General features: G+C 36.8%; 56 protein-coding genes, 1 pseudogene and 1 riboswitch (2 of these 58 running past the window's edge). Of the genes and pseudogenes, 14 read left to right on the top strand and 43 right to left on the bottom strand.

Annotated elements, in window-relative coordinates; translation table 11 throughout:
* Window positions 1–42, top strand: partial view of a peptide MFS transporter gene (locus tag STRPS_RS08730; RefSeq protein WP_007891498.1) — the final stretch only. It extends 1437 nt beyond the left edge of the window; the window shows 42 of its 1479 coding nt (coding positions 1438–1479); its start codon lies off the left edge, out of view; its stop codon occupies window positions 40–42.
* A gap of 224 nt (window positions 43–266) precedes the next feature.
* Here the strand turns inward: STRPS_RS08730 and STRPS_RS08725 are convergent, their stop codons facing one another.
* Genes STRPS_RS08725 through STRPS_RS08720 form a run of 3 tightly spaced genes read right to left on the bottom strand, consistent with a single transcriptional unit; the run spans window position 267 to window position 882 of the window.
* Complete coding sequence (locus STRPS_RS08725; protein WP_037598952.1) at window positions 267–458, bottom strand: hypothetical protein; 192 nt, start codon at window positions 456–458, stop codon at window positions 267–269.
* Window positions 448–582: a hypothetical protein gene (locus STRPS_RS10895; RefSeq protein ID WP_007891298.1), complete on the bottom strand. Its 135-nt coding sequence runs from the start codon at window positions 580–582 to the stop codon at window positions 448–450. The genes STRPS_RS08725 and STRPS_RS10895 overlap by 11 nt, the downstream gene beginning before the upstream one ends.
* Before the next feature lie 27 nt (window positions 583–609).
* Window positions 610–882, bottom strand: a complete 273-nt coding sequence (locus tag STRPS_RS08720) for a hypothetical protein (RefSeq protein WP_007891209.1) — start codon at window positions 880–882, stop codon at window positions 610–612.
* A 398-nt stretch (window positions 883–1280) separates the two neighbouring features.
* Between STRPS_RS08720 and STRPS_RS08715 the strand changes: the two genes are divergently transcribed.
* The gene (locus tag STRPS_RS08715) at window positions 1281–2003 is read left to right on the top strand and encodes a DUF554 domain-containing protein (protein ID WP_007891177.1); all 723 of its coding nucleotides are present in this window, start codon (window positions 1281–1283) and stop codon (window positions 2001–2003) included.
* Window positions 2004–2267: 264 nt separating this feature from the next.
* On the opposite strand, the gene STRPS_RS08710 is transcribed toward STRPS_RS08715, so the two are convergent.
* The 4 genes from STRPS_RS08710 to gyrA all read right to left on the bottom strand — a co-directional run bounded on the left by STRPS_RS08710 (window position 2268) and on the right by gyrA (window position 7193).
* On the bottom strand, window positions 2268–3224 hold the full coding sequence (locus tag STRPS_RS08710) for a DUF1002 domain-containing protein (protein ID WP_007891350.1): 957 nt from the start codon (window positions 3222–3224) through the stop codon (window positions 2268–2270).
* Window positions 3225–3446: 222 nt separating this feature from the next.
* On the bottom strand, window positions 3447–3860 hold the full coding sequence (gene gloA2 / locus STRPS_RS08705; RefSeq protein WP_007891478.1) for an SMU1112c/YaeR family gloxylase I-like metalloprotein: 414 nt from the start codon (window positions 3858–3860) through the stop codon (window positions 3447–3449).
* A gap of 61 nt (window positions 3861–3921) precedes the next feature.
* Window positions 3922–4680 (bottom strand): class A sortase, encoded by a 759-nt coding sequence (locus STRPS_RS08700; protein ID WP_007891373.1) that lies wholly within the window; start codon window positions 4678–4680, stop codon window positions 3922–3924.
* A gap of 2 nt (window positions 4681–4682) precedes the next feature.
* Window positions 4683–7193, bottom strand: a complete 2511-nt coding sequence (gene gyrA / locus STRPS_RS08695; protein WP_007891193.1) for a DNA gyrase subunit A — start codon at window positions 7191–7193, stop codon at window positions 4683–4685.
* Between the two features lie 195 nt (window positions 7194–7388).
* Between gyrA and STRPS_RS08690 the strand changes: the two genes are divergently transcribed.
* On the top strand, window positions 7389–8372 hold the full coding sequence (locus STRPS_RS08690) for an L-lactate dehydrogenase (protein WP_007891460.1): 984 nt from the start codon (window positions 7389–7391) through the stop codon (window positions 8370–8372).
* A gap of 39 nt (window positions 8373–8411) precedes the next feature.
* Here the strand turns inward: STRPS_RS08690 and STRPS_RS08685 are convergent, their stop codons facing one another.
* The 9 genes from STRPS_RS08685 to STRPS_RS08645 all read right to left on the bottom strand — a co-directional run bounded on the left by STRPS_RS08685 (window position 8412) and on the right by STRPS_RS08645 (window position 16643).
* Entirely contained in the window at window positions 8412–8945 is a 534-nt protein-coding gene (locus STRPS_RS08685) for a dihydrofolate reductase family protein (RefSeq protein ID WP_007891261.1), read from the bottom strand.
* A 62-nt stretch (window positions 8946–9007) separates the two neighbouring features.
* Window positions 9008–10375, bottom strand: coding sequence for a H2O-forming NADH oxidase (nox, locus tag STRPS_RS08680; RefSeq protein ID WP_007891345.1), 1368 nt, complete (start codon window positions 10373–10375; stop codon window positions 9008–9010).
* A 307-nt stretch (window positions 10376–10682) separates the two neighbouring features.
* Window positions 10683–11285, bottom strand: coding sequence for a lysozyme family protein (locus STRPS_RS08675; protein ID WP_037598950.1), 603 nt, complete (start codon window positions 11283–11285; stop codon window positions 10683–10685).
* Window positions 11286–12263, bottom strand: coding sequence for a nucleoid-associated protein (locus tag STRPS_RS08670; protein WP_007891301.1), 978 nt, complete (start codon window positions 12261–12263; stop codon window positions 11286–11288). It lies immediately after the preceding gene.
* Between the two features lie 4 nt (window positions 12264–12267).
* Entirely contained in the window at window positions 12268–13524 is a 1257-nt protein-coding gene (gene glyA / locus STRPS_RS08665; protein WP_007891505.1) for a serine hydroxymethyltransferase, read from the bottom strand.
* Between the two features lie 29 nt (window positions 13525–13553).
* Entirely contained in the window at window positions 13554–14147 is a 594-nt protein-coding gene (locus tag STRPS_RS08660; protein WP_007891164.1) for an L-threonylcarbamoyladenylate synthase, read from the bottom strand.
* A complete protein-coding gene (gene prmC / locus STRPS_RS08655; protein WP_007891333.1) occupies window positions 14140–14970 on the bottom strand; it encodes a peptide chain release factor N(5)-glutamine methyltransferase in 831 nt (276 codons plus the stop codon). Before prmC ends, STRPS_RS08660 begins: the two co-directional genes overlap by 8 nt.
* Complete coding sequence (gene prfA, locus STRPS_RS08650) at window positions 14970–16049, bottom strand: peptide chain release factor 1 (RefSeq protein WP_007891286.1); 1080 nt, start codon at window positions 16047–16049, stop codon at window positions 14970–14972. The genes prmC and prfA overlap by 1 nt, the downstream gene beginning before the upstream one ends.
* A 15-nt stretch (window positions 16050–16064) precedes the next feature.
* On the bottom strand, window positions 16065–16643 hold the full coding sequence (locus STRPS_RS08645; protein ID WP_007891456.1) for a thymidine kinase: 579 nt from the start codon (window positions 16641–16643) through the stop codon (window positions 16065–16067).
* A 192-nt stretch (window positions 16644–16835) separates the two neighbouring features.
* Here STRPS_RS08645 and STRPS_RS08640 point away from each other — a divergent pair, with 192 nt between their 5' ends.
* Window positions 16836–17021, top strand: coding sequence for a 4-oxalocrotonate tautomerase (locus STRPS_RS08640; protein ID WP_007891458.1), 186 nt, complete (start codon window positions 16836–16838; stop codon window positions 17019–17021).
* Between the two features lie 62 nt (window positions 17022–17083).
* The gene (locus STRPS_RS08635; protein ID WP_007891282.1) at window positions 17084–18019 is read left to right on the top strand and encodes an FAD:protein FMN transferase; all 936 of its coding nucleotides are present in this window, start codon (window positions 17084–17086) and stop codon (window positions 18017–18019) included.
* 15 nt (window positions 18020–18034) lie between these two features.
* Here the strand turns inward: STRPS_RS08635 and STRPS_RS08630 are convergent, their stop codons facing one another.
* From STRPS_RS08630 to STRPS_RS08605, 6 genes are all read right to left on the bottom strand, one after another.
* Window positions 18035–19312 carry a nucleobase:cation symporter-2 family protein gene (locus tag STRPS_RS08630; RefSeq protein WP_007891264.1) on the bottom strand — a complete coding sequence of 426 codons (1278 nt, stop codon included), beginning with the start codon at window positions 19310–19312 and terminating at the stop codon, window positions 18035–18037.
* Window positions 19312–19893 carry a xanthine phosphoribosyltransferase gene (locus STRPS_RS08625; RefSeq protein ID WP_007891384.1) on the bottom strand — a complete coding sequence of 194 codons (582 nt, stop codon included), beginning with the start codon at window positions 19891–19893 and terminating at the stop codon, window positions 19312–19314. The genes STRPS_RS08630 and STRPS_RS08625 overlap by 1 nt, the downstream gene beginning before the upstream one ends.
* Before the next feature lie 84 nt (window positions 19894–19977).
* Window positions 19978–20073: riboswitch (purine riboswitch) on the bottom strand.
* A gap of 43 nt (window positions 20074–20116) precedes the next feature.
* Entirely contained in the window at window positions 20117–21100 is a 984-nt protein-coding gene (gene guaC, locus STRPS_RS08620; RefSeq protein ID WP_007891361.1) for a GMP reductase, read from the bottom strand.
* A 326-nt stretch (window positions 21101–21426) separates the two neighbouring features.
* A complete protein-coding gene (locus tag STRPS_RS08615; protein WP_007891175.1) occupies window positions 21427–22953 on the bottom strand; it encodes an ABC transporter permease/substrate-binding protein in 1527 nt (508 codons plus the stop codon).
* Window positions 22946–23674 carry an ABC transporter ATP-binding protein gene (locus STRPS_RS08610; protein ID WP_007891396.1) on the bottom strand — a complete coding sequence of 243 codons (729 nt, stop codon included), beginning with the start codon at window positions 23672–23674 and terminating at the stop codon, window positions 22946–22948. The genes STRPS_RS08615 and STRPS_RS08610 overlap by 8 nt, the downstream gene beginning before the upstream one ends.
* 342 nt (window positions 23675–24016) lie before the next feature.
* Window positions 24017–24859, bottom strand: a complete 843-nt coding sequence (locus STRPS_RS08605) for a Cof-type HAD-IIB family hydrolase (RefSeq protein ID WP_007891392.1) — start codon at window positions 24857–24859, stop codon at window positions 24017–24019.
* A gap of 150 nt (window positions 24860–25009) precedes the next feature.
* On the opposite strand from STRPS_RS08605, the gene STRPS_RS08600 reads away from it, so the two are divergent.
* A complete protein-coding gene (locus tag STRPS_RS08600; protein ID WP_007891135.1) occupies window positions 25010–25696 on the top strand; it encodes a hypothetical protein in 687 nt (228 codons plus the stop codon).
* Between the two features lie 65 nt (window positions 25697–25761).
* Here the strand turns inward: STRPS_RS08600 and STRPS_RS08595 are convergent, their stop codons facing one another.
* The 5 genes from STRPS_RS08595 to STRPS_RS08575 all read right to left on the bottom strand — a co-directional run bounded on the left by STRPS_RS08595 (window position 25762) and on the right by STRPS_RS08575 (window position 29985).
* The gene (locus STRPS_RS08595; protein ID WP_007891339.1) at window positions 25762–26520 is read right to left on the bottom strand and encodes an SDR family NAD(P)-dependent oxidoreductase; all 759 of its coding nucleotides are present in this window, start codon (window positions 26518–26520) and stop codon (window positions 25762–25764) included.
* 74 nt (window positions 26521–26594) lie between these two features.
* Window positions 26595–27596: a phosphate acetyltransferase gene (gene pta / locus STRPS_RS08590; protein ID WP_007891161.1), complete on the bottom strand. Its 1002-nt coding sequence runs from the start codon at window positions 27594–27596 to the stop codon at window positions 26595–26597.
* A 19-nt stretch (window positions 27597–27615) separates the two neighbouring features.
* Window positions 27616–28506 carry an RluA family pseudouridine synthase gene (locus tag STRPS_RS08585; RefSeq protein WP_007891285.1) on the bottom strand — a complete coding sequence of 297 codons (891 nt, stop codon included), beginning with the start codon at window positions 28504–28506 and terminating at the stop codon, window positions 27616–27618.
* Window positions 28503–29339, bottom strand: coding sequence for an NAD kinase (locus tag STRPS_RS08580; RefSeq protein ID WP_007891457.1), 837 nt, complete (start codon window positions 29337–29339; stop codon window positions 28503–28505). Before STRPS_RS08580 ends, STRPS_RS08585 begins: the two co-directional genes overlap by 4 nt.
* Entirely contained in the window at window positions 29314–29985 is a 672-nt protein-coding gene (locus tag STRPS_RS08575) for a GTP pyrophosphokinase (protein WP_007891330.1), read from the bottom strand. Before STRPS_RS08575 ends, STRPS_RS08580 begins: the two co-directional genes overlap by 26 nt.
* 91 nt (window positions 29986–30076) lie before the next feature.
* Here STRPS_RS08575 and STRPS_RS08570 point away from each other — a divergent pair, with 91 nt between their 5' ends.
* The 5 genes and pseudogenes from STRPS_RS08570 (at window position 30077) to STRPS_RS08550 (ending at window position 34061) form a co-directional block, all read left to right on the top strand.
* Window positions 30077–30643, top strand: coding sequence for a CYTH domain-containing protein (locus tag STRPS_RS08570; protein WP_007891131.1), 567 nt, complete (start codon window positions 30077–30079; stop codon window positions 30641–30643).
* A gap of 126 nt (window positions 30644–30769) precedes the next feature.
* Window positions 30770–31741 (top strand): annotated as a pseudogene (locus STRPS_RS10760) (ribose-phosphate diphosphokinase); the annotation flags it as partial.
* Between the two features lie 60 nt (window positions 31742–31801).
* Complete coding sequence (locus STRPS_RS10755; protein ID WP_232011009.1) at window positions 31802–32872, top strand: cysteine desulfurase family protein; 1071 nt, start codon at window positions 31802–31804, stop codon at window positions 32870–32872.
* Window positions 32862–33209, top strand: coding sequence for a DUF1831 domain-containing protein (locus tag STRPS_RS08555; protein ID WP_007891425.1), 348 nt, complete (start codon window positions 32862–32864; stop codon window positions 33207–33209). The genes STRPS_RS10755 and STRPS_RS08555 overlap by 11 nt, the downstream gene beginning before the upstream one ends.
* A 210-nt stretch (window positions 33210–33419) precedes the next feature.
* Window positions 33420–34061: a redox-sensing transcriptional repressor Rex gene (locus tag STRPS_RS08550; RefSeq protein ID WP_007891254.1), complete on the top strand. Its 642-nt coding sequence runs from the start codon at window positions 33420–33422 to the stop codon at window positions 34059–34061.
* Window positions 34062–34136: 75 nt separating this feature from the next.
* On the opposite strand, the gene radC is transcribed toward STRPS_RS08550, so the two are convergent.
* The 7 genes from radC to STRPS_RS08520 form a co-directional block, all read right to left on the bottom strand.
* Complete coding sequence (gene radC, locus STRPS_RS08545) at window positions 34137–34823, bottom strand: RadC family protein (RefSeq protein WP_007891238.1); 687 nt, start codon at window positions 34821–34823, stop codon at window positions 34137–34139.
* A 109-nt stretch (window positions 34824–34932) separates the two neighbouring features.
* Window positions 34933–36057, bottom strand: a complete 1125-nt coding sequence (locus STRPS_RS08540; protein WP_007891390.1) for an AI-2E family transporter — start codon at window positions 36055–36057, stop codon at window positions 34933–34935.
* A gap of 216 nt (window positions 36058–36273) precedes the next feature.
* A complete protein-coding gene (locus tag STRPS_RS08535; RefSeq protein ID WP_007891159.1) occupies window positions 36274–37704 on the bottom strand; it encodes a 6-phospho-beta-glucosidase in 1431 nt (476 codons plus the stop codon).
* 25 nt (window positions 37705–37729) lie between these two features.
* Window positions 37730–38194, bottom strand: coding sequence for a hypothetical protein (locus tag STRPS_RS10825; protein WP_007891454.1), 465 nt, complete (start codon window positions 38192–38194; stop codon window positions 37730–37732).
* A gap of 11 nt (window positions 38195–38205) precedes the next feature.
* Window positions 38206–38445 (bottom strand): hypothetical protein, encoded by a 240-nt coding sequence (locus STRPS_RS10820; RefSeq protein ID WP_007891414.1) that lies wholly within the window; start codon window positions 38443–38445, stop codon window positions 38206–38208.
* A gap of 238 nt (window positions 38446–38683) precedes the next feature.
* Complete coding sequence (locus STRPS_RS08525; protein ID WP_007891352.1) at window positions 38684–39295, bottom strand: histidine phosphatase family protein; 612 nt, start codon at window positions 39293–39295, stop codon at window positions 38684–38686.
* A gap of 348 nt (window positions 39296–39643) precedes the next feature.
* Entirely contained in the window at window positions 39644–40261 is a 618-nt protein-coding gene (locus STRPS_RS08520) for an SGNH/GDSL hydrolase family protein (protein ID WP_007891464.1), read from the bottom strand.
* 322 nt (window positions 40262–40583) lie between these two features.
* Between STRPS_RS08520 and STRPS_RS08515 the strand changes: the two genes are divergently transcribed.
* Window positions 40584–41516: a helix-turn-helix domain-containing protein gene (locus tag STRPS_RS08515; RefSeq protein WP_007891450.1), complete on the top strand. Its 933-nt coding sequence runs from the start codon at window positions 40584–40586 to the stop codon at window positions 41514–41516.
* A gap of 278 nt (window positions 41517–41794) precedes the next feature.
* On the opposite strand, the gene STRPS_RS08510 is transcribed toward STRPS_RS08515, so the two are convergent.
* The 4 genes from STRPS_RS08510 to STRPS_RS08495 form a co-directional block, all read right to left on the bottom strand.
* Window positions 41795–43333, bottom strand: coding sequence for a ClC family H(+)/Cl(-) exchange transporter (locus tag STRPS_RS08510; RefSeq protein WP_007891152.1), 1539 nt, complete (start codon window positions 43331–43333; stop codon window positions 41795–41797).
* 144 nt (window positions 43334–43477) lie between these two features.
* The gene (locus STRPS_RS08505; RefSeq protein WP_232010999.1) at window positions 43478–47986 is read right to left on the bottom strand and encodes a S8 family serine peptidase; all 4509 of its coding nucleotides are present in this window, start codon (window positions 47984–47986) and stop codon (window positions 43478–43480) included.
* Between the two features lie 273 nt (window positions 47987–48259).
* A complete protein-coding gene (locus STRPS_RS08500) occupies window positions 48260–49423 on the bottom strand; it encodes an NAD(P)-dependent malic enzyme (protein ID WP_007891304.1) in 1164 nt (387 codons plus the stop codon).
* Window positions 49424–49437: 14 nt separating this feature from the next.
* Window positions 49438–50772 (bottom strand): 2-hydroxycarboxylate transporter family protein, encoded by a 1335-nt coding sequence (locus STRPS_RS08495; RefSeq protein WP_007891422.1) that lies wholly within the window; start codon window positions 50770–50772, stop codon window positions 49438–49440.
* 162 nt (window positions 50773–50934) lie between these two features.
* Here STRPS_RS08495 and STRPS_RS08490 point away from each other — a divergent pair, with 162 nt between their 5' ends.
* Window positions 50935–52461 (top strand): PAS domain-containing protein, encoded by a 1527-nt coding sequence (locus tag STRPS_RS08490; protein ID WP_007891200.1) that lies wholly within the window; start codon window positions 50935–50937, stop codon window positions 52459–52461.
* Window position 52462: 1 nt separating this feature from the next.
* A complete protein-coding gene (locus STRPS_RS08485) occupies window positions 52463–53170 on the top strand; it encodes a response regulator (protein ID WP_007891236.1) in 708 nt (235 codons plus the stop codon).
* 74 nt (window positions 53171–53244) lie between these two features.
* On the opposite strand, the gene STRPS_RS08480 is transcribed toward STRPS_RS08485, so the two are convergent.
* The 5 genes in view from STRPS_RS08480 to murB are tightly spaced (at most 36 nt apart) and all read right to left on the bottom strand, a layout consistent with a single transcriptional unit that may run on beyond the window.
* Complete coding sequence (locus STRPS_RS08480; protein ID WP_007891507.1) at window positions 53245–54318, bottom strand: ABC transporter substrate-binding protein; 1074 nt, start codon at window positions 54316–54318, stop codon at window positions 53245–53247.
* Window positions 54311–55087: an ABC transporter permease gene (locus STRPS_RS08475; RefSeq protein WP_007891448.1), complete on the bottom strand. Its 777-nt coding sequence runs from the start codon at window positions 55085–55087 to the stop codon at window positions 54311–54313. Before STRPS_RS08475 ends, STRPS_RS08480 begins: the two co-directional genes overlap by 8 nt.
* Window positions 55084–55878 carry an ABC transporter permease gene (locus STRPS_RS08470; protein WP_007891234.1) on the bottom strand — a complete coding sequence of 265 codons (795 nt, stop codon included), beginning with the start codon at window positions 55876–55878 and terminating at the stop codon, window positions 55084–55086. The genes STRPS_RS08475 and STRPS_RS08470 overlap by 4 nt, the downstream gene beginning before the upstream one ends.
* Window positions 55862–57016: an ABC transporter ATP-binding protein gene (locus STRPS_RS08465; protein ID WP_007891171.1), complete on the bottom strand. Its 1155-nt coding sequence runs from the start codon at window positions 57014–57016 to the stop codon at window positions 55862–55864. Before STRPS_RS08465 ends, STRPS_RS08470 begins: the two co-directional genes overlap by 17 nt.
* Before the next feature lie 36 nt (window positions 57017–57052).
* Window positions 57053–57671: the 3' portion of a UDP-N-acetylmuramate dehydrogenase gene (gene murB, locus STRPS_RS08460; RefSeq protein ID WP_007891275.1), read on the bottom strand. Its footprint extends 272 nt past the window's final position; only the last 619 of its 891 coding nucleotides appear in the window; its start codon lies beyond the right edge, outside the window — the gene reads right to left on this strand; the stop codon is at window positions 57053–57055.

Raw genomic sequence — 57671 nt, 5'->3', positions numbered from 1 at the left:
TATGTCCCACGTATCGACAAATTGATGGCTGGTGTAAAATAAAAATAAAGGTCACTCACTTATGAGAGTGGCCTTTTGTTATTGTTTAAAACAGGGTAGCATTATTGCGGGCAGTATACAATCTATTTAGTATAATAGACAATTGTCATCTTTTCATTAACCACTAGTTCAGAACCAGTTTGCCGATAGCCTAGTTTTTTATATAAATGGCAATTTCCTTTTTCTTCTTTAATAGTTGATAGTTGCCAATGATATGAACCGTGACTTTATTCAATTAATTGGAAAGCTTTTTGGGCAAATCCTTGATTTTGATAAGTAGGAAGAATAAAGACTGGCGCAACTCTTTTGGCTTGTTTATTTCTGAAATCCACGACTCTAATCATCCCCAGTGTGGTACTTTCTTTCTTAATATAATAAAAGAGGTCTCTTCTTGGGAAAGTTTTTCTTTTATTTTTCAAGACTTTCCATTGCCGGATTAGTCTTGAAGTCCTGATAATGATTTAGCAATGGCTGAAAGGCAAGCCGTTGCAATAGAAGCACTTCTTTAGCATCTTTAAGTTTAGCAGACCGTAATTCAATCATATGCAGCTATCCTTCTCTTTAATAAGCTTAAATCGTTATCCCTATATCCCCAGCAATTTCTGGTGCAGTCACAGATTGGTTTTCGGGTTTGTTGGCATTATCAATCAGGACCTCGTCATGATCTTTATAGGTTCTTTCTGTTTTGGCTTCAGCAGTCTCAGTCTTCACTTGCTCTTCTCTGACAAGGGCATTATGAATGAACTCTTCTGCTATCTCTTCGATAGTTTTTTGACTAAGTTCCGCTCTTTCTTTAAGCATATCATAGTCAGGGTCATTTAGTTGTGTCCTAATTGTTTTCATAATTTAGTCCTCCCTTTTTTCTTTAGTATACCGTAAAATGTTTAAAAAGGCTCAAAAAAGTATTTTTTGACAATAGGTCTCATTTAAAACTGCTGTTTACTTCTTTATTTCTAGATTTTTTGCTCTCAAAATAGTCTATTTCACCACAGCTAAGTCTCACTTATAGGCTTTCTTATTCCATTGTGACTACTATTCTTATTTTCTTATATTATGCAAAATGAGAATAGTATTAATATGTATCTATTGTTTGAAATTTTGTAATAGCTAGATTTTTCTTTCTTTTACTATTATTGGCAAAAGTCTTTATTTTTAATATAGTTATAATTATTAGATTTTGTGTTGACAAGTAATCCTTCTATTGTATAATAGCCATAGATGCTTTAGGAGGATTACAGCAGATGACCTATTTCACTGGTTTTGGAACTATAATTGATACCCTTTCGATTCTTTTAGCAGGAATTTTTGGAGTGCTTTTTGGTAGGTATTTGAATGAAAGACATCAAAGCGGTTTGACCATGGCTTCAGGTGTTAGTGTTCTATTTATTGGTATTTCTGGAGCTATGCCTGGTATGCTAAAGTTTGCTAACAATAGTATGACCAATGTACATGCTATGCTTGTTGTGGCTTGCTTGTGTTTAGGAAGCTTACTCGGTGAGGTTTTAAATATTGAAGCCTTTTTTGATAAGTTTGGCAACTGGTTAAAAAACAAAACAGGTAGTCATAAAGATCCCGACTTTGTAAATGCTTTCGTGACTGCTACGTTGACAGTCAGTATTGGAGCTATGGCTATTATTGGTCCCATTCAAGATGGTATTTCCAACAACCCGACTACCTTATTGACTAAAAGTGTTTTAGATTTTGTCATTATCATTGTCTTAACGACGACTTTAGGAAGGGGAGCTGTTTTTTCAGCCATTCCTGTATTTTTCTTACAAGGCCTAATCACCATTTTAGCCAAGATCGTACAGCCTTTCATGACTTCTGCAGCCTTAACCAACCTTTCTTTAGTTGGTTCTATCCTTATCTTTTGCGTTGGACTAAATATTATCTGGGGGAAAACAATGCGTGTCGCTAATATGTTGCCTGCACTACTTTTCGCAGCTATAGTAGCCTATTTTTAGATGATTAATTAATAAAAAAATGATAACAATCAATCTTTTCAAAAAGGTTGATTGTTATCATTATATAGCATAGCTTGGCTTAATGAAGCCACCAATAAGGAAATATGGTCAAGGCCAGGAAAAACACGAAAGTGAAAGCCAGTAACTTAAGATACTAGGGGAGACCACTACTTTTCCAATTCTATCTCTTCTATGAATTTTTTGTGGGTGGTCTCAAAGACAGATAAGAGATAAAAAAGAGCAACATAGTCACTCTTTTTAAGCTTATCCTATTAAGGATTTAAAGAATTCAACAATTTGTTGCCAGATACCTTTACCAGTTTCAACGGCTTTTGCAGAGTCGAAATTAAGGTTTATATTTTTAAAAGTTGATCCAGACTTAGAGACAATGGAATCTTTCAATGAATTTAAGGTGGCAGTAAAATGGGAATTACTAATGATACCACTATTAGAGAGATTAACAGCAAAATTCACGATTAAGTTGATTTGATTAGAAGTCATGGCATTTTTCAGGCCATAATTTTTTAAAGTCTCATCAACTATTTTTTTAATCTCTTCCTTAGATAAGCCACTTCCACCCTTAGCTACTGCTGCTTTGATATCCGTCAAAGCAACATTTAGTTTATCAGGATCATAGCCGTTTTTACCAGAATTTTCAGCATTGATACCAGATAAAGTTGATAATTCTTGCTGAGCTAAATTCTTATTTTCTTGTGGAACTTTTGCTCCATTTTCCTCAAGAGAGTAATAAATACCCGCTAATGCAGACTCACCAGTTACTCTGATTGGTGAAGCGATGGTGATATTAGCATGTTCAATACCTAAGGTAACAGCTGCATTACGATACATATCTTGAGTGACCTTGGTAATATTTTCTGGAGTAACAATGGCTACCTTTAGAATGTCGTTAGAGCCTAATTTTTCAATTTTAACAGATGAATACAGTTGAATACTTGAATCATCCGCAATATTCATAATTTTAGCATATGAACTTGTCGTCAACGTTTTCAGCTTTGTATCTTTACCGCTGTTATAGTTCAACAATGATAATGTTTGATCTTTTTGTGCTTGATCAAGTGAGTAACCAAGAACATAGTCAGGTTGTACATAGGCTTCATCAATAACACCTTGAACATTATTTGTAGCAGCAAAAGCAGTCGAAACTATAAAGCTACTAGCTAATGCCGTGACAGTCAGTAATAGTTTTTTCTTAATAGACATGTTTACCTCTTATCCTGTAGATTTAACCTTTTTTCAATATGAGAATAGATTTGAAAAAATCTATTCTCATATTATAACATCTTCTTTGTTAAAAGGTGCATTAAAAACATGCTATAGACTGAGGTCAATTACCATAAATTGATAAACCATTATTAGCTCACCAAAAAATTCTCTTCCCAAAAAGGCTTGGCTTGCTACTATAGAGTACAAACTCCGTTTGAATTACTCGTGAAGCTCTAGCGGTAGTCCGTCTGGATCAAAGAAAAAGGTCATTTTTTCTCCCGTGTAGTCATCATATCTTAGTGGCTCAACCTTAATTTTTTTTGATTTTAATTCCCTAATATAATTTTCGATGTTTTTAACTCGAAAGGCTAAATGTCGCAAGCCACACGCTTCACGCTCATAATCTGGTTGACCAATCCGTTTGAGCGGAGCTTGATATGCGGGGTCTGTGGTTGAGTTTCCAAAGATCTCTAATTCTATATCTCCACATTTTAAATCAAGTTTATAATCATGTCGCTCTGGCCTATGATTTTCACGGATAATGTCAAAGCCCAATTGATTAACGTAAAAATCTTTTGATTTGTCATAATCAGATACAATAATGGCAACATGGTGAACTGCAGAAAGTTTCATCTTTATTCTCCCTTCTTAAATCAAATAAGAGAACAGGGATTTTACCCCCTGTTCTTTAAGTTTATTCAATTGCAACTTGGTTATAAGAATGATTAAAGGCCTTCATAACTGAGTCAGGAGCACCTTTATAGGGCATTTCTCTTTTTAATATGCCTTTAACACAGATTCTTTGTGTAGCCTCTGCATCGGTACAGGTAATAAGAGTAATTTCTTTTGTACCAGGAGTATTATTTAAAACATCAATGCGATCTGGGGCAATAGTTTCTACAGATACGATATCATACTGATAAATTTTTTCCTTATCTGTTACGTAAATCGGCATCCCCACCTTGGCTCGTTCTAAAGGTGAGAATAACATATGAGAGGAACCAGCCATACCAAAAATATGGTGACTAGCCAATGAGTAGTTATTTTCTCCCCCCATAACTTGTTCTTCTTTCATGGTTCCCGCGCCATAAATCAGTTCTGTGTTACCTAATCCCTTAAATATCGGTAAATTGATATCCACATCAGGTATTGCAATACCTCCAATTACAGGAAGCTTTTGGGCTGCCATTTGAGCTTGTAGAACAGTATCTGTTGAAACAGCTTTGACAGAGTTGAAATCAAAAGTACTCTCAGCCTGCTGATTTTTTTTAATAGTCTGTTGAGAGACATGCTGAACTTGGTATTTATTTGAATTCCAAGCAATAATGGTATTGCGGATAGTCTTGTTAAAAAGCAACCCCAAACCAAGGATCAAAAGAAAAGTGGCAAATAAAGTACGGAACTTTGACGACGCACTTTTCTTCCTTTCTTTTCTTGTTCTTCTTCTTGTCATCCTTAATCCTCACTTTTATCTATTGAAGCAGGGGCTATACCTCGACTAGATGCTAGGTCTGAGGTTGATAATTCAGCAAAATCTTTTTCAGCTTCAGGGTCTACCAAGGCAAAGGTCACAATTTTTGAATCCTGATCCAATCGCATGACCTTAACACCCATTGTAGACCTACCTGTTTGAGAAACATCAGCTATGCTAGTTCTTATAATAACACCTTTGTTGGTTATAATCATAATATCCTCATGACCTGTAACAGTCACTAAACCTGCTAATTGACCATTCTTGGCGGTAATATTAGCAGTCTTAATGCCCTTACCTCCACGGCCTTTTGTTGGGTATTCTGTCGCTCTGGTACGCTTACCATAGCCTTTTTCAGTAATAACGAGAACTTCTTGGCTGTCGCTAATCCGTGAAGCACCAATGACTAGATCTCCATCACGAAGTTTAACTCCACGAACCCCCGTCGCTGAGCGTCCCATGTTTCGAATACTTGCTTCTTCGAATCTGACTGAATAGCCTGACTTTGTTCCTATAATGATATCTTCTGAACCGTCAGTTAGCAAGACATTAATTAACTCGTCACCGTCCTTAAGATTTAAAGCACGTAAACCATTCTGCCTAATATTACCAAATTCTGAAGCATTTGTTCGTTTAACCAATCCTTGACGAGTGGTGAAGAAGAAAAATTTATTATCAATGTCTTCTTTGCGCGCATTAATAATAGTTTGTATCGTCTCTTCTTCATCTAATTTCAAAAGGTTGACAATTGGTAGACCTTTAGCTGTTCTACCGTATTCTGGAATCTCATAAGCTTTTAGTCTATAGACACGGCCTTTGTTGGTGAAGAAGAGGAGTGTATCGTGTGTACTTGTTGAAACTAACTCCTTAACAAAGTCATCATCATTAACGCCGGTCCCTTGAACACCTCGGCCGCCACGTTTTTGAGCACGAAATTCATCTTGAGCTAAGCGTTTGATATATCCTTTGTTTGATAAGGTAATCAAAACATCTTCTACTTCAATGAGATCCTCATCTTCAAGTGATAATACTTCACCAACCATTAACTCTGTACGACGAGGATCAGCGTATTTGCGTTTAATCTCGTCCATTTCTTGAATGATGATGGCACTAATTCGATCCGGTTTAGCTAGAATATCAGCTAAGTCGGCTATTAAAGCAATTAAATCATCGTATTCTGATTGGATTTTATCTCTTTCCAATCCCGTCAATCGACGCAAACGCATATCTAAAATAGCCTGGCTTTGTCGTTCAGACAATTGGAAACGACTCATTAATTCGCCTTGGGCTATGATATCTGTTTGACTATTTCGAATAATTGCAATAACTTCATCTAAGTGATCTAGGGCAATCAATAACCCTTCTAAAATATGCGCACGTGCTTCAGCTTTTTCCTTGTCAAAACGAGTTCGGCGAGTAATAACTTCTTTTTGGTGACTGATATAGTTATCAATAATTTGTCTGAGAGTTAAAATTTTTGGGACGCCGTTCTCAATAGCTAACATATTGAAGCTGAAATTAGTTTGTAGGCTTGTTAGCTTAAACAGATTGTTTAGAATAACGTTAGCTGATGCATCACGTTTGACTTCAATAACGAAGCGAACTCCTTCACGGCTGGATTCGTCACGGACTGCGGTAATTCCCTCAATCCGTTTTTCCTGAGCTAGGCGAACAATATGTTCATGAACTTTGGTTTTGTTAACACCATAAGGAAACTCAGTGACTACAATCCGTTCACGACCTGTTTTAGTTAGTTCAATTTCGGTTCGTGAGCGTAAGACAATAGACCCCTTACCAGTATCATAAGCACGGTGAATACCTGAGCGTCCCATAACCAAAGCACCAGTTGGAAAATCTGGTCCCGGTATCACCTCCATCAAGTCCCTAGTTGTACATTCGGGGTGCTCCATCACCATTTTGACAGCGTCAATCGACTCTCCCAAGTTATGGGGGGGAATATTGGTAGCCATTCCAACCGCAATACCAGTAGCACCATTTACCAATAAGTTAGGGAATCGAGCTGGTAAAACGAGTGGTTCACGTTCACTTCCATCATAGTTATCTTGAAAATCAACAGTATTTTTATTAATATCCTTTAGAAGTTCTAGTGCGATCTTACTCATCCGAGCTTCGGTATAACGCTGTGCTGCAGCGCCATCTCCGTCCATAGAACCAAAATTTCCATGACCGTCCACTAGCATGTGACGATATGACCACCACTGTGCCATCCGAACCATAGCCTCGTAAATTGAGGAATCTCCGTGAGGATGATATTTACCCATAACATCACCTGTGATACGGGCAGATTTTTTATGCGGTTTATCTGGGGTGACTCCTAGTTCATTCATGCCATAAAGAATACGACGATGGACAGGTTTTAAACCGTCACGAACATCTGGCAAGGCTCTAGCTACAATGACACTCATAGCATAGTCGATGAAACTCGTTTTCATTTCGCTTGTCAGATTGACGTCAATTAGATTTTTATCTTGCATTTAAGGAATGCTCCTTTTCTAGTCAAACTCTATAACATTATATCATAAAATCCTTATTTTTTCACCTTGGAACCGCTATCAGAAAACTATTTTCATTTTTTCGCTGATTTGAGTGACAAAGTATTCACAAAGTGCTAAAATGAAACTGTACGGGTAATTACCCTACCCTCAAAAAAATTAAGGAGAAGTTTAGACATGACTGTAACTAAACAACACAAAAAAGTTATCTTAGTCGGCGATGGAGCCGTTGGGTCATCATATGCTTTTGCATTAGTAACACAAAATATTGCGCAAGAGCTCGGTATTATCGATATTTTTAAAGAAAAAACTCAAGGAGATGCTGAAGATTTAAGCCATGCCCTTGCCTTCACTTCCCCTAAAAAAATATATGCCGCTGAGTATTCAGACTGTCATGATGCTGATTTAGTTGTCCTTACAGCCGGTGCTCCTCAAAAACCAGGTGAAACTCGTCTTGATTTAGTGGAAAAAAATCTTCGAATCAATAAAGAAGTCGTTTCACAAATTGTTGCTTCTGGTTTTAAGGGTATCTTTCTTGTTGCTGCAAACCCTGTTGATGTTCTGACTTATTCAACTTGGAAATTTTCTGGCTTCCCTAAAGAACGTGTTATTGGATCAGGTACTTCTTTAGACTCTGCACGTTTCCGTCAAGCTCTTGCAGATAAAATCGGAGTTGATGCTCGCTCAGTTCATGCTTACATTATGGGGGAACATGGAGATTCTGAATTCGCTGTTTGGTCACACGCTAACGTTGCTGGGGTAAAATTAGAGCAATGGCTCCAAGATAATCGTGATATTGATGAAACGGGATTGTTAGATATTTTTGTTTCCGTTCGTGATGCAGCTTACTCAATCATTAATAAAAAGGGTGCTACTTTCTATGGTATTGCCGTAGCACTTGCTCGTATCACTAAAGCAATTCTTGACGATGAAAATGCTGTTCTTCCTCTATCTGTCTTCCAAGAAGGCCAGTATGAAGGTGTTAAAGATTGTTACATTGGTCAGCCTGCCATTGTAGGTGCCTATGGTGTTGTTCGTCCGGTTAATATCCCATTGAATGATGCAGAATTACAAAAAATGCAAGCCTCTGCTAAGCAATTAAAAGAAATCATTGATGAGGCTTTTGCAAAAGAAGAATTTGCTTCTGTCGCTAAAAACTAGCCTCTAAAAGCCAAAAGAGACCTTGATAGGGTCTCTTTTTTAGGGTCTTTTCTGATAGCGAAGCATAGCAATACCATCAGTAACAGTTGATTCAATCAGTTGTAACTGATGTTCCACACTACACGTTTTAAATAAAGGTCGCCCTTGACCTAAAATGATGGGAATAATCCCAATAATGTACTGATCAATCAAATCAACCTCAAGTACTGAATGCACCAAATCTGCTCCTCCAAATAACCAAATTGGCCCACCTTCTTCTTGCTTGAGCTCTTTAAGGGTAGCTACTATATCTTTAGAAAAGGAAAGGTTGGGATAATCTGATTTTAAGTCTTGATGGCTAGCAACATAGAAGCTTTTCTTTTGATAGTCTTGGATCTGCTCGATAGGACAATCATCGAGTGATTTTCGTCCCATAACGATGGTATCACAGGAAGCAAAAAAGGCATTATTGTCAAATTGCAAAGCAGTGTCATAAACTTTTGTTCCATGTCCTTCAATCCAATCATAAGAACCATCTGTTCGAGCGATAAAACCATCTAAACTCATAGCTATATTTAAAATTAGGGGTCTCATCTTTCCTCCTTAAAAAGTGTCCCTTTTGTGGGGACACTTTTTTATCTCCTATGTAACCTAGTTTATTCTGCACTTAAAGCAGCCATTGTGATGTAATTATAAGGTTTATTGAAGTGAGGTAAGAAGAAAATATCCATTAGAGATAATTTTTCAATGGTCACTTTTTCTTGAATAGCTAATGAGAACATATGGATTCCCATTGAGATATCTTCTCTTGAAACCATTTGACAACCTAGAACAACCCGACTGTCTTTATCGTAAATAATCTTGATTGCTACTTCATGATTCCCATGCTTGATAAATTCTGGTTTTTGTAAATCGTTATAGCTCGCTTCCAAAGCATTATAACCGGCTTCCTTTGCCTTTTCTAGGGTTAAACCAGTTGAAACCATGTTCAGGCCATAAATTGAAATACCATTTGATCCTTGAACACCTGCTCCTTCCAGCTCATGTCCACAGGCATTATGAGCAGCAACTATCCCTGTACGCACAGCATTTGATGCTAAGGCAATGTAGTTAATATCATCTCTTGCATTATCGTAAATAGTTGCACAATCTCCAATAGCATAAACGTCTTTTATGCTGGTTTCTTGTTTTTTATCAACAATCCATGCTCCATTACGGAAGGTATCTAATTGATCACGTCCTAAGTCGGTATTTGGACGGAAACCAACTGCCATGATAACCATATCAACATCAAAACTATCTTTATCAGTTACGAGACGTTCTACTTTCCCATCTCCTTCAACAGCTTGCACAGCCTGTCCAAATGCTAATTGGATACCGTGCTCTTCAAGGTTTTTACTCATTAAATCGGTGAAATCACGGTCATAGTAGCCACCCATGCATGTTTCAGCAATATCAACAAGGATGACCTCTTTTCCTTTCCGCTGGAAGGCTTCTGCCAGTTCAACGCCAATATAACCTGCACCAACTACTGCTACACGGTTAATCCCTGGTTTTTCTAACTTTTCAATAACATCAGATGAATTTTGGTAAAGTTTAACAAATTGTAAGTTTTCTAAAGTTGCTTTAAATTCTCTTGATCCCTCAAGGATCTCAACCCCTTTAATTGGTGGAATAATCGGCTGTGATCCGGTTGCAAGAATTAACTTATCATAATTTTCAACATGTTCTTGGCCATTTACTAGAGCTGTAACCTCTTTTTTGTCATAATCAATATTTAAAACTGGTGACTCCATATAAACTTTAGCACCCATGGCTTCTAGTTGTTCTTTATCAGAGTAAAAGAGACCTTCTGGGCCATCAATTTGCTCACCAATCCATAATGCCATTCCACAACCAAGAAATGAAATATTTGAATTCTGATCAAAAGTGACAATCTCATTTTCTAATCCATAGTTGGAGAGCATAGTCTTTATTGCAGCTGTTCCTGCATGATTTGTTCCAACAACGACGATTTTACTCATATCTATTTGTTCCTCATTTCACAATATTTTATGTTAGGATTACATTATAGCATAGCTAAAAATCGCTTCCAAAGAATTTGCTTACAGATTGTTAGTCCATTCACAAAAGTAAAATTGTCTCAAAATCCTAATATACGGGCTTTTCTAAAGGGTTTACCTTTTTATTGCCTCAAAATCTCAGTATGTTTGTGAAATAACAAACGATAGGAGAAATTATTAATATTTATTTGTGAAAAACCGAACAGATTACATTTATGTAAAAAAACACTTCTAAAGAAAATCAGAAGTGTTAGAAAATTTAATCTTACTAAAATTTTGAAAATAGTTTAATGAGGTATAAATTAAAGTGAACTTCGCGTGAATAGTAGAAATTTCCTCCATTTTTATACAATTGCCCCCCTGAAATAATAGCCAGGGGATGATAATAGATATAAGTTTCTCCTGTGGTGTTACCAAGACTCGGAGCAACGACCTCTTTTGAATATTTTTTAGCCAGTGCTAAAGAGTTTTCGCCGCCATTTTGAGCAACATAATGGATATAGTTTGTGCCAAAGTTATAAGCTTGAATAGCTGTCCACGAATCCACTCCAGCATCTTCAGCTAATTGTAAATTTTCTGACAAAAGTTTAATGCCATGTTTAATTGAAACTTGACTATCTGTTATGGAATTAGTCGTCCCGCTACTACTTTCACTTGATTGCATAACATCAGCTGATCCACCTTTAGTTTCAGTATAAATCATAGCCAGAACTAAATTAAGATTCGTATCGGTATCATGTTGAGCTAAGGTTTTTTCGACCATAGGTTTATAGCGCATAACATTTTTTACATTCTGATGAGTAACATAGATTTGAAAGATAGAAAAAATTAGAAAGACTAAGAGAATGACTCGCTTTAAAAATTTTAACATTTATTTATTTTTGATATCCTCTATATTTTTAATTAGTATAGAATAGGTTCCGTCATTATTCATGATAAATTCAACCGAATCAGCATCTTGATAAATTGCATTTGGAACTGTTAATTCAATACCATTGGACAATGATAATTTCTGACTCTCCAACTTTTTGAGTTGTCGTGTATGGTCAATATCACTAATTTTAATAGGTTCTGGTATAGTTTCTTTTACTTGATCTACAAATGTTAAGCGTGCCGTCAAGTTATTATCAAATAGTTGATCAGCTAACTTTTCGGGGGATAGGTGATCACCATCTTCAAGATTTTTTGAAATAGCCGATTTCATTTTTGATTGGAAAATAAAATCATCTTGATTGAAATTTTCTGCTATTTTCTGTGCGGTTTGTTCAATAACCTTGATTGACTTTTTCACAGACTGTTCTGGCTGAACCTTTAATAAGGTTTCCGAAAAATAGTTTGAAAAACTACCGTTATGTTTAACCCTTTTCTCAATCAGATAATAATCATTACTTTCAAGGTTGATCACCAGAGCTTCATCAGGCGTTTGTGTTGCACTGGGTAAGTTATTTTGGGTAATACTTAATGGATTTTCTTCTGAAATATTGGTATGAGCAAAAGATTCTTTAAGAGTAATCCTTAAAAAAGCAAAATAGGCTTGTCCGTCCTTTTCAAAACTAATAAAAACTAAATCATTGGTTTTTTGATTTTCCGATATAACAAAGGCTTCTTTCCATGCTTGAGCGACCGCCTTACTGCTATTTAAAAAATCATCGCTTATTAATTGACGAAAAGTATTCGCATCAGTTATCTGACCTCGTTTTGCTTCATCTGAGAAAACTTTTGCTAATTTTTTGCGGAAATACTCATCAATCCGAGGCGTAATACTGAGTTCATTATCATTAAAGAATAAGTCGGTATCATTCGGTGAAAATTGATGAATAATTAATTTACGTATATAAATATCTAACATCTTATCAGTTTCTATACAATGGGAAGCGATCGGTAATAGATCGAACTTCTTGACGCACTTCGTCTAAAAGAGTTTGATCCTGATGGTTAACAAGTGCTTTTATGATTAGGTGAGCAATGGCTTTACTTTCTTCTAGCCCCATACCCCGACTTGTAATGGCAGCACAGCCAATACGGATACCAGAGGTTTTAAAAGGTGACAACGTTTCAAAAGGAATTGAATTCTTATTGAGAGTAATATTGACCTCATCTAAAAGATTTTGAGCCATTTTTCCGCTTTCGATGACTTTTGTGACATCTACTAAGAAAACATGATTATCCGTCCCGCCAGAGATCAGTCGAAAGCGTTCGTCTTCAGCGAAAACTTGCGCCATTGCTGATGTGTTGGCAATAATATTTTTAGCATAGTCAGTAAAAGCAGGGTCTAAGGCTTCTTTGAAAGATACAGCTTTTGCAGCTATAACGTGCTCAAACGGACCACCTTGCAAACCAGGGAAAACAGCAGAATTGATTTTCTTAGCAAGGTCTTCATTATTAGTTAAAATCAAGCCCCCACGTGGTCCCCGCAAGGTTTTATGCGTTGTTGATGTTGTCACATCAGCAAAAGGTACCGGGTTTGGATGAAGACCTGTTGCTACTAGACCTGCGATATGGGCCATATCAACCATTAAATAAGCCCCGACTTGGTCAGCAATTTGACGGAATTTTTCAAAATCAATTATCCGAGAATATGCTGAAGCTCCCGCAACAATTAAGCTAGGCTGCACTTTTTTTGCTTGTTCTAAAATTGCATCATAGTCAAGCATTTCTGTTTCAGGGTCAACAGAATAACCCACAAAATGATACATTTTACCCGAAAAGTTAACTGGTGACCCATGCGTTAAATGACCGCCTGCAGCTAAGTCCATACCTAATACGGTGTCTCCTGCTTCAATTAAAGCCATGTAGGCTGCTGCATTAGCTTGACTGCCTGAATGTGCTTGAACATTAGCAAATTTAGCCCCGAAGAGTTTTTTAGCGCGTTCAATAGCTAAATTCTCAACGGTATCAACGCAATCTGTTCCTCCGTAATAACGTTTACCAGGATATCCTTCAGCATACTTGTTTGTTAAAAGAGAGCCTTGTGCTTTCATTACAGCCTTAGAAACAATATTTTCCGAAGCAATTAATTCAATAGTGTGCTCTTGCCTTTCTTCTTCAGCATGAATAGCTTCCCATAATTCTGGATCAAACGCTTCATAATTATCCTTATCAAAAATCATTTTTTCTCCTTATTTTAAATCTGAATTGATTATTCAAAAACAATCCTACTAATCTTAGCTTGGATATGGGCAGCACTTATACTCCCTTGTCTTAAAATTTTGGCTTTAGAGCCAGACAAGTCAATAATAGTTGAATCTTCTCCTGTTAGGAACTGATCATCTTCGTAACCTTCTACTTGATTATGAAAAGCTCTTATGATATCAGCGTAACGGCGGCCACTTTGACTGCCTGATAAATTGGCAGAAGGTCCAATCAGAGGTCCCGCTAACCTTATTAATTGAGCTGTTACAGGATGTTTTGGTAGACGAAAACCAACGGTATCTTTACCAGAATTAATCCAAAAAGGGACACGATCATTGGCTTTCAAAATAATAGTTAATGGACCAGGTAAAAAAGCATCATACAATTCCTTTAAGTAAGCAGGTTGGTCCTTAGAATAATCTAGGATAGCTTGATAATCTGCTACATTCAAATTCATGGCTTTCTCTCTTGGCCGCTGTTTGAGGGCATAAACCTTATTTACAGCTTGCTCATCCATAGCCTTAGCAAATAAACCATACACTGTTTCAGTCGGTAAAATTAATGCCCCTCCATTTTCAATAATTGATTTTAGGTTATCCATTATCAATAATTACCATACGATCCTTTCCGTAACAGTCTTGTTTAAGGCGAAACCTTTTTTCTGGGAAATTGGTTTTGACTAAGTCAAAAAGGGCCTGTCCCTGCTTATAACCAATTTCAAAGTATAGTTTCCCCTGTGGCGATAAGTATTGCTCTGCTTGTTCTAAAATGGATCGATAAATTGCAAGGCCTTCTTCTTCTGCAAAAAGGGCCAAATGCGGCTCGGAAGCTAAAACATTGCGTCCTACCTCTTCCTTATCAGCAAAAGCAATATAAGGAGGATTGGAGACAATGATATCAAATTTTCCTGAAAGAGAACTAAAAAGATCCGACTGGCTAAACATAATGTCTGTTCCATTCTTTAAAGCATTGATTTGAGCAACCTCAAGGGCTTCCAGAGAAATATCGGAAGCTGTTACTTTCCAGCTTGGTCTTTCTTTTTTGAGGCTGATGGCAATAGCACCGCTACCAGTACCAATGTCTAAAAGCTGAAGGTCATGTCTCTTGTTCTCCGCAAGAATCAGCTCCACAAGTTCCTCTGTCTCAGGGCGCGGAATTAAAACAGACTCGTTAACAGTCAGAATCAACTCACGAAAATAGGCTTTGCCGGTGATGTATTGAGGAGATCGTCCTCTATATAATTGCTCAAAAATAGATTTTAGAAGTACCTGGTCTTCAGCAGTTATTTGTTTATTTTGGTGTAGTAAAAAGTCCAGAAGGGACCATTCTTTCACTTCTCTGAAAACATAGGACAAGTTTTCAGGATCGTCACCAATTTGGGCTAATGCATGCTCATATTCTGTTATTTGGCTGGCATAATTCATTACTTGTTTAAAGATTCTAGTTTCTGGGTTTGATCATACATAATCAAAGCATCAACAATTTCGTCCATTTTACCAGAAAGAATCGTATCTAATTTTTGAAGGGTTAATCCAATACGATGATCTGTCACACGATTTTGTGGGAAGTTGTATGTTCTGATACGTTCAGATCGATCTCCCGTACCAATAGTTGATTTACGTTCTGCATCTTGTTCATCCTGAGCAATTTGGGCAAAATGGTCTGCTACACGAGCTCGAATGATCTTCATTGCCTTGTCTCGGTTTTTCTGTTGCGTCCGCTCCTCTTGCATCTCAACTTTAATATTAGTAGGAATGTGAACAATGCGGACAGCTGTCGCTACTTTATTGACATTCTGTCCACCTGCACCTGATGCATGGTAGATGTCAACCCGTAAATCTTTAGGGTCAATCTCGTATTCGACGTCTTCAATTTCAGGCATAACAAGAACTGTAGCTGTTGATGTATGAACACGCCCCTGACTCTCTGTAACGGGGACGCGTTGGACACGATGTGCACCTGATTCATACTTTAATTTAGAATAAACCGATTGACCTGAAACCATTGCAACAACTTCTTTAATTCCCCCTACCCCATTGTAGGAAGCTTCCATGACTTCAAACCGCCAACCTTGACTCTCAGCAAACTTTTGGTACATAACCAGCAGATCCCCTGCAAAAAGAGCCGCTTCATCACCACCTGCTGCACCTCGAATTTCTAAGATAATATTTTTATCATCGTTTGGATCCTTAGGCAAGAGAAGAATCTTCAATTTTTCCTCATATTCCTCTTTAGCAGCTTTTGATTCTTTTAGCTCCTCTTTAGCCATTTCTTCAATCTCAGAATCCCCGCCAGACTCTTTAATCATCTCTTCTGCGTCAGCAATGGACTGAATGATCTCTTTGTACTGGCGATAAGCAGTTACGGTATCTCTAGTGCTTGCTTCTTCTTTAGATAATTGCATAAAACGTTTCGTGTCCGAAACAACTTCTGGATCACTTAGGAGTTCACCTAATTCCTCATAACGGTCTTCTAGAGATTGCAACTGATCATAAATATTCATTTTAGTTTTTCTCCTTTAGTTTTGGTCTAGTGGTGGATGGAAGTAATGCTTGCGGCAAACAGGTATATAGCTTTCATTGCCTCCAATTTGAATCTGCTCACCTTCATAGATAGGTTTTCCATCTTTCATTCGTAATTGCATAATAGCCTTTTTGCTACAATATTGACAAATTGTCTTAATCTCATCAATTTTATCAGCTAGGAGTAAGAGGTATTTTGACCCTTCAAAGAGCTGGTTCTGGAAATCATTTTTTAACCCAAATGCCATAACGGGAACATGGAGTTCGTCAACAACCCGTGCCAAGTCATAAACATTGGCCTTGCTTAAAAACTGACATTCATCAATCAAAACACAATAAGGTTTTGTATCCAAATTAGCGATATAAGCAAAAATATCCATATCATCAGAAATGGGTACTGCTTTTCTTTTCATACCAATACGACTTGAAACTAAACCAAAACCATCACGAGTATCCAAGGCACTCGTCATGATGACAACAGGTTTATTCTGCTCTTCGTAGTTGTGAGCTACTTTTAAAATTTCAATGGATTTTCCAGAATTCATCGTCCCATATTTATAGTATAATTGAGCCAAACTGGGGTCCCTACCTTCTTTATTTATCTAAACTATTCTACCACAAATGAAGCCATTTGGCGATTGCAATTGCCCCTAAATATCATTTGACTTGGTGCTTTTTAAGGTGAATGATATTGTAAATCTATAACTTTCCTATGCAATTCTGATAGAAAATGGTAAAATAAGAAAAAATGTGAGGAGAACATAATAATGCCATTTATCACAATTGATTTATTTGAAGGTCGTAGTCAAGAACAAAAAAATGAGCTAGCTCGCGAAGTGACTGAAGTCGTTGCGCGTATTGCCCAAGCACCCAAAGGAAATATCCACGTTTTTATAAATGATTTACCAGAAGGAACTTATTATCCCCAAGGTGAAATGAAACGAAAATCATAGATTCTTTAGGGTCAAATCTCTGATTTGATCCTCTTTTTATAGCGCTGTAAAAGGAGATGAGCATGCTAGTTACTAAGCAAGTCCACATGATGGGAACGGTTATTGATATCCAAATTGAATCGCAAAAGGCAGTAGAACAGATAAAGACAGTTTGTGAGTTACTTGACATCTATAAAAATCGTTTTAGTGCAAATGATAGTGATTCTGAATTAATGACCATTAATGATTCTTCCGGCCAGCATGCTGTAAAAGTTCATCCCGAGTTATTAGAATTAATTAGCATCGGCAAGGCCCAAAGTCTAGCGGATCCTAGCAATTTGAATATTGCTATTGGTCCTCTTGTTCAAAGCTGGCGAATTGGCTTCTCGGATGCCAAAATACCTTCTGAAAACGATATTAAAGAGAAATTGGCGCTCACTAATCCAGGTAATATTTACATTGATTCAGACAAAGAAACGGTTTATTTAGCTGAGGAAGGTATGAAAATTGACTTAGGAGCTCTCGCCAAAGGCTATATAGCTGATAAAATAATGGCTTATCTTATCAATGATGGTATAAGCTCAGCCCTTATTAATTTAGGAGGAAATGTTCTTGTACATGGCTCTAATCCTAAAAGAGCTGATGGCCTTTTTTATATTGGTATTCAACACCCACAAAAGTCACGAGGACATAACCTTGGCATTGTAAAAATCCGTAACCAGTCGGTTGTTACATCGGGCATTTATGAAAGAAAACTACGTGTGGAAGGTAAAGAGTATCATCACATCTTTGATAAGCGTACAGGTTTCCCTATTGAAACTGACATGGCAAGTTTAACAATCATTGCGGATTCTTCACTAGATTGTGAAATCTGGACGACACGCTTGTTTGGCCTTAATAGCTCAAAGGTTTTCAATATCATTAATCATGAACCCGATATTGAAGGTATTATCGTCACAAAAGATCAAAGACTAGCTATCTCAAGAGGTCTTAAAAAATCATTCACTATTTTATATTGAGAAAAAACTAAGCCATCACTTAGTTTTTCTTTTATTTCTGTTAAAAATCAAGTTTAAGCTAACTGCCGTTACAGTTGCAACGACAATTCCATTTGTTAAAAACATGTTAACTGTTGTTGGTAGACTTACAAATAAGTGAGTCCCATTAAAACCGACTCCTGCTGATATCGAGAGTGCAGCAATCATAAAATTGGCTTCATTAGTTGTAAAATCAACACGGTTTAACATCTGCATTCCTTGCAGGGCTACCATTCCAAAAAGAACTAACATGGCACCCCCTAAAACAGGATTTGGTATCATTTGTGCCATTGCTCCAAGTTTAGGTAATAAACCAATAAAAACAAGAAAAGATGCTGTGTAATAAATAGGCCGACGTGTTTTGATACCAGAGAATCTAACAAGGCCTACATTTTGAGAAAAACCAGTATATGGAAAAGTATTAAACAAACCACCCAAGAGAACAGCTATGCCTTCTGAACGGTAACCATTACGAAGACGTTTGCTATCTAATTTTTCATTAGTAATATCAGATAGGGCTAAATAGACACCTGTTGATTCAACCATTGATACAATAGCTATAATACACATCATCACTATTGAGGTTATTTCAAAAGTTGGTGGCCCAAAATAGAATGGGGTAGGGACATGAATCCATGGCGCATTAGTAACAGCTCCTGTATCAACAATTCCCATCATAGCAGCAATAACTGTCCCTGAAATAAGTCCAATTAAAATTGCAATAGATTTAATAAAGCCACTGGCACATTTTTGAACAAGAACAATAATAAGGATTGTAAGAATAGCTAAAGTTACATTTTCTAAACTTGGTTTTTCAGCCTTATTTCCCATATTTCCTATAGCAACAGGAATGAGTGATAGACCAATAGTTGTAATAACAGAACCCGTTACAATAGGAGGGAAAAAACGGGCTATCTTTGAGAAGACTCCAGCAATAATAATGACAAAAATTCCAGAAACAATCAAAGCTCCAAACATTGCTCCTGATCCTTGTTTAGCACCAATAATTGACAAAGGAGCTACTGATTGAAAGGCACAGCCTAAAACAACGGGCAAACCCACGCCGAAGTATCTATTAAGTTGCAATTGTAAGAAAGTAGCTACTCCGCACATGAAAATATCTGTTGAAATTAAGTAGGTTAGCTCTTTTGGGGAATAGCCAATAGCTCCAGCAATCATTATTGGAACTAAAATGGAACCTGCATACATGGATAATAGATGCTGTAAGCCAAGAATAGCAGATTGTGAGTGGGAATGTTCTTTACTTGTTGTCACTATGCATCAGCCTCCATAAAAATCAGTTGATCATTTTCGAACTTTTTAATTCTTACCAACGAAGTAACCTCAAGGCCAAGCTCTTCCAATAGTTTCCGTCCAGGCTGAAATGATTTTTCAATGACAATACCTACACCGACTACATCAGCCCCAGCTTGTTTAATGATTTCCACCAAACCTTTAGCAGCTTGGCCATTTGCCAAGAAGTCATCAATAATCAGAACCCTGTCGCTTGATGATAAAAACTTGCTTACAATTGAGACCGTGCTAGTCACCTGTTTGGTGAATGAAAAGACTTCTGCTGTCAAAATCCCTTCTGTCATGGTCATGTTTTTATGTTTTTTAGCAAAAATCATCGGTACTTTTAAGGCTTGGGCCGTGTAAAGTGCAGGAGCTATACCAGATGCTTCAATAGTCACTACTTTTGTTATTCCAGCTTCTGCATAAACTTCTGCAAAGACCCTTCCTATTTCTTGCATTAGTTGACAATCAACTTGGTGAGTGAGAAACTTATCAACTTTTAAGAGCTCTTCTCCTAAAATATCACCATCCTTAAGGATACGATCTTCTAATAATTTCATGATTACCCCTTTCAAAAAATAAAAAAAGCTTGCCGCAAAACAAAAGGACACTACCCTCTTATTTTGCACGGTAAAGATACCAAGCAAGCTTTTTCGCTTACTTATTGTTAGACATTTCGGTGTCTTGTAGAAACGCTGTGCCAATTCACAACATAAATAAGTAGAATATTTAATTTTTTATAAAATCTAGTTTAACATGATTTTCGAGAATTTCAAGTTCTAATTAAATAGAATCTCCGTTCCAGATTGAGTTTTTTACAATAACGTAGTCTACACGACGAAGACCGTCTAAGTCTTTACCCCCAGCATAGGAAATGGAAGATTGCAAATCTTGTTTCATTTCTCTCAAAGTATCTGCTAGGTGCCCTTTTGTCGGTAGAAGAATTTTTTTACCTTCAACGTTTTTATGCTCGCCCTTTTGGTACTCAGAAGCAGAACCATAATATTCTTTAAAGCTTTCACCATCAACTTCAACTAATTTACCAGGACTTTCTAAGTGGCCTGCAAATAGTGAGCCAATCATGACCATACTAGCACCAAAGCGAATTGACTTAGCAATATCGCCGTGCGTTCTAATGCCTCCATCTGCAATAATTGGTTTACGAGCTGCTTTAGCACACCAGCGTAAGGCCGCTAACTGCCACCCTCCAGTACCAAAGCCAGTCTTTACTTTTGTAATACATACTTTGCCTGGTCCAATACCAACTTTAGTCGCATCTGCACCTGCATTTTCAAGTTCGCGGACAGCCTCTGGTGTTCCAACATTACCTGCTATGACAAAAGTGTCTGGTAACTCTGCCTTGATGTGTTTAATCATATCAATAACACTGTTAGCATGGCCATGTGCAATATCAATGGTGATAAATTCTGGTGCATCCTCCTTTAAGGAAGTCACAAAATCATATTCATAGGCTTTTACTCCGACAGAAATTGAAGCTAATAGCCCTTGATCATGCATGCGTTTGATAAAGGGTTTACGAGCTTCTTCATCAAAGCGGTGCATAATATAAAAGTAGCCTGCTTTAGCTAATTGCTCGGCAATATTTTCATCAATGATCGTTTGCATATTTGCAGGGATAACTGGTAATTTAAAGCTATAGTTACCAAGTTTTACACTGGTGTCTGCCTCCGAGCGACTATTGATAATACATTTATTAGGAATCAGTTGAATATCTTCGTAATCAAAAACAGGCATGTCATTAAACATAAGGCTTCTCCTTTTAAAAGACGGTGATGGGCTTTAACCCCATATCTTTATTAAAAATGACCTTCCTATAATCTCTAAATAGAGACATCGCTAGGTAAAAACTTACCTTTCCTTCTAACAGTCTAAATCAACGATAATTTTTTGTCAAATATTTTGATAAAACAAAAATAAATGTTCGGTTTTTACTTGTGTATTTTTTAGCAAGTCGGTCATTGACCCAGAAGTAACCTATCAGAAGAGATGAATAACCATGAGCAAAATAGCGAGGAAAGAGAATAGCAAAAAAGATTGACAACAAAAATAGATAGCTGTCAATCTTAATTTTTTTATTTTTTGATTAGTCCTTCTTTAACTAGGAAATCATGAGCAACAGCCCCAGCTTCTTTTCCTTCAACAGAGACTTGGTAATTCATGTCTTGCATTTGACTTTCGGTAATTTTACCAGCTAATTGGTTTAGAATCTTTTCCAATTCAGGATGTTTTTGGATTAGAGCCTTTTTCATTAGTGGAGCACCTTGATAAGGAGGAAAGAGATGCTTATCATCTTCCAAAACTTTAAGATGATATTTTTTCAATTCAGCATCTGTTGAGTAGGCATCTGTTATTTGAATATCATTAGCTTTGATCGCTTGGTAACGAAGAGCGGGCTCCATTGTGGAAACTGGTAAAGTGAGGCCATATTTACTTTGTAATCCTTTATAACCATCGGCCCTATCCTTAAATTCCAAGGTAAATCCGGCCTTTAATTGGCCTTGATAAGCTTGTAAGTCTGAGATTTTTGTAAGGCCCTTTTCCTTAGCTAATTCTTCTGGCACAGCTAGAGCATAAGTATTTTGATAAGCAAAAGGCTTCAATAAAACCAAATTGTCCTGTTTAGCGATGCCATTCTTAGCATCAAGGTAAACTTTTTTAGGATTGGTAGACAAGTCCGTTTTACTTGTCAAAAGACTTGACGTTATGGTTCCTGTGAATTCAGGATAAATATCAATATCTCCAGACTTAAGGGCTTGGTAAAGAAAACTGGTTTTACCAAAATTCGACTTAACTTCTACTTTCAAATCTGACTGGTCTTCAATTATTTCCTTATAAATATTGATTAAGACTTCTGGCTCAGCTCCTAATTTCCCAGCAATGACTAGTGTTTCGGATTTTTTTGTAAAATGAGATACTATCTTGGGACTATAAGATAGCAAGAGCCCAAAGACAATTACAGCAAAAGCCAATAGAATTTTTTTAAGAGAAGCTTTTTCTAAATAGTGCAGAATGCTGTTAAATAAAATCGCTAAGAGAGCAGATGAGACAGCCCCAATTAGAATTAAATCTGTATTGTTCCGGTCAATCCCTAAAAGAATAAATGATCCTAGTCCACCAGCTCCAATTAAGGAAGCTAAAGTCGCTGTACCAATAATCATAACAGCGGAGGTTCTGACGCCTGACATAATAACTGGCATAGCAATAGGAATTTCGAACTTTTTCAATCTTTCCCATTTAGTCATCCCAAAAGCTATACCTGCTTCAACCAAACTAGGTTCAATTCCGTTCAAGCCGGTAATCGTATTTTGAATAATGGGAAAAATAGCATATATTACTAAAGCAGACACTGCTGGAACGGTACCGATACCCATTAAAGGAATAAAGAGGCCCAGAAGCGCTAAAGATGGAATCGTCTGAAAAATGCCTGTAATTTGTAAAACAATATCGGACCAACGCTTACTTTTACTTAAAAGACTAGCAAGTGGAATGCCAATCAAAATAGCAATTAAAAGAGCAATTAAAGAAATTTGCAGATGCTCTGCTAGGGCCTTAGTCCAATCAGGAAAACGTTCTTGGAAGGTTCTTATAACACTAGTCATTTGTGTCACCTCCAAAAAGACTGGCTACAAAGTCGTTTGTCGGGTTCGCCATGATAGCTTCTGGAGTATCAACTTGGATAATTTGCCCTTTATCAAGAATTGCAACACGATCCCCTAACTTGGTGGCTTCTTTGATATCGTGTGTTACAAAAACAATAGTCATGTCGAATTCACGATGTAAATCAAGCATTAAATCCTGTAGTTGCTTTTTCGAAATAGGATCTAAGGCTGAGAATGGCTCGTCCATTAGTAAAATCTTAGGATGTGAAATAAGGGCGCGGACGATCCCTACCCGTTGCTGCTCCCCACCAGACAAATCCTTTGGATAACGATGCATATAGTCCTCAGCGGGTAAGTTTACCTTATTCAAGAAATCTTTTATTCGTTGCAGTGTTTTTTCTTTTGTCCACTTTTTCATTTCAGGAATAATAGCAATATTTTCGGCAACAGTTAGATTGGGAAAAAGAGCAATTTGTTGTAAGACATAGCCGATTGAAAGGCGCATTTCGCGCAAGTCCAATTCATTTTGCGGGGTCTTATTGAGTAAAATTTGGCCCGAACTTGGCTTTACCAGACAGTTTATCATTTTTAACAGTGTTGTTTTGCCTGAACCGCTTGACCCTACTAAAACAAAAAACTCACGGTCCTTAACTTGAAAGCTTTGCTCTTGTAAGACCAAAGTATCCCCAAATTGTTTTGAGACTTTATTAAAACGTATCATATCTTCTCCATTTTTGTCTTCAAAGCATATAGTTCCTTCTTAAAACATTAAAAGTAAGCTACCAGTAGCTCCTAAATCAAGAGGCCCTTTATCTCAATGAATAATAAGAAGGCATTTCTTAAATTTTCTCGTAACTAGGATTAGTCAGCTATGTATTAAAGACTATTTTACCATTTCTACTTGTCTTCTCCTAATAAAAGAACATATCCTCTTCTTAGCATTTGGTTAATTAAAATTATTATATATGCCATCAGGGGAATAGTCTAATACTTTGCCTAATGTAAGCATAAAAACCAAGTTTTGAATCAAGAGCATGCTCACTCAAAACTTGGTTTTAATTTTTCAAATTAACCCTAATTTTTTAAAGGCCTTGTAAAGTCCATCTTCTTCGACATCATCTGTCACCATATCTGCCATTGCTAAGATCTCGGGGCCTCCGTTTCCCATTGCTATACCAAGGTTACAATAGTCTAACATAGGAATATCAATCTTAGCATCACCAAAAGCAATGGTATCTTTCTTATCAGCTTGTAGGTGTTCTAATAAAACATCAATAGCATGCACCTTGGTAACACCCTTGACTCCTAAGTCTCCAAATAAGGCTGTTTCACCACGCCCACCCCAAGTGTTAGCTTCTAAATTAGGAAACTCTATTATCGACTCTAAGTGATCTTGATAGTCTCTTAAAATAAAAGATACTTTATTTAAGTCATCACGATATAAGGGGCCTCCATATACCAACCCATGTAAGGCATCTTCCACTTCTAAATCAGCAACTTCTTCGGTTCTTTTACCTTGACGCATAGAATAGATTCTCATAACTGGACGTGCTACTTCGTGAAACTTTTCGCTCGCAAAAAGTCCATTATTTGATTCTAAATAGAATTCTAATCCTCGCTCATGTAACCAGTCAACAATATGTTTAGCTTCCTTCAGGGGAATTAACTGATGCATAATCACTTTATTATGGTGTTCTACATAAGCCCCATTACCACCAATCATGCCATCAATTCCTATCTCCCAAATATCTCTTTGTATTTCAGCACGACTGCGGCCTGTACAGACATAGATTAGGTGTCCCTTTTTTCTAGCCTGTCTAATGGCATAAACTGCAGATTTAGGAAGCTTATTTTCGTAATCAAGCAGTGTCCCATCAATATCTAAAAAAATAATTTTTCGAGTCATTTTGTCACCTCTTCCTACTTTACAATGCGATTATACTATGATGATACTTGGACAAACTAGTCTTTTAATCAGTACTTCTAATACTATTCTCTGCTCTTTTCCATAAGCGCATTAATTGCATTTTAAAGCTATTCTCGTTACTATGGATTTATGAAAAAAACACAAGCTATTCTCGCTATTTTCTCAGATAAAAATATTTTTCAACAAGAATTCTTTAAAACACTTTCAAGTTATTACTCTGAACTTTTCGAGATAACACTTGCTTCGTCATCATCTGATTTTAATATCACCAAATATGATGGCATCTTCTCTTTTGTAGAACTTGAAACAGACCACCCCATTTTCTATTTTTCAGAACAATTAACACCTAAAGCTTTCTTCATTACAGAAGGGCGTTTAAAAGAGGGACAAATAATTCTAGAGCTCAGCTCCGCCTTAAACCAATTTTACCAAAGTATCAGTCAATCCTTATGGGATTTATTTCCTTATCAAATTCGACTGTCGGATAAAAGTGGTAACTTCATATACCATAACCATCAATTTAACAGTAGCTTTTTTGAAGATGAAGAAGAGAATTTGGAAGCTTGGATCTATCGTCAATTTAAAGGTAGCCACGAAAATCAAACTAAACATTTTCTCCTTCCGACTGCTTCCTTAGACCATATCTATTTTCAGTCATATTATAGTCTAACCAACAAAGATGGTCACTATCTCGGCACGATAGACATTGTGCAGGACTTAAAACCTATCCTCGCCCAATACCTCGAAGAAACGGCACAAGCCATCGTTGGCTGGTCAGATGTGACATCAGGGCCCTCAATCTCAGATAATCTTTAGTCATAACAAATTAAGGATACTACTAATATAGCCATACTGTCTTTTACCAGTATGGCTATATGTTTTTAATCTCTATAAACAGGCTGTGGCCCATAAGTTTGCGAAACAGGCATTATTTCAATCCGATTAATATTAACATGGTCTGGTTGAGAAAGAATCCAAGAGACTGTTTTAGCAATATCAACAGCTTGTATGGCATGTGCTCCTTGATATAATGCATTCACGCGTTCCTGGTCGCCATTAAAACGGACAGTTGAAAATTCTGTACCTTCACACAATCCTGGTTCAATATTGGAAACCCGAATCTTTGTTCCCGCTAAATCAGCACGTAAATTGAGTGAAAATTGTTTAACAAAAGCTTTACTTGCACCATAAATATTGGCTCCAGGATAAGGAATTGTTCCTGCTGTTGACCCTATATTAATGATTGTACCAGTATTTTTAGCAACCATTTTAGGTAATAAGTGATGAGTTAGATAGGTTAAACCTACGATATTAGTATTAATCATGGTCATCCAATTGGCAAAGTCCGCTTCTTGTGCCTTATCAAGACCTAAAGCCAGTCCTGCATTATTAATTAAGATATCAATCACCTGCCAGTCAATTGGCAGCTTTTTTAAGGCAAGGTCAATTAAGTTAGTATCTGAGACATCCATTTGTAAGGCTAGGAACTTTTCTGCCCCAAAGTAGGATTCCATCTCACGTAATTTATCAATACGTCTTGCTGCGCCAATGACACGGTAACCATCTGCAATTAACTGGTAAACTATTTCTTTGCCAAATCCTACCGAAGCGCCTGTTACTAAAGCAATTTGTTTTGTCATCTTGTTAATCCTCCTAAAACAAAAGTAAAACTCTGTTACCATTAACAAAGTTTTACTCTTTATAGTTGAGATACTTATTCAGCTTCAAACTTTCCTAAAGCTTGTGCTGCTGTAATAATACCTAATTTGTAGATATCTTCTGCACTAGAGCCACGAGACAAATCATTTACCGGTTTATTCAAACCTTGAAGGATTGGACCAATAGCATCAAACATACCTAAACGTTGTGCAATTTTATAGCCAATATTACCAGATTGCAAGTCAGGGAAGACAAAAGTATTGGCTTGACCAGCAACATCAGAGTCAGGAGCTTTAATAGCTGCCGTTTCAGGTACAAAGGCAGCATCAAATTGCAATTCCCCATCTAAAGCAAGGGAAGGATTTAAGGTTTTTGCGATTTTTGTCGCTTCTGCTACTTTATCAACTTGGGGAGCCTTACCTGACCCTTTCGTTGAGAAACTGAGCATGGCTACTTTAGGTTCAATATCAAAGATTTCAGCTGTTTCGGCAGTATTAACCGCAATTTCAGCTAATTCTTGGGCACTTGGATCAATGTTAATAGCGCAGTCCGCAAAAATATAACGTTCATTTGTATTTTCACGATTCATCAAGAAAACACCTGATGTCCGTGAAATACCTGGTTTTGTTTTAATGATTTGAAGAGCAGGACGCACGGTGTCAGCTGTTGAATGGATAGCACCTGAAACCATACCATCTGCAAGCCCCATTTTTACCAACATAACACCAAAATAGTTAACATCTTTGAGCATTTTATCAGCATCTTCCATTGTTGCTTTACCTTTACGAATAGTGACAAATTCTTTTTTCATTTCTTCGAATTCAGGATAGTCAACTGGATTAATGATAGCATAGTCTTGGTCAGCAAAACCTAGTTTTGTGAGTAAGGCTCTAATCTCATCAGCCTCACCAAGAATAATTGGTTCTACCAAACCCTCAAATTTAAGACGTGCCGCTGCACGCACAACACGCTCATCATTTCCTTCAGGGAAAACAATTTTAACGTGTTTTCCTACAACTTTTTCTCTTAAACTACCAAACAAGCTTCTAATACTCATTTTTTTAATACCTCATTTTTTATTTCTGTAAATCTATGATAACGTTCTCAAAGTCATCTGTCAAATGAATTGTATGTTGGCTTACATTTTCAGTAAACGGATTGTGAAAACTCAAAAAATGGCAATGCAGTGCTTGCCTTGTGATTCCGAGATCAAGTCGTCCACCATAAAGGTCATCACCAAGTAAGGGAAAACCAATATGCGAAAAATGAACCCTAATCTGATGTGTTCTTCCTGTATGGAGCTTAATATCAACCAAGTGAACATTTTCCGCATAGCGACCCACAACTTGGTAGGATGTTCTAGCATACTTACCCATGGGGTCAACGGTACGGGTAATAATACTATCTTTTGAGCGACCAATTGGTGCAATAATTTCCCCTTGATCTGGCAATTGTCCATCTCCAGATACCAAAGCAAAGTAGCGCTTTTCTATTGCTCGAGCTTGAAGTTGTTTATCAAGTCGGGCATGGGCATAGCCGTGCTTAGCAAAAAGCATCAAGCCACTCGTATCACGATCTAAACGAGTTACAATGTGAACTTGCTTATTAGGATAATCCTGTTCTACATAATACCCTTTAATAAAATTAGCAATAGTATTAGAATGAATAGCACTAGGAATACTGGCATAACCCACTGGTTTATTAATAACTAAAAAATGGTCGTCTTCATAAACAATGTCCAAAGGATGAGAGATCGCCTCTAATTTCTCAAAAGGCCGTTCATTTGGTATTGTAATACTAACTATATCACCAATATCCAATAAGTAAATGGCATTACGTTCAATACCATTTACTGCAATACGACCACCCTTATATTTAACTTTTGCCAGTAAACCTTTTGATACATCATGACTTTTTAGTAGCGTCTTCACTTTAGTTCTACGATCTGCTATAAATTCAAACTTCATGAGTCCAATTCACCAATAAAAGCATCTTGTACTCGTTCCCAGAAACTAGTATGGCTCGGCGTTGATACAAAATGAATTTTTTCGCTGTCAATGTAATATTGAGCTTTAACGACATTTTTCAAATTATAGGTTTTATTATCAACGGACACAGTATAAATACCTGTTCGTTGTGGTACAATTTCTATCATTTCTTCTTTAGGGATAATTAAAGAGGAACCAACTGTTCGGAAAACAAGATTATTGAGGCTTGATATTTCTGTTAATTGAAGGGCTTCTATAGTTGGATGAAGAATCGCTCCGCCAAGAGATTTATTATAGGCTGTACTGCCTGTCGGTGTCGAAATAGACATGCCATCACCACGAAAACTTTCGAACCGGACATTATTAATATAGACATCTGCAACCATCGTTTTTTCAATACGTTTAATGGTTGCTTCGTTCAAAGCTCTCGCTTTTATAATGCGACCGTTTTCCAGAGTCAAAACAATCTTAAGGATAGGATAAGATACTTTATCTCCCTTATCTTCTCGTAGATTTTCAATAAGTTTATCAATTTCAAAGTCACGATAGTCAGTGTAGAATCCTAAATGACCAGTGTGAATACCGACAAAACGAACAGAATCAAGTTCGTTTTCATACATATGGAAGGCCGACAATAACATTCCATCACCGCCAATTGAGATAACCACATCAGGTTTTTTCTTGGTCAGATAAAAATCGGGATCATCTCTAAAGACGGCAAAAAGTTTTGAAGCGACACGTTTGCTTTGGTATTTGCCATTAGCTATTATGGCAACTCGTATCACATTATCTGTATAATTCATCTGTGTCATCACTGTTTCCTACACCATCACTTACGTTACGACTTCCCGGATCAAAGAGAAGTTGAGCTTCTCTAATATCATCACGAATCTTCCGCATTTCTTCATCTAGCTCAAGAGCAATTTTAGCGGTCCGAGAAAGGCGCTTTTTAATCTCTTCTGGGAATTCACCCTTATATTTATAATTGAGAGAATGTTCAATGGTTGCCCAAAAGTTCATTCCCAATGTTCTAATTTGGATTTCGGCTAAAACTTTCTTTTGCCCATCAATGGTGTCGACTGGATACTCAACAACAACGTGGTAAGAACGATATCCACTTCTTTTCATATTACGAATGTAATCACGTTCGTAAACGATAGTCATATCTTGCCTTTGCCTTAAAAGGTTCAAAACTTCATCAATGTCATCGACAAATTGAACCATAATGCGCAATCCTGCAATATCTTGGATATCCTGAGCAATATTTTCTTCAAGGACACCTCTGAGTACCATTTTTTGTTTAATACTCTCCACAGATTTAACGCGACCTGTTACAAATTCAATTGGAGAATAGCGATTTTGTTTTCGAAACTGTTTACGAATACCTCGTAATTTGATTTTAAGTTCACCTACCGCCTGAATATAGGGATCAAGGAAATCTTCCCAGTCAACTGCCACAGCTTACTCCTTTCTTGTCAAAGCAGAAACTTTGATATAAAATTGAAATAACAACTTATTATAGCATAAAATAGCATAAAAGGAAGGTAACATGTCTAACCTAGAAATCGAATATAAAACTCTGCTCACTAAAAAAGAGTACCAAGGCTTACTCAAGCAACTATCACATGTAACCCCTGTCGTGCAGACTAATTATTATATGGACACCCCTAATTTCGACCTGAAAGCTCATCGCATGTCCCTGCGAGTCCGCACATTTGCCGAACAGGCTGAATTAACACTGAAAGTTCCGGAAACTATCGGTAATAGGGAATACAATATTGACTTATCTTTGATTAGTGCAAAAAAAATAATAAAAACGGGTCATTTTCCCCAAAGTAGTATCAAAACCCTTATCGAGACAGAAGGTATTGATGTTTCAAAAATAGAAAACTTTGGTTACTTAACAACTACTCGCCGGGAAACCATTACTCCTATTGGGAAAATGGCTTTGGATTGTAACCACTATGCTTCTATTATTGACTATGAGTTGGAACTTGAAGTTCAAAATGCTGAAAAAGGCCAAGCTGATTTTGAACGATTTTTAGAAGAAAATCACATCTCCTTTAAGTATGCCAAAAGTAAAGTTGCGCGTTTTAGCAATACCCTCAACTCTTGAAAATATTCTCGACAGAAAAATGCAATTTTTCTGTTTTTTTGATAGAATAGTACTGTCAATTTAGGAATTGAATGGAATTTTATGCAAATTCACATTCTAAAGAAGATATAAGGAGCTACCATTATCATGACTGAACGATATGCTGATAAGCAAATCAAACTATTTTCACTCACCTCAAACTTACCAATCGCTGAGAAAATTTCCAAAGCATCTGGCATTCCATTAGGGAAAATTTCCTCACGTCAATTTTCAGATGGTGAAATCATGATCAACATTGAGGAAACTGTCCGAGGAGATGATATTTATATTGTTCAATCAACAAGTTTTCCTGTTAATGATAACTTATGGGAACTACTCATCATGATTGATGCTTGTAAACGAGCTAGTGCTAATTCAGTCAACGTTGTCTTGCCATATTTTGGCTATTCTCGCCAAGACCGGGTTTCAAAATCACGCGAACCTATTACAGCTAAGCTAGTTGCTAATATGCTAACCAAAGCTGGTATTGATCGCGTCCTTACTTTAGATTTACATGCTGTCCAAGTACAAGGCTTCTTTGATATTCCCGTTGATAACTTATTCACAACGCCGCTTTTTGCTGAACATTATGAGGAAAAAGGTTTGTGTGGTGAGGATGTCGTTATCGTCAGTCCTAAAAATTCTGGTATTAAAAGGGCTAGGAGTTTAGCTGAACTCTTAGATTCACCTATTGCAATTATTGATTATTCAGAGGATGAAACTGAGCGTGAAGAAGGCTACATCATTGGTGATGTTGTTGGTAAAAAAGCTATTCTCATTGATGATATCTTGAATACAGGTATCACTTTTGCAGAAGCAGCTAAAATTTTAGAACGCGAAGGCGCGACTGATATCTATGCGGTTGCTAGCCACGGTCTATTTGCTGGTGGTGCAGCTGATATTTTAGAAGCAACCCCGATCAAAGAAATTCTTGTTACTGACTCTGTCCTAACTAAAAACCGTAAACCTGTAAATGTCAACTACCTTACAGCTAGTGAACTAATTGCGAAAGCTATTATCAATATCCATGAAAGAAAACCATTAAGCCCACTTTTTGCCTACCACCCAAATGAAAAAAATAATCCTATCTATTTTGATAATGCAGCGACAACACCTTTAAGTGATGCTGTTATCAGAAGTATGACTCAAGTCATGACCACTACTTTCGGTAATCCCTCCAGTGTCCATTCTTTCGGACGATCTGCTAGTAAAATTTTACGAACTTGTCGTCAAGAAATTGCTGACCTCCTTGACGTTGAAAGCCGTTCTATCATCTTTACCTCTGGAGGAACTGAAAGTAATAATACTGCCCTTAAAGGCTATGCCCTTGCTAATCAGCACAAAGGGAAGCATTTAATAACAACTGCCATTGAGCACCACTCAGTACTTCACACAATGGCTTATCTAGAAGAACGTTTCGGCTTTGAAGTCACTTACTTAAAACCTATTGATGGACACATTACATGTCAACAGGTTCAAGATGCCTTGCGTGATGATACTATTATGGTTAGTATGATGGCTGCTAACAATGAAACTGGGGATTTATTACCCTATCAAGAAGTAGCCAAAAACTTGAAACAACATCAAGCAATCTTTCACCTTGATGCTGTTCAGATAATTGGTAAGGTTCCCATTAACCCCAAAGAGCTGGGAATTGATTTTTTATCCGCCTCTGCCCACAAGTTTCATGGCCCAAAGGGTGTTGGTTTCCTCTACTGTGGCGGCCAACATTTTGACCAGCTTTTACACGGTGGAGATCAGGAAGAAAAAAGACGTGCTAGTACCGAAAACCTTATTGGTATTGTCGGAATGGCAAAGGCCTTGCAAGAGGCTTATAACAATATGACAGAAAATTTTCAACACGTTGAGACCCTTGCAAACACTTTAATTACTAATCTTTCTGATAGCAACTACTACTTATCAAAATCAAAAAACTCGCTTCCACATGTTATCAATATTGGCTTTCCTGGTCAACAAAACGGACTCTTACTTACACGCTTAGACATGGCAAATATTGCTATTTCTACAGGCTCTGCTTGTACTGCTGGTACAGTTGAACCAAGTCACGTTTTAGAAGCCTACTATGGCAAAGAGTCTGCTCGACTAAATGAAGCCATCAGAATTTCATTTTCTGAACAAAATACACTTGAGGAAGTTCAAACCCTCACAGAAGAATTAAAAACTATTTTAGGAGTATCAAATGGCATTTGAAAAAGAAATTGCTTTACCAGACTGTCGGTACAAATATGAAATAAGTCCCAAAATTAAAAAATACACTCTAAGAGATACAACTTTTTCAGTCACAAAAGTAGGACACTATGAATTGACACGCCTTTTAGAGGAAGTCCCAAACTCTGGTGATGGCTTCCCATTGAAAATTACGATTAATAAAGAGCTCAACGCTTTTAAATTAGCCATTACAGATCAGTCTGGCTTACGTATGGTGAATATTTTCAAGTCAGAAAAACATAAAATATTACAAGATAAGTTTTACTTTTTAATGGATAGCTTAGTCGAACGTGATATCTTTACCAAGAAAGCAAACTAAGCTCTTACCTATGAGTTTAAATGGCTTAAGAAAATTCCCTTTTTATTATTCATGTTATAAAAGAGCCTTCTGTAAAAGAAGGTTTTTCTTATAAGTAAGCTAACTAGGAATATTTAGCCCTATCTAGTAGATTAAAGTTGCATTTTTCACAAAGTATTTGTTACAATAGTATCATGAAAGATACTGAATAATAAACAAAGGAGCAAAACAATGGTAATTGATAAATCTATTCCAAAGGCAACAGCTAAGCGCTTGTCTTTATATTATCGCATTTTCAAACGCTTTTATGCCGATCAGATTGAAAAAGCAAGTTCTAAACAAATCGCAGATGCAATGGGAATTGACTCTGCGACTGTCCGTCGCGACTTTTCCTACTTTGGTGAATTGGGACGCCGCGGATTTGGATATGATGTTTCAAAATTGATGAACTTTTTTGCTGATCTCTTGAATGATCATTCGACAACTAATGTCCTTATTGTAGGTTGTGGTAATATTGGTCGTGCGCTACTACACTATCGCTTCCACGATCGTAATAAGATGCAAATCTCAATGGGTTTTGACGTCGATAATCATCCCATGGTGGGAACAACTACCGCTGACGGAATTCCAATTTATGGCATGTCTACATTAAAGGAACATGTTGAAAAAACAGATATTGAAACAGCTATTTTAACTGTTCCAAGCGTACAGGCACAAGAGGTGGCTGATCAGCTTATTGCTGCAGGGATTAAAGGAATCCTAAGTTTTTCACCGGTACATTTACAGGTGCCAGCTGATGTTATTGTACAATATGTTGATTTAACAAGTGAACTACAAACCTTACTTTATTTTATGAATCAAGCAAATAAGTAAGATAGCGTCCATTAGCAACTGAAAAGCTCAATGACAATCATAAACTCTTCACAAATTTTACTTTATTCCAAGAGTTTATTCACAAAAAAGATTGGTTTTTTCACGAAAACTATAATAATTATTTTTTCCAACAATTATGTGGTCAAGACAAGCAATTCCGATTTGATCACATAATTGTTTTATGTTTTTTGTGAAGTGATAATCATTTTCACTTGGGTTTACCAAACCCGAAGGGTGATTATGAACAATAATCATACTTGTCGCCATATTTCGACACGCATAATGCAGAATTTCCCTTGGCTCTGCTATTGAACGTCGAACACTTCCAATAAAAATAGTCTTCTCTTCAATAACCTTATTTTGAGTGTCTAAGTACAATGCTACTAAATGTTCTTGTTCTTTATCTCCCAACTGTTTGATCATTTTCTTAGCAATTTGAAAGCTAGACAAAATTTGATATTGGCTAGTTTGTTCAGATTCTTGGATTCTTCTGGCGAATTCAAGCATTGCTTTTAACTCAATTGATTTTACATTGCCAATTCCGACTAGTTGTCGTAACTCTTGTAAAGACATTTTTTTAAAATCGGATAATGATGAGACTGTGTTTAAGAGGGTGGCGGCTAGCTCCATAACATGTTTATCCTTGTTACCAGTTCTCAGTATGATGGCTAAAAGTTCTTGATTACTGAGTTGCTCGGCTCCGTTGCGAACTAACTTTTCTCTAGGTAGTAAACTTTCTTTCTCGAGTTTAATGGAATACATTGTAACACCTCCATTTATATTATTCGAAAAAAGCAAACTTTTTTGATGCTAAACTATTTCTGTTACGTTAACAATAATGTTATCCTTTCATACAAAAAAGAACCTCGTTTTAGGAAACTTGGTTCTTTTTGATAGCCTGTTTTTTATCGATATTATCTTTAATCATTTGATAAAAGGTTGCTGCTAGAGGAACAGCAATAATCATTCCTACAATACCTTTAAGTGATGCTCCTATAGTAATAGCCATTAAAACCCACATACCAGGAAGTTTTATAGAACTTCCTACTACCCGCGGATAGATCAGATTTCCTTCGAACTGTTGAAGAATAACGATAAAAATAACAAAGAAAATAGCTTGCGAAAGAGATTGTGTCATAATTAGTATAAAACCAATTGTAACACCTATATAAGCACCTACAACTGGAATAAGGGCGGTAAAAGCAACTAAGACTCCTATAGTAGCTGCAAAAGGGAGTTTAAAGAGGAACATCCCTAGTGCCGTTAAGCTTCCTAAAATCACTGCTTCGATAGTTTGTCCGACGAAAAAGCCATGAAACCGATTATGCAATAATCCCACAATATAATGAATGCGTTGGGCGTAGATTCCAGTATAAGTATCAACTAAAATATTGCCTTGACGACAAAGTTGTTCCTTATTACCTAAGACATAAAATGAGAAAACAAAAGCCACAAAGACATTAATAATAGCTGAGGCAATCACTGTCATCGATGTTAAGATGCTCGTTAGAAATGACAAGAATTGTTTTAACAACTGTTGGCTATAATTGCTGACTGTTTGTGTGATTTTGGCATCACCACCAAAATAATGAATCACTTTAGCAATTATTTTATTGTGACTTAAATCATGAATATACTGTTTAACAGATCCTGTATCAAAAGACAGCATCATATTTATACTAGCAATCAAATCGGGAATGACTATGGAAACAATCCAAAAAAACAAAGCAATAAAGGTTGCGTAGGCTAAAATCATCGCAATCCCACGCCTTAAGTGAAAAAAACGATTGGTTTTCACAAGACGATTCAAAAGATTTTCATAGGCAGTCATGACAATATTAATAATATAGGCCAAGGCTGCTCCATAAAGAAATGGTAAGCTTGTTTTAATAACTGTTTGGATGATATCTGTTCCCTTATCCCAATTAGCTTGAATCGTAAAACAGATGAGAAAGGCTGCGACAATATACAAAACATGTTTCTTTTCAAATTGCATAAAAACTCCTTTCACTCATTATACACTAAAATGATAAAATGAACATCCGAGGCAGATCAAAAAGAATGACAGTTGGTTTTGTCCCGATTAAGAAACTTTCCAACTGCCACTCCTCTTTCTCTTTTTTTTCTAATAGCAAAGCCAGTTTAGATTACTAAGGTGAGTAACCATTTAGCAAGACCTTCTTAGCCTTACTGTGCAACTATATCTTAAAAATTAGTTTAAATCTGAACCATTTGAAGCAATAACTTTTTTATACCAATTAAATGATTTTTTCTTAGAACGTTTAAGGGTGCCATTTCCATAGTTGTCACGATCAACATAGATGAAGCCATAACGTTTTTTCATCTCGCCTGTTCCTGCTGACACAAGATCAATTGGTCCCCAAGTGGTATATCCTAAGACTTTTACCCCATCTTCTGTGATAGCATCGCGCATGGCTTCAATGTGTTGCCGTAAGTAGTCAATGCGATAATCATCTGCAACATAACCATCTTCATCTGGAATATCTACAGCACCAAGTCCATTTTCAACAACAAATAGAGGTTTCTGGTATCTGTCATAAAGATCATTTAGCGTAATGCGAAATCCTAGTGGATCAATTGCCCAACCCCAGTCACTTGTTTTTAGATAAGGATTATCTGAAGAAGCTAAAAGATTAGCTTCAGATTGATTTGTTTTTTGAGCTTGTGCTGCACGGCTAGCATAGTAAGAGAAGGACACAAAATCAACCGTATTTTCTTTTAGAAGTAGCTCATCCTCTTCTTCAAAAGTTAGCTTGATACCTTCGCGTTCAAAGAATTTCAAGGCATATTCTGGGTATTCTCCTCGTGCTTGAACATCAATGAAGAAGTAATTTTCACGGTCTTTTTCCATAGCCGCCCAAACATCTTCAGGTTTAGGTGTTAATGGGTAGAATTTACCAGCTGCTAACATACAGCCAATTTGATTCTCTGGATCTACTTCATGACCAATTTTTGTTGCTAAAGCTGAGGCCAGTAATTCATGATGGGCTGCTGTATAGAGTACTTGATTACGGTCTTCACCTTCTTCAAAAGTCACCCCAGCTCCCATAAATGGAGCATGCAGGAGAATATTGATTTCATTAAATGTTAACCAGTATTTAACGAGTCCCTTATAACGTTTAAATAAAACAGTGACTAAGTTCCCATAAAAGTCGACCAATTTCCGATTACGCCAACCACCATATTCTGTTACTAAATGCATGGGGATATCAAAATGGGTAATGGTGACTAAAGGTTGGATTCCATATTTATGACATTCTTTAAAAACTTCTTCATAAAAGCTTAAGCCAGCTTCGTTAGGTTGGCTTTCATCTCCTTTCGGGAAAATGCGGGACCAAGCGATTGACATACGAAAGGTTTTAAAACCCATCTCAGCAAACAAAGCAATATCTTCTTTATAACGATGATAAAAATCAATGGATTCTTTAGCTGGATAGAAATACCCTTCTTCAAAATGAAACATTTTACGTTTACCAGTGATAACATCAAGACGAGCCTCGCCAACTGGTGATAAGTCAACGTTAGCTAATCCGCGGCCATCAAGATCAAAAGCACCTTCTAATTGGTTGGCAGCAGTTGCGCCACCCCATAAAAAGTTATTAGGAAATTGTTTTGTAGACATTATTTTCTCCTTTTTATATAGTAAGTTAGTGGACCATAAAAATAACAATAAGTGTATAAATAACCAAGTTCACAACAAGTGACAGTGAAATAAACGTTGCCGAAAATAATTCATCCTCTTCAGAATTAAAAATAGGAGAAATTATTGCTGGCAATGCAAAACCCGTTGGACACATAAAATATATTAGAACAGCCAACTTAAAATGATCATTAGGCATAAATTTGGGAAAGAGGATGAAAAATCCAAGAATAACAAGGCTATAAAAACTAAAACGAACAACAATTAATTTTGCCAAAGGCCTAATCGTTTTTAGGTTTATCTTCAAATCATAGCCGAGTATAAAAAGAATCAGCCCTGCAATAGGAGCCGTTGCTCGGCCAATGATTCCTTCATAAGCTGGTATCATGGGACTTGTTACGATTATCTCTGGCCAATGACACCTATTACCTACTAAGCCTAGAAAAATTGCAATTACAAATGGGTGTTTCATAATAGAAAACACTAATTCTTTATTACTGGCCGATTGGCAGCTGACCTTGATACTAAAACAGGAATAATCAAAAATGCCGTTATAGCACCAGCAATATCAAAGATAACTGTATTACTGGTAACACCAACAATGGATAAGTATAATGGTAGAGCGCCTCTTCCCCCTTCAACTGTCGGAAGTAAGAAGGGAGCAAAATGCGACTGCGCTTCCCCAATAAAAACTCGTAACCCCTTTCCTACCAGGATTGCCAAGATGAAAACTGCTAGCGTATAAGCAATAATTGGAACAGTAGCCCTCCTTAATTCTGCTTACATCATTAAATGAAAAATTAAAATTGGGAATAAAACTGTAAACATAATAGCGCTTGCGCCATATTTATCTTGTGGGGTAATCCACTTAAAGTATCATACCAAATACCCTAATATCAGCATGAAAAAGACTGGGGCTAAAGTGTTAATGGCTGTCATAGTTAAAATTCGAACTTTCTTTTCATCTGTCAAATATGTATTCTTTGTCCATTGGATTATAAACTGATAATACTCGCATTTTTGTACCATCATAAGCTAATTTTAAAATGGCACAGTTTGACATCCCTTTTGTCAAAATAGGAGCCTCTACTGTCATATGGCGGTAAAATTGGGTTATTGAAGCTCCATGACTGACAAAAAGTGATCTCTCTTCTTCTTTCTCGTCAGCCAGTGCCTTCTTAATAGTCGCTGCCATACGTTGATAGACTTCAACATTGGATTCCCCACCATAGGCCACAAAGTAATCACGATAGCCTGAACCATCCTCCTTAAAAAGATGAGGGTTAAGGTATTCTTGATGACCTTCAAAAGCACCAAAATTCCACTCTTTTAGACCTTTTAAACGGATTAAATCAGTTCGGCCACTTGCAAGTTCAGCTGTGTCGCAAGCCCTTTCTTGTGTAGAAGAATAAACCTTATCAAAGATGATATCCTCTTCTTGGAAGTATGCGCGTGCTGCCTGTGCTTGTTTAATCCCTAAGGCAGTTAAGGGCGAATCACAAGCGCCTTGAATACGACCCTGAGCATTAAATAAAGTTTGACCATGGCGCATGAGATAAAATATTTTTTGCATTTTCTCTCCTCTAAGAACCCTTCTCATTCAGTTTTGGTACCTCCAAAAAAACTTTGGGAAGGGGGTTATCCTTTTGGAATTCCTTGGGCATACCTTAGATAAGAGTACCATTTTTTTAAAACGGTTTCTTGTCTCATACTTTGACTTTCTGATACTATCCTTTGTTTTAGGGATAAAAAAAGACTGAGAATAGACTCAATCTTATTACTCTGTGCTTTAGAAAACAAGCTGCTAAACTTTAATTTTACCACGTCCTAGCTTACTTGCCGTGATAGGGTGTGCAAGTAAGCTAGCTCTATAGGCTTGATAATATCTGGTGTAGTTTTTCATCTTTTTTCTAAAACTTACTTATTGTAAGTAAGGTAACAAGACCCTAGCAACTTTTTCATAACCTTCTAAATTCAAATGTAAGCCGTCCTTAGTTAGCTGAAGATCTAGGGCATTATTGCCATTTTTAAGGGAAGAACTAAGGTCAATAAACTCAATGCCTGGTAGTATATTTAAAGCCTTATTAAGGTAATCGATAGTTTCGTTATTTCTAACTTTAACCGTCTCTTGGTATTGACTAGCCTCTGAAACAGGTAAAACGGATAGGAGATAGATCTTTGTCTCACTATTTTTTCTCTTTACTTCTGCTACAATATCCGCCACCCTATCTTTGATTTCTAAATTGGTCGCACCAAGACCGATGTCATTTGTACCAATAAGAATAAAAGCCTGAGAGGGCTCTAAATCACAGATGTGTTGATCTAAATGAGCAAGCAACCACTTGCTATCAATCCCCGCAATACCTCGGTTATGAATAGGTAAGTCACGCCCTAAAAATTTCTTCATAGGAAAAAACTCGATTAAAGAATCACCTGCAAAGACGATACCACCAGGTTTCACTGCTTGATTAAGTTCTCTATAAGAATCTAAACGATCCATTTGATAAGCTAATAGTTCTTGCGAAACAGTTTCTAACATACGATCCCCCTTTATTTATAGAACTAGTATATCAAAAAGAAAGACTTAGCTATAGCTTTAGGGTGACTTTTCTAAATGAAACCGTTTTAGCATCTCTAAAGCTGATAATTGCTCCTTAATGACAGAAAACCATTAAGAGACAATTTAGTCAAATGTCTTCATCAGGTTAGCCGACTAAGGCTACTAATGTCATTGACATGTTTTTGCTCATTAATCACTCTTCATCAAAGTCTTTATTAGGATTTTTTACTTTGATACAGACTTCAAAATATCGTTCTGTTATAATACTATTACATGATTAGGATATCTAGGAGACTCTAAAATGTTAACGACTGACCAGCAAACTACGAATGAACCCCAACACCATTTACTACCTTATCGTTATTTTCATCAGGAAGTTAAGCATGGACGACCGGATATTTTATTTCACTGGCATCCAGAAATGGAAATCACATATGTTAGTGAAGGTTGCGCACGCTATCATATTGATTATGATTTTTTTAATAGTCAATCTGGTGATATCATCTTAGTCAGACCACATGGTATGCATTCTATTCATCCCATTGCCCAACATCCACATGTAACGGATACCTTTCAATTTCATTTAGATATGATCGGTTCTTCTATTGTTGATCAAGTTAGCCTCCACTACCTGCAACCCTTACAAAATAGCAGCTATAAATTTGTCCATTGTATTAAACCTCATATGGCGGGTTATGATCAGATTAAAACATGTCTTTTATCTATTTTTGCTATTTCTAGAGAAGAAGACCGTCATTTTGAGCTCCTACTAAAATCACGCTTACATGAATTCCTTTATCTTCTTTATTACTATCATTACGTTACCCGTAAACACACAGATGATACTTATCGAAAAAACGAGAAAATCCGTCAACTCATTGACTATATTAACACTCATTATCAGAAACCACTCACCATTGATTTTTTAGCTAATGCTATGGGCTATAGTAAAACCCATTTTATGACGGTTTTCAAACAACATACTGGAACACCTTGCACGGAATTTATCATACAAGTTCGTCTGAGCAAAGCATGTGAGTTACTTATCAATTCTATCCAACCTATCCTTGAAATTGCTAATGAAGTAGGTTTTAATAGCCTCTCTAACTTTAATCGGCAATTTAAAGCTTACTACTTACTGACACCAAGTCAATACCGAAAAAAATACACCAAACCTAAAGTTGGCAGGACAATGATTAACCCACCTAAGTTGCAAAAGAAACCACCTTTTTAAAACAAAAAGGTGGTTTTTGTTATATAACCTAAAAGTGACTACTTTCAGAATAGAGATAAATTTATGAAAAGGTAAGTTTTTGGAAATTTTACAAGCTTCAATATTAGCCACTAACTGTTATAAACACTATGACATCAGTATCCTAAAAGGCTTTTATTGCCAAGTCCGGCAAAAAAAGATTGAAAAAATAATCTCATTTAGACTTTTCTTCAATCTGCATTTTATTATAACTTACTATGCTGTGAATTATCCCACTAGACAATGTAAGCATAAAACCTTTATACGGACATGACTAATTGCCGAATATGTCCCACTTCTGATTCATTGACTACCATAAAAATGGTTGCACCACTCATTAATAAGGTATCACCTGAAACTACTTGAGATCGGCCATGATGTACTTGAGTTGTAATAAGAACATTGTCAGGCAATTTTAAATCTCTAACATAGCGCCCCGCTATATGGTCACTAACCGTTAACTCCACTAATGTTGGTTCAACCAATTCACTCGGTGGCATGATTGGCATTTCTTCTAACATTGCTTCATAGATAGGAGCTCCTTTTAGGAGATCCATTAAAAAGTATGCTACAAAGGTCACTACTGCGATAGCCATTAAAGGTTTTAAATCACCAACCATCTCCGTTACTAAAAGCATGCCAGTTAGCGGTGCTTTTGAAATTGCTGCAAAATAACCAGCCATGCCAAGAACTATGAATAAAGGTAGAAATCCAGGCTCCAATAAGCCGAGATTTTGGAAAAGGAGACCAAAAATTAGACCTAGAAGAGCTCCTAAGGTCAATATTGGAAGAAAAATACCACCAGGTAAACCACTTCCGTAAGAGAGCATGCTGCCAATAAAGCGTAGGATAAAGAATAAACAAACCGTAACTAATGTCGTTTGATTGATGGAGAGCCCAATGATTAAGCCATTCCCGCCACCAAGTAACTGCGGAAAATAATAACCGACAGGGATAATAAGTATAAGAGGAATGAGCCCTTGATATTTTGGAGACAGATGCAGAACACTACATAGCTTGCTAATGTAGTTTGGAATAACTAGGATAATACGCTCGTAGATATATCCTAAACCTCCCAAAACAGCTCCTAAGAGAATTAATAGCCAGTAATGATTCAAATCTAAAAAAGGCATTGCTTTTGGCATAGCAAGAATGGGTTCTAAACCAAAAATATGGAGTGAAATAAAATTAGCAACCAAGCTAGCAACTAAGGCGGTAATCCAGATTAAACGTGAAAAATGATGGTATATTTCTTCCACTACAAAGAGCAAACCTGCAATAGGTGCATTGAAAGCTGCCGACAAGCCCGCAGCTGCTCCACTTGCAATGAGAACTCTTTTTTCTAATCGACTGGATTTTAAAAATGTTGACAATCCCTTTGCTGCCATTGCTCCTAATTGAATTGAGGGGCCTTCTCGGCCTAACATAAATCCCATTGAAATGGCTAGAACTCCCGCTATGAACTTTTTCCAAAGGACAGGCCACCACGTTGGTGCTAATAATCCTTTTAGTTCTCCTTCAACATGAGGTATCCCTGAGCCTTTGATATCCGGTTCAGAAGCAATAAACTGACTAATGACTAGAAGTATTAGAACACTCATAGCAATGATTGCTAGCACTAGACTTGGTTTATCATGCGACATCCGGTAGATAACTACCACAAGATGTGATAACTTTTCAATCAGAAGTCTAAATAAACTAACTATAACACCAGCAATACTACCGACTAAAATACCTCGCCAAACGAACGAAATAATCGATTCATTTGAAAAGGCATATTCATTTTTATGATTTTCCATAAGTCCTCACTTTCTATAAACACTGAACACCTAATATTGTATCAAAGTAAGGAGAAAGATTCTAGTGACGATTAAGATTTTAAAAAATCTAAAAAAAGAGAAATGACATGATCATTTCCCTTTTAATCCTTATTTTATTGAGCTTTACTTGTTTGATTTATTAATTTTTTTATTTTTGGACTTAAAGTAAAAGAGGCTAAAGAAAACTGCAAAAACATACCAAAGATTTGACTGCTTCTCACCTGTTTCAGGGAGAGTCTTCTCTGCTACAGCTGACTGACTTGTTCCTACCAGACTTCCTATATTCTGACTGGCTTTTCCTGGTTTATAGCTATTAACGAGACCTCTTGAATAGGTCTGTACATTTTGATTATTTCTTTCAAATGAAAACTGTACATTTACAGGCAAAGTGTTTGAAGCTTTTTGCTGTGACTGGGCTGAGTTTTCCCAATTCAACGTAAATTGTCCTATTGCCTGTCCTTTTTGTAATTGAATAAGTGCCTGTCCTTTTGTTGGTATCCGTGGATCAATTGACAGACTTAGAACTTGAATACTGTAGTCTGGTAATTTTGCAGCCAAGGCATATATTAAGTCTTCAGCATTCGTGATTCCCCTACCACTAAAGTTAGTTAATTGGACTGGCTTTACCAAATCCTCTTTTTTGATAGGAGTTTTCTGATTTTCTAGCAGTAAGCCTTCTTTTTTCTCTTTTATTTTTAATAGATGCTCGTCTAAGCCGTCATTTAAAGTTTTAGGATCAATCTTAACTTTAAACAAATAGGAAGTATTATTATTAACATAGTCAGAAATAACTACTTTAACATAATCCCCATCTTCAACAACTTTCTCGTAAGCCCATTCAGATTCATTCTGGTGGAAATAATCATCGTATTCCCCATCCTTAATACGGCTATCAACCATATCACCGTTAACAAATAATTTCCAACCGTCTTGGGCATCCTTAATTTTTCCAGCTAAACGCAAGACATTATTTGGGATAGTGATTTCTCCTAATAACTGATCTTCTCTATCTTCTGCATCTAATCCTTCCTTATGGAAATAATGAATATTTGTATTGTGGAAAGTCAATTCTGGAGTATGTGTATCAAGTTTGATGGCATAGCCTTTATTAGAAATAAGTTCATTATTATAATAAGCTTTGACATTTAAGGTGTTTGAACCTTGAAAAATAGGAACCTTTATTTCCTTAAAATGACTATCTTTATAATCTGATTCCTGGTAGTCATACCTTTCTTGCCAGCTCGGAGCAAAAAGACTCTTTTTCTGCTTAGCATTATATAAGGCATTCGTATTAGTTAGAAAAAGGTGCTGTCCTTTTTGCAAATGAATATAATATGTTCTAAAGGCATTTCCATTCTCATCAAAGTCAATATCAACGTCATTAGAAGCTGTAGCTTCTGTATAAGCTGATGTTAGCTTTCCATCGTGAAAATCAGTTCCGTGAGTGAACTCTTTTGGATTACTGTCATTTGTTTCCCACTCCTGACTATCATCTTCCCATTCAGTATCACTATCTGGTTCAATGTCATGTCCCGGTTGAGGGATAAGTTTTTTCTTAGGTTTAAGAACACTTGTCTCAGCAAGTAACGATTTTTTAGTAAGTCTTTTTGACTCTTTCTCTTTGAGGTTGCCTTTTAGAAGTTCCTGTAAGTCGTATTCAACTCTATTTTCACCAAAGTCTTCAACAATTAGGCTATGGCCTGAATAAGCATCACCACTGTTTTTAGGCACATGATAATAACCATCAGAATCCACTTTAAGTTCTTTAATTACTTTATCTTCTGTTACGATAGTAACGTTTTTTAGATGCTTATCTGTAATCGCAAGAAGAACTTCCTTATCGGTATTACGAACAAGACTAACCTTTGGTTTAGTGTTATCAACAGTGAAAGGAATATAGGTCTCTTGCCACGGTCTCGTTTCATCTAATCGTGCCTTAATTCTGATAAAGTATGACCCTTCATTGATAGGTTGGTCATCATTCGTTTTGGCATTATAAAGGCTCCCGTCCCATTCAAGATCGGGATCGTAATCTCCGAACATTGGTTGATAGCGGTCTGGATATTCTTGATAGGCACTTTCCATAAATTTAGGATAATAGTGACCTACTTTCAGAACTTTCAATGTTTTTGCAAGTTTAGGATCAGCTGAATCCGTTATTTCGACCTGAAAATCCTTAGCATGTCTCATAAAGATTAGGCGAAGCTTCATTAGCGCATGACTATCAATACCGCCAAGGGATTGCATCACATAATGACGTGGATCTGCCTCTAGGTTGTTATGATCTTCTTTCCATTTTTGATAGTCAACACCCCAAGGAACATAATCGAAAATTTCAAGGCCTATAGGATAAGCTTTAACGATACCAGTCATTTTCGTTTTGCTACCATCTTGCCATGCAACTGGGTCAACAATTTTTTCCCTATTCCAATCTCCATGGAAGCCTAAAAAAGGAATACTCAAGTCAGCTTGCTCTTTATTAAGTGACTTAAAGTGAATGAAACCTTCTATAAATTCATCCATTTTTGCTTTTCCGACCTTCAAGGTCATAGGAATAGTCATCTGGCTATTTGGTGCAATTCTCACATACCTAGGAGCAAGAAGACTAGCTTCTTCAATTTGGCGAGAATGGATTGTTTTGATAGCTAATGTTTTTTCAAGATTTTGTCTCTTATTCTCATAAGTCACTTTTCCTAAGATTGGACTTGCTTCAAGTTTAAAGAATTGTTCTTTATCAGATAGATTATGCAACACAAGAGAAAATGTTTTTTCCTTGTCTGTGAAGTCCTTAAGACTAATCGCTCCTTTTAAGTTCTCATCTGATAGAAATACCTTAGTCTTCAATGCTTTTAAGAGGTTGACTGCTCCTGCCCCTTGACGCCTTGGAGAGTATGGTAAAAGAGGTTTACCATTTGGTACTGTATGATCAATCAAAACATCAGCAGTATTTTGTAGCAATAGTTTATTGAGCTGAATGAGCGAGATTTTAGTGAAATTTTTGTTCCACTCTGCTTGAAATTGTTTTATGATAGGCAATAGCATAGCACTAGCACCTGCAACATGAGGGGCAGCCATTGAGGTCCCACTATCGTTATAATAACTATTCTCATTACCTGATGAATAAACATTTTCACCGGGAGCAACTAAGTCCGGCTTTAATTCAAGGTCAGGCCTTGGCCCCCAGGTACTGAATCCTGAAATCCCTTTATGCTCAAAGACCTTAGTCAGCTTAGGATCTCGCTCTATGATGAAACGTGAAGACTTCTGAGACTGTTTTTTGAGATAATCGCGGAGCTTCTCCCCATCATTTGCTGAGATACTGATTGCCCATGTCGCTTGGAATAAACCTTTTGAGTCACCGAGTAGGGTACTTCGTATTTCAGGTAAGGTTTTATAATTACCGTATGTAGTGGTAGTTGCAGCATTAACTAAGATAATCCCTTTAGGTTTTTCCTCCATAATTGTTGCAAGTTGCTGGTAAATCTGCTCATTTTTTCGATTAACCAAGACAATTTTGCCACCAATGGTCGTCCCTTCTTTTTTCTGATCCAAGTCAATAATATCAGTATCAAAGCTAATCTGAGCTTGTTCTTTTTGCTTAAATAAGAAATAGTTATGCCAATTGACGTTCTCGTAAGCTAAATCTAAATCTCCTACCTTTAAATGAGGTAAGTGCATGTGAGTATCATAGTAAGCACCGACCCCTAAAACAGAGTCATTTGATGATACAGATAAAAGGGTAGAACTATCTTGAAGTGAGAATTTCTCATCAACTAGGGTATCATAGGAATTTGTCATTGAAGAGGTTCCGTAGTTCCCCATGGCCGCAGCGATAATAATATCTTCTTTTTTTGCTCTTTCTAAAACCTTAGCCCAAATATCATCATTTCGACCTGTTCCTACCTCGCCTATACTCAAACTGATGATGTCTGCTTTTCGGTTCATAGCATCTTCCATTGCAAAGAATTGACTGGAACCTTGGTACCCTTCACTGTTATCTTTACTCCAAGTTCGATAGGCTAAAAGTTGGGCATTTTTAGCCATCCCTTTGAAACCATTTTTAGTGTTCCCGACCAAAACACCTGCAATATGCATACCATGTTCTGTCTGATCATCTTTGATACTAGTATCACCACTAATAGTATCAAAAACATAAGGAACTTTTCTTGTTGCTCCAGAAGCAACCGTCTTTTCTTTTAAATGATGATCACTAATGTCATGATCCAGGTTTAAAGTCTCATGAGTAAGATCAACCCCAGAATCAATTGAAGCAATTAACACACCCCTACCATCTAATTTTTTGTGCTCTTCACTCGTTTCTCCTTGCTTGTGAATAGCATGAGCTTGGTCAATTAATGGCACATTTGAAGGTGTCTCCAAATAGCTATTTTCAGTCTCTATGCTGCTTGTTTCACTTATTTCTTTATGCTTTAGTTCAACTGCGTCAGCATTAATCTCCTCAAGGCTACTAATGCTACCAGTTTGTCTATTACTCGCTGAAGCATTACTTTCACCTCCATAGCTATCTGCTAGAATCGTTGAAGAATTTGTTGTCAAACCAGCAAACAGTAAAAGAATACTAGAATTTAGTAGAATTCTAGTTTGTCTTGCATAAATAGATTTTTTTGTCACCTTAACCCCCTTGTTTTCTAAAATCACTTATTAAACTTTCATCAACTTCAGTTAACTTTAATATTAAATTAAGTATACTTAATTTAATTATACATTTTATCATTTTATTTTCAAGTTAATTTTAAAGGAAAGATATAAAAAATAGGAACAAAAGGATGTGGACATCAATAGTCCTTGTCCTAAGGAGACCTATACAAAAAAACTAGTGCTTAAAGAAGTTTCTTCAAACACTAGTCTATTTAGGAGGAAATATCAAGTAAAGCCAGAAGAGACTTAATCAACAGCTGCTTGGCGAACACTTTTCGCGACTACTTCTGCCACACCTTCCTGAAAGGCATCAGGGATAATATGGGTTGGTGATAGCTCTTCATCTGGTATCAAACTTGCTATCCCTTTTGCTGCTGCTATTTGCATATCAACAGTGATTGTTTTAGCACGCGCATCTAGAGCTCCACGGAATATCCCTGGGAAGGCTAAAACATTATTAATTTGGTTTGGAAAATCGCTTCTTCCAGTTCCAACAATATAGGCTCCAGCAGCAAGGGCTTGATCGGGATAAATTTCAGGAACTGGATTAGCCATAGCAAAGATAACAGGTTTTTCAGCCATCTTAGTAATCCATTCTGCTTTTAAGACACCTGGAGCTGAAACGCCAACAAATATATCTGCCCCTTCTAGAGCATCTTCTAAGCTACCTGACTGAAAGGCTCGATTAGTAAGTTTGGCAATTTCTAAATGATGTGGCGCTAGTTTGTCACCATCCTTTTCATTGATGATTCCAAATTTATCAACAATAGTGACCTGTTTGGCTCCAGCGGCTAATAGTTTTCGGGTAATAGACAGACCTGCCGACCCTCCACCATTGACAACGACTTTGACATCTTCAAGAGTTTTGCCAATTAATTTAAGGGCATTGAAGATGGCCGCCAATACTACTATTGCAGTACCGTGCTGATCATCATGGAATACAGGGATATCACATTCTTCAATAAGACGTTGTTCAATTTCAAAGCACCTTGGAGCCGAAATATCCTCAAGATTGATGCCTCCAAAGGTTGGAGAAAGAGCTTTTACAATGTTAATAATCTCTTCGGTATCATTTGTATCAAGTACAATTGGCACAGCGTCTACGCCAGCAAATGCTTTAAAAAGTGCCGCTTTGCCTTCCATAACGGGCATAGCTGCTAATGCTCCAATATCTCCTAAACCCAGCACTGCTGAACCGTCGCTAACTACTGCAACCGTATTTTTTTTACTTGTTAATTCGTAACCTAGCTCTTTATCATTAGCTATTGCTGTCGAAACGCTTGCAACTCCGGGTGTATATGCAATACTCAAATCACGCTTATTTTCAATAGCCACTTTGGGAATAACTTCGAGTTTACCACCAAATTTTTTTGCTTGCTCTAGGGCTAATTGTCCAAAATCCTTTGTCATTTTCTACCTCTTTTCTATTTGATTATTATTCTTAAGATTGCTGTCATTGTAATAACAGTAATGGCACCACCTAAACGTGTTGCAACTTGTGCGAATGGCATTAAGTTCATTCTGTCAGCAGTGCTTAAGATAGCCACATCTCCTGTTCCTCCCATACCACTTTGACAAGCTGAAATAATACCTGCCTCGACAGGATTCATATTCAAAAAACGAGAAACAAAGAAACCTACAGCAATGACAGTGAAAACAACACTGATAACGATAACAAAATACTGCCAACTTAGCGTTGCTACGACATCCTTAAGTGGAATATAGAGAAGTCCAAGCCCTGCCATCAAAGGGAAAGTAAAGTTACTAGAAATAAACTTGTACAGTTGTTTTGCGCCATTTTGTGTTTCTTGTGGAATAACATTTATATATTTCAAGAAGGCTGCCAGTAAAATCATTAATACTGGACCTGGAAAACCTGTTAAATATTGTAATAACCCACCAGCTATGAAAAGGGAACAAGCTGTTAGAACACCCCCACCCATCAGTTTAACATCTAGAGCACCAGAATGATCTTTGAGAGCATCAGCCATATCTTCACCATGACCAATCTTTACTAATTGACCTTTTCCGGAATACTGAGGATGTTTTTCGCCAAAACGAGATAGTAGGGCCGTACACATAATGGCAAAAAAGTTACCAATGATGGTTGCAGGTATGAGTTGAGCTACTAATTGTTCACTGCCTACGCCTGTAATGGCACTATAGCCCAATGACAAAGGTAAAATACCTTCACCAATACCGCCTGCCAAGACCGGTGTAACAATATAGAATAAAGCATGCTGCCACTCTAATCCTAAAATAACACCAACTAAGGTTCCCACTGCCATCGCACACACCATTCCAAGAAGCATAGGAATGATCATACGAAAAAGTCCTTGAATTAATATTTTTCGATTCATTCCTAAAATACTACCACAGACAAGGCAAGCAATATAGAAATATAGGAAATTGGCATCTTTCATTAAGACTTTAGTAGCTCCTAAAATATTCGGATTTAAGAGATTAAAAAATACCAATATTGAAGGAATGAGTAAAGATAATATGGCCGGACCACCAAAATTTTTCAGTCCAGGAATATTGGCACCAATAGTTCCTAACAACCACCCCATTGTCAGAATGACTGCAAAACCTCCCAGCATATTAACCGGCAATTGTTGAAGCCAGGCCGTAAAAAGGATTAAAGTTGCAAAAACTAGGTAAACTGGTAATGGAACTGAGCCTATTTTGAAGGCTAACCACTTCTTCTGATTTTGTTCTGATGCTTTACCTATGGCATCACTTTCATGACTTATCCCCATGAAACTACCTCCCTTTATTAGTTAACTTTAGTATAAGAGAGATCAATCTTAAGCGGAAGTTTATTTAAGTTCTTTAACTATCTAAAATAATTCAATTTATTTAATTAATTTAAACTAGGTCGAGAACTTCTCCTGTGATATACTCAAATAATAGGAGGATTTATGAGAAGACATCTATCTTTGTGGGCTAGCTTGTCCTTAGTATTGGTAAGTATGATAATCGTAACAGGTTCAATATTTTATGGAATTACGATTCATGAAACTTACCGCTCTATCAAGCAACAAGAAAGCCATCTTTTGACGGCAACCGGGAAAATGTTATCTGAAAATGATCAAATCATTCAAAGTCTTGAAAATAAGGAAACCAATCAATCACTTATTTCCTATACCAAAGCTATTACTAGTGCTTATGACTTAGACTATGTGGTCGTCATGGACATGCAAGGGATTAGATACACACATCCTAATCTTCATAAAATTGGCAAGCCTTTTCAAGGTGGTGATGAGAAGACTGTTTTGAAAGGTAAGGAAGTCATTTCAACAGCTAAAGGCAGTTTGGGAAAATCACTGAGGTATTTAATTCCTGTTAAAAACAGCAGTGGCAAACAAATAGGAGCCCTTGCCGTTGGAATAAAACTAAGGACTTTAAATGAAGTGGTTACCTTATCCAAGCAAAAATACACCTCGGCAGTTATTCTATCTCTTGTCTTTAGTTTATTAGTAACATCGATTATCTCCATGAGACTAAAAAAACAATTACATAACCTAGAACCTAGCGAGATCTATCAGCTTTTAGAAGAACGCAATGCTATGCTGGATCAAATCGAAAATGCTGTCTTTATTATTAATCGACAACATCATATTGAATTGGTTAACCCTTCAGCCAATCAATTAGTCCAGCAAAAGCTTAATCTAGAGCATCTTAAAGGGCAGAAAATTGAGAGGATTTTCCCAAACTTTCCTAGTCTAGATTTACATCAAGGCCACGAGCAACTTTTAAAATGGCAGGATGAGGATTTTCTTATTACAATTTCACCTATTTCTGTGAAAAAAGATCTCCGAGGTTATCTCCTCCTCCTTCGTAATGCTTCAGATGCTATATATACCATGGATCAGCTGGTTTACACGACAACCTATGCTTCAGCCCTACAGGCACAGACTCATAAGTTTATGAATCAGCTGCATGTGATCTATGGTTTAGTTGATATTTCTTACTTTGATCAGCTCAAAATCTACTTAGATAGTCTACTTGAGCCCGAATCAGAATTTTTCACGCGATTATCTGTTTTAATTAAAGAGCCTTTATTAGCAAGCTTCCTCATTGGGGAGCAAGAAAAGTTTCAAGAACTCAACGTTAATTTGGCATTTGAGGTGACCAGTGATATCCCTAGAAATCAAACCCACAATCAGTTAAACAATGTCTTAATGATTTTTAGATACCTTCATACTCATGTGCTAAAAGCGTTAAAGCCTAAATTTGTCACAATCACTTTAAGTTATCAAGATGACAAACTCTTTAGTTCTTATCAAATTAATGATAAGTTAATAGCTGCACAAGATATCGAAACTATATTACAAACCCACTATTTCAAACAACTACTTCTTAAAACACACTCTAAGTCAACTAAAGAGCTTGTCACCTACCCGCTAGAATTTACAGTAGCCATTCCCTATAATAAAGGAGAGTAACATGAATGTTTTAATTATTGAAGATGATCCCATGGTAGATTTTATTCATCGGAATTATTTGGAAAAAATAAACCAATTTGATAGCATTCTATCTAGTAGCACCATAGAGGACGCTAAAGAAAAATGTCATCACTTCAAGATTGATCTTGTCCTATTAGATATTCATATTAAAGATGGTAATGGCTTACATTTTTTAGAATATCTCAGACAAGAACACCATAATTGTGAAGTCATTATTATCTCAGCTGCCAATGATGGTAAAAACATTAAACTAGGTTTTCATCTGGGAATTGTCGACTACTTAATCAAGCCATTTACCTATGAACGCTTCAAAGAAAGTATTGACTTGTTTTTAGCACAATTCACACGCTTAAACCAATCCACCTTGCAACAAGAGCACATTGACTCTCTTAAGATAAATAATAAAGAAGTGTCCCCACAAAATAGGCAAGCCTTGCTATTAGAAAAAGGGCTTTCACACACTACTATGCAGCTTGTTCTTAATACAATTGATACTTTAGCTGATCACTTTACCATACAAGATATTACCAAGAAATCTCATCTCTCTCATGTCTCCGTCCGCAAATATATTAGTTTTTTAGAAGAAAATAGTTACTTGCTCAGTGACCAGATTTATACAAAAGTGGGGCGACCCTACCGTGTTTACCATAAAAATCCTTCTCCAACTGCTTCTTTTAATCTTAATTGAGGTAAGTTCAGAAACAAGAGACTACTCTGACAGGGAATAATAAATAAGACTATCCGAGTGGATAGTCTTATTTATTATTTACGGTACATTTTAAATTGCAGATAGAGATCATTGTAGACACCTAACCAATAATTTCCTAGGTTGTCATAAACTTCCAATTTCTTAATGGTTTCATTTGTTGGGTAGAAAGCAGGGTCTTCTTTTATCTCTTTTGGTAACATAGCTTTTGCCTTGATATTTGGAGTGGCGTAACCAATATATTCTGCATTTTGAGCAGCGTTTTCAGGCTCATTGATAAAATTTAAAAAGGCATAGGCTTCTTTTTCATGCTTCATTGTTTTGGGTAAGACGAGATTATCAAACCATAAGTTTGACCCTTCTGTAGGAACAACGTAATGTAGATGTTTATTATTAGCAAGCATTTCGCTTGCTTCCCCTGAAAAAGTAACCCCAATCGCGGCATCTCCTTGAATCATATAGCCTTTCATTTCATCGGCCACAATAGCTTTAATATTAGATGTTAAAGTTTGAAGTCGCTTTTCGGCTGCTTTTAGTTGGTCCATATTTTTAGAGTTGACGCTGTTGCCAAATGTAGTCAAACCTACTCCCAGCATCTCTCTTGCACCATCAACCAACATGATTTTATCTTTGTACTCAGGACGCCACAAGTCCTTCCAATGCTTGGGAGCATGTTTTACTTGTTGGTCATTGTAGACAATACCAACTGTTCCCCAGAAATAGGGAATTGAGTAATCATTTTTAGGATCAAAACTTTTACCTAGAAATTCTTTACTGATAGCGTCCATTCCTTTTAGTTTCTTTTTATCCAATTTTACTAAAAGATCTTCTTTAATCATTTTGGCTATGGTGTAATCACTCGGTACAGCAATATCATAGGTTGTCCCACCCTGTTTTATCTTGGTATACATAGCTTCGTTGGAATCAAAGGTTTCGTACTGTACTTGAATGCCAGTTTCCTTAGTGAATTTTTTCAGCAAAGCGGGATCAATATAATCACCCCAATTGTAAATAACTAGTTTATCTGATTGGTTAGCAGACCCTGTCTTTTTCTGAATAGCAAAAGAGAGCCCTGCTAGGACAACAATAATGACCAGTATCCCAGCAATAAAAGAATACAATTTACGCATGCTTGTCCTCCTTATCAAGTGAGATATAATAATAGCCCATTACTAGCAGTATTGAGACAAAAAAGACAAGCGTTGAAAGGGCATTAATATCAAGAGAAATACCTCGGCGAGCACGGGAATAAATCTCTACAGAAAGTGTGGTAAAACCATTCCCTGTTAAAAAGAAAGTAACAGCAAAGTCATCTAATGAATACGTAAATGCCATAAAATACCCTGCAATAATACCTGGTGTAAGGAAGGGCAACATAACCTCTTTCATCATCTGAAATTGACTGGCTCCTAAATCATAGGCAGCATTAATCATATCTTGATTCATTTCTTTTAGCCGGGGTAAAACCATCAGAACAACAATCGGAATTGAAAAGGCGATATGACTTAAGAGGACCGAAAAAGCCCCTAATTGAAACTTCAAGGTTGTAAAAAGGATCAAAAATGATGCACCAATCATGACATCTGGTGAAACCATAAGAACGTTATTGGTAGATAGGAGTGAATTCTGGAATCTCTTTTTAGCATGATGAATAAAGATAGCGCCGAAAGTACCAATAAAGGTTGCAATCAGAGCACTTGAAAAGGCTAAAACAAAAGTCTGCAAGAGAATTGACATCAGTCGACTATCAGCAAAAAGCGTCCGATAATGTTCCAATGTTACCCCAGTAAAACCATTCATATCCCCACCTTTATTAAAAGAATAAAAAATGAGATATAAAATCGGAATGTAGAGAAGAACAAAAGTAAACGTTAAATAAATTGGAACAAATTTTTTCATTGGCTTTTCTCCTTTGTTACCCACATAATGACAAGCATGGTAAAAATGAGAACCACACCAATAGTAGAACCCATTCCCCAATTTTGCGTGGTTAGGAAGTGCTGCTCAATAGCTGTTCCAAGAGTGATAACGCGGTTTCCACCAATAAGGCGTGTTAGCATGAAGAGACTTAAACTTGGGATAAAAACAGACTGTACTCCTGCACGTACGCCACTCATTGACAGAGGAAAGATCACCCGAGAAAAAGTTTGCACTTCATTTGCCCCTAAGTCTCGGCTAGCATTTATAAGATTTTCATCTATATCATCTAAAGCATTAAAAATGGGTAATATCATAAAAGGAAGTTCGATATAGGAAGCGACAAAAATAAATGAAAAGTCTGTAAATAGGATTTGTTTAGGGCCTATTCCAACAAATGTTAGAAAGGCATTAATCCCTCCTTGCTGACCAAAAATCCCCATAAAAGCATAAGCTTTTAACAAAAGGTTAACCCAAGTTGGTAAAATAATTAACATTAACCATAGTTGTCTGTGCTTAAGCTTAGTTAAGCAGTAAGCTGCTGGATAAGATAAGAAAAGAGTGACTATGGTAATAATTCCTGCATAAATAATGGAATTAAAAACCATACGTAGATAAGTCCAAGAACTAAAAAAAATCTGATAGTTCGTAAGAGTGAGATGACCTTGGACATCAAAAAAGGATTTATAAAACAAGAGAGCAACTGGTGCTAGAACAAATAGAAAAATCCAAAGAAAATAGGGAATCGAGTAAAACTTAGAGGTTTTCTTCATTACGTTCCTCCTCGATTGCGTTAATCAGTCCCTCCTCCTGCTCATCAGTATCCACATATTCTTCAATCCGCGCATCAAATTCTTCTTCTGTTTCATTTAGACGCATGATATGAATATCTTCTGGACTAAAGGACAAGCCTATAATTTCACCCTCGATGGCTTTGCGAGTAGAATGAATCATCCACTCATTACCAAGCTCATCATAAGCGATAATTTCGTAATGAACACCGCGGAATAACTGAGTATCAACCTTAACTTGGAGCTTCCCTTCTTCAGGTAGAGTAATCTGTAGGTCTTCTGGACGAATCACTACTTCTACTGGTTCATTTGGACGCATCCCCCCATCAACAGATTCAAAGGTTTTTCCATTGAAGGACACTAAATAGTCCTCAATCATAATACCATTAATGATATTAGATTCACCAATAAAGTTTGCAACAAAATGATTAATCGGTTCATCATAAATATCAACGGGTGTCCCCGATTGAACAATTTCACCATCATTCATAACGAAAATCCAATCACTCATAGCTAAGGCTTCTTCTTGATCATGGGTGACAAATACAAAGGTAATTCCGAGCCTTTGCTGAAGTTCACGTAGCTCATATTGCATTTCTGTGCGCAATTTCAAATCTAAAGCTGAAAGCGGTTCATCAAGTAAGACAACCCGAGGTTGATTAATAATCGCGCGTGCTATCGCAACACGTTGCCTTTGACCACCTGACAATTTTTGGATAGGCCTTTTTTCAAAACCTTCCAATTGAACCATTTTTAAAGCTCCTTGAACCCTTTTTGCTATTTCAGCTTTAGGAACATTTTTTAATTTTAAGGCAAAAGCCACATTATCAAAAACATTCATATGGGGGAAGAGGGCATAATTTTGGAAGACTGTGTGGACATCTCGCTTACTGATAGGCACATCATTAATCCGTTTTCCATCAAGAAAAATATCACCACTGCTTGCATCAATAAGCCCAGCAATAATATTCAGAATAGTCGATTTTCCAGACCCTGATGCACCTAAAAGAGTGTAAAATTTACCTTCTTCAAGTTCAAAATTAATATTTTTTAGTACCTGAGTACCATTGTCTTCAAATGTCTTAGAAACATTTTCAAATGTGATAATTGGCTTAGTCAATTGTCATAAATCCTCCATAAAATATCTGAGCAAATATCAGGTTAGCTCCTCCCCGATAATACGTACTTCCCTTTCTAAGGTAACGCCCGAGTTGGTTTTGACGGTTGCAATAACGTGAGCAATTAACTGCTCATAATCACACGCAGTCCCTTGATCAACGTTAATCATGAAACCTGCATGCTTCTCTGAAACTTCAACACCACCAACTCGGTAACCTTTCAGTCCTGCTTCCATAATCAACTGACCTGCAAAGTGGCCAAGAGGACGTTTAAAGACAGACCCGCATGAAGGGTATTCTAGCGGTTGCTTTAAACGTCTAAGATAATTGAGGCGATCCATTTCTTGGGAAATCTGTTCAAAATTCCCAGGATTTAGGGCAAATTTAGCAGAAATAACAATATCACCGCTTGCTTGGACAGCAGAAATCCGATAGCCAAAAGCCATTTCTCTAGCTGTCACTGTTTTAATCTCACCTTCTGGCGTTAAGACTTTAGCCGACAAAAAGATGTTGGCTATTTCACCACCGTAAGCACCGGCATTCATAAAAATAGCGCCACCAATACTTCCTGGTATACCACAAGCAAACTCAAAACCGGTTAAACTATGATATTTAGCAACCTTAGTCGTCTCTATCAAGTTAGCACCTGCTTCGGCT

It is taken from the genome of Streptococcus pseudoporcinus LQ 940-04 (assembly GCF_000188035.1).
GTDB classification, from domain to species: Bacteria; Bacillota; Bacilli; order Lactobacillales; family Streptococcaceae; genus Streptococcus; species Streptococcus pseudoporcinus.
The sequence above is the reverse complement of the archived record's forward strand: the minus strand, read 5'-3'. Positions and strand labels throughout refer to the sequence as shown.

What these genes read in the sequence shown, in the direction of transcription:
- STRPS_RS08535 (WP_007891159.1), bottom strand. Translation starts at nt 37,704, where the DNA reads ATGTCTACAAAACAATTTCCTAATAACTTTTTATGGGGTGGCGCAACT.
- STRPS_RS08675 (WP_037598950.1), bottom strand. Translation starts at nt 11,285, where the DNA reads ATGTTAAAATTTTTAAAGCGAGTCATTCTCTTAGTCTTTCTAATTTTT.
- STRPS_RS08520 (WP_007891464.1), bottom strand. Translation starts at nt 40,261, where the DNA reads ATGTTAGAAACTGTTTCGCAAGAACTATTAGCTTATCAAATGGATCGT.
- gloA2 (WP_007891478.1), bottom strand. Translation starts at nt 3,860, where the DNA reads ATGAAACTTTCTGCAGTTCACCATGTTGCCATTATTGTATCTGATTAT.
- STRPS_RS08600 (WP_007891135.1), top strand. Translation starts at nt 25,010, where the DNA reads ATGAAAAAAACACAAGCTATTCTCGCTATTTTCTCAGATAAAAATATT.
- STRPS_RS10825 (WP_007891454.1), bottom strand. Translation starts at nt 38,194, where the DNA reads ATGAAACACCCATTTGTAATTGCAATTTTTCTAGGCTTAGTAGGTAAT.
- STRPS_RS08700 (WP_007891373.1), bottom strand. Translation starts at nt 4,680, where the DNA reads ATGACAAGAAGAAGAACAAGAAAAGAAAGGAAGAAAAGTGCGTCGTCA.
- STRPS_RS10755 (WP_232011009.1), top strand. Translation starts at nt 31,802, where the DNA reads ATGACTCAAGTCATGACCACTACTTTCGGTAATCCCTCCAGTGTCCAT.
- STRPS_RS08485 (WP_007891236.1), top strand. Translation starts at nt 52,463, where the DNA reads ATGAATGTTTTAATTATTGAAGATGATCCCATGGTAGATTTTATTCAT.
- STRPS_RS08580 (WP_007891457.1), bottom strand. Translation starts at nt 29,339, where the DNA reads ATGACACAGATGAATTATACAGATAATGTGATACGAGTTGCCATAATA.
- STRPS_RS08715 (WP_007891177.1), top strand. Translation starts at nt 1,281, where the DNA reads ATGACCTATTTCACTGGTTTTGGAACTATAATTGATACCCTTTCGATT.
- STRPS_RS08595 (WP_007891339.1), bottom strand. Translation starts at nt 26,520, where the DNA reads ATGACAAAACAAATTGCTTTAGTAACAGGCGCTTCGGTAGGATTTGGC.
- STRPS_RS08480 (WP_007891507.1), bottom strand. Translation starts at nt 54,318, where the DNA reads ATGCGTAAATTGTATTCTTTTATTGCTGGGATACTGGTCATTATTGTT.
- STRPS_RS08605 (WP_007891392.1), bottom strand. Translation starts at nt 24,859, where the DNA reads ATGACTCGAAAAATTATTTTTTTAGATATTGATGGGACACTGCTTGAT.
- STRPS_RS08555 (WP_007891425.1), top strand. Translation starts at nt 32,862, where the DNA reads ATGGCATTTGAAAAAGAAATTGCTTTACCAGACTGTCGGTACAAATAT.
- STRPS_RS08490 (WP_007891200.1), top strand. Translation starts at nt 50,935, where the DNA reads ATGAGAAGACATCTATCTTTGTGGGCTAGCTTGTCCTTAGTATTGGTA.
- guaC (WP_007891361.1), bottom strand. Translation starts at nt 21,100, where the DNA reads ATGTTTAATGACATGCCTGTTTTTGATTACGAAGATATTCAACTGATT.
- STRPS_RS08470 (WP_007891234.1), bottom strand. Translation starts at nt 55,878, where the DNA reads ATGAAGAAAACCTCTAAGTTTTACTCGATTCCCTATTTTCTTTGGATT.
- STRPS_RS08660 (WP_007891164.1), bottom strand. Translation starts at nt 14,147, where the DNA reads ATGGATAACCTAAAATCAATTATTGAAAATGGAGGGGCATTAATTTTA.
- STRPS_RS08540 (WP_007891390.1), bottom strand. Translation starts at nt 36,057, where the DNA reads ATGCAATTTGAAAAGAAACATGTTTTGTATATTGTCGCAGCCTTTCTC.
- STRPS_RS08720 (WP_007891209.1), bottom strand. Translation starts at nt 882, where the DNA reads ATGAAAACAATTAGGACACAACTAAATGACCCTGACTATGATATGCTT.
- STRPS_RS08640 (WP_007891458.1), top strand. Translation starts at nt 16,836, where the DNA reads ATGCCATTTATCACAATTGATTTATTTGAAGGTCGTAGTCAAGAACAA.
- STRPS_RS08585 (WP_007891285.1), bottom strand. Translation starts at nt 28,506, where the DNA reads ATGAAGTTTGAATTTATAGCAGATCGTAGAACTAAAGTGAAGACGCTA.
- STRPS_RS10895 (WP_007891298.1), bottom strand. Translation starts at nt 582, where the DNA reads ATGATTGAATTACGGTCTGCTAAACTTAAAGATGCTAAAGAAGTGCTT.
- STRPS_RS08610 (WP_007891396.1), bottom strand. Translation starts at nt 23,674, where the DNA reads ATGATACGTTTTAATAAAGTCTCAAAACAATTTGGGGATACTTTGGTC.
- STRPS_RS08690 (WP_007891460.1), top strand. Translation starts at nt 7,389, where the DNA reads ATGACTGTAACTAAACAACACAAAAAAGTTATCTTAGTCGGCGATGGA.
- STRPS_RS08495 (WP_007891422.1), bottom strand. Translation starts at nt 50,772, where the DNA reads ATGGGGATAAGTCATGAAAGTGATGCCATAGGTAAAGCATCAGAACAA.
- nox (WP_007891345.1), bottom strand. Translation starts at nt 10,375, where the DNA reads ATGAGTAAAATCGTCGTTGTTGGAACAAATCATGCAGGAACAGCTGCA.
- prmC (WP_007891333.1), bottom strand. Translation starts at nt 14,970, where the DNA reads ATGAATTATGCCAGCCAAATAACAGAATATGAGCATGCATTAGCCCAA.
- gyrA (WP_007891193.1), bottom strand. Translation starts at nt 7,193, where the DNA reads ATGCAAGATAAAAATCTAATTGACGTCAATCTGACAAGCGAAATGAAA.
- STRPS_RS08510 (WP_007891152.1), bottom strand. Translation starts at nt 43,333, where the DNA reads ATGGAAAATCATAAAAATGAATATGCCTTTTCAAATGAATCGATTATT.
- prfA (WP_007891286.1), bottom strand. Translation starts at nt 16,049, where the DNA reads ATGAATATTTATGATCAGTTGCAATCTCTAGAAGACCGTTATGAGGAA.
- radC (WP_007891238.1), bottom strand. Translation starts at nt 34,823, where the DNA reads ATGTATTCCATTAAACTCGAGAAAGAAAGTTTACTACCTAGAGAAAAG.
- STRPS_RS08670 (WP_007891301.1), bottom strand. Translation starts at nt 12,263, where the DNA reads ATGTTAGATATTTATATACGTAAATTAATTATTCATCAATTTTCACCG.
- STRPS_RS08710 (WP_007891350.1), bottom strand. Translation starts at nt 3,224, where the DNA reads ATGTCTATTAAGAAAAAACTATTACTGACTGTCACGGCATTAGCTAGT.
- glyA (WP_007891505.1), bottom strand. Translation starts at nt 13,524, where the DNA reads ATGATTTTTGATAAGGATAATTATGAAGCGTTTGATCCAGAATTATGG.
- STRPS_RS08615 (WP_007891175.1), bottom strand. Translation starts at nt 22,953, where the DNA reads ATGACTAGTGTTATAAGAACCTTCCAAGAACGTTTTCCTGATTGGACT.
- STRPS_RS08475 (WP_007891448.1), bottom strand. Translation starts at nt 55,087, where the DNA reads ATGAAAAAATTTGTTCCAATTTATTTAACGTTTACTTTTGTTCTTCTC.
- STRPS_RS08515 (WP_007891450.1), top strand. Translation starts at nt 40,584, where the DNA reads ATGTTAACGACTGACCAGCAAACTACGAATGAACCCCAACACCATTTA.
- STRPS_RS08525 (WP_007891352.1), bottom strand. Translation starts at nt 39,295, where the DNA reads ATGCAAAAAATATTTTATCTCATGCGCCATGGTCAAACTTTATTTAAT.
- STRPS_RS08685 (WP_007891261.1), bottom strand. Translation starts at nt 8,945, where the DNA reads ATGAGACCCCTAATTTTAAATATAGCTATGAGTTTAGATGGTTTTATC.
- STRPS_RS08635 (WP_007891282.1), top strand. Translation starts at nt 17,084, where the DNA reads ATGCTAGTTACTAAGCAAGTCCACATGATGGGAACGGTTATTGATATC.
- STRPS_RS08625 (WP_007891384.1), bottom strand. Translation starts at nt 19,893, where the DNA reads ATGAAATTATTAGAAGATCGTATCCTTAAGGATGGTGATATTTTAGGA.
- STRPS_RS08500 (WP_007891304.1), bottom strand. Translation starts at nt 49,423, where the DNA reads ATGACAAAGGATTTTGGACAATTAGCCCTAGAGCAAGCAAAAAAATTT.
- STRPS_RS08570 (WP_007891131.1), top strand. Translation starts at nt 30,077, where the DNA reads ATGTCTAACCTAGAAATCGAATATAAAACTCTGCTCACTAAAAAAGAG.
- pta (WP_007891161.1), bottom strand. Translation starts at nt 27,596, where the DNA reads ATGAGTATTAGAAGCTTGTTTGGTAGTTTAAGAGAAAAAGTTGTAGGA.
- STRPS_RS08550 (WP_007891254.1), top strand. Translation starts at nt 33,420, where the DNA reads ATGGTAATTGATAAATCTATTCCAAAGGCAACAGCTAAGCGCTTGTCT.